Genomic DNA, 55983 nt, shown 5'->3' on the forward strand with positions numbered 1-55983 from the left:
CCGCCCCGGCGGCCGCCACCTCCATGGCCACCTTTTCGTTGACGGAAAACTCAAAAAACAAGGCCCCTTCTCGGGAGACCTGGAAAAGGGTGTTGGCAATCTCTGAAGAAGGGGTTCCAGGATAGGCCGCCGCCAGACCCACCCCGGCCTCAAGGGCCCCTCGGGCAATGGCTTCGTTGCCCAGAAGGAGTTGCTTGCTTCCTGGTTGATCGACAAGCAGTGGATGCATTAGGGCCTCCTTGGCTTTTATTTTCTTGGCGCTCCTTTTTAAAACGTGACCATGAAGGGTGTCAAATCCTTAAAACCTCTCTGGTTTAAGGAGATACTCTTTTAAACAGGGCCTTTTGGGCTAAAGGGACGAGGAGGAGGCCGGGGAGGGCCAAGAAAAAGGTCAGCAAGAAGAAACTTGCGTAGCCGAAGGATTCGGCTAACCAGCCACTTATAGCCCCGGAGATCGATCTAGTCAGGGCGAAGAAGGTCGAGAGGAGGGCATACTGGCTGGCAGCTGTGTTTCGATCACACATGGCCATAAGATAGGCCAAAAAGGGAGCTGTCCCCAGACCACCGGTGAAGCTCTCCAGAGCCGAGGCTGAGTAAACCAGAGCCCTTGTCGCCCCGGCCGCCGCTGCCAGGGCGTAGCCCAGGTTGGAAAGGGCCTGGCTGGCCCCAAGGACAACGAGGCTTCGGCCAAGGCCAATCCGGCTAGTGATAACCCCTCCAACTAGGGCCCCGGTTATGGAGAGGGCAGTTCCCAGAGAGCCGGAAATAAGTCCGATTTCTGCCCGCGAGAACCCGGAATCTACCCAGAACGGATGAACCATGGGGCCCATAGTAGTGTCTCCGAGTTTAAAAAGAAGGATAAAAAGACCTGCGGGGATGATCCCGGGACGGCTTAGCAGATCTTTAAGGGCCGAGGACACTGTCTGCCTGACGCCACTGCGTTTCTGAGGGGGGCGGATATTATCTCCACTTATCCTGGAGGAGAGAAGGGGCATAAGGGCCAGAAACAGGGCGCCGAAGAGAAAAAAGACCTCTTTCCAGGAAAAGATTTCACTGGCGGCCACCAGCCCTCCTCCGGTAAGGATAAGGGCAAGTCTGTAGGCAGCTACCCGGATTCCGTTGGCCACCCCTAGTTCTTCCTCTTTGAGGATAGTGATGGTTAGACCATCAATGGCGATGTCTTGATTGGCTCCGGCAAAGGCTAGCAACACTAGGGCCCCAATTAATACTCCGGCAAGGGGCCAAAGACCTAGGATTAGGGCGGCCCCCATGATCATCAGCCAGCTGGCCATGATCCAGTGGCGATACTCTCCCAGGCTGTCTACCAGATAGGCCCAAAGAGGTTTGGCGCTCCAGAAAAGGGATAAAAGGGAAAGGAGCCCTATTTCCTTAAGCCCTACCCCCTCAAGCCGTAAAAAGACAGGCATGAGGACGAAAAGCAACCCGAAGGGGGCTCCCTCAGCAAAATAAAGTCCGGCCACCAGCAGGGCCTTTGAAGGTGAAAGTCCTCCCCGCGGGGCTTTTCTGGGTCCTTTTTTGTGATATTTTGTCTCCATGAGACACACCTTTTTAGCCGCTCAGTGGGTAGCTGAGGCCCTGGAAAGATACCGTAACCGGCCCCCGAAGGCGACTATTAAGGGCAAAAGGATCGTTTTTTCTGAAAGACACTACTTGGCCGCCCTTCTTCACATCTACGTCGGAGGAGGACTTTCCATCTCCCATGTGGCTAACTTGGCCGGTCTTTCTATTGAAGAGCTTCGTTTCCAGAGGACCCAGATAGACTTTCTTACCTTGGCTGACTATCTCAAGACAAAGTTCTCCGAGTGGTATCGAGAGATGCTTCAACTTGAAGACTTCAGCCTGGAGGCCTATGCTGCTATCGCCTGGGAGTTCAACCTCCTTGAAGAGATGGTTCGCTCTCAGATTAAGATCCCGCTTCTCCACCGCCTGAAGATCTTAGCCTACGACATAGACGATTATCTCAAGGGGGGCAAGGCTCCTGATGAGTACGACCGGCGTGTCTTCCGCCGGCTCTTTACCTTCTTCCGCCTCATTGAGGCCATCCGACCCACCCTGACCAGTCGTCTCTTGGAAAGAGACATGGTTCCCTTGGCTCGGAAGTCCCTTGGGCAGGAACTCGGAGAGGTCCTTTCTTGGCGTCTGCCAGAAGATAAGACCCCAACCCTTTTTTCAGATCTTCTTATGGATATCAGAGAAGCGACCCATAAAGCCCTATCTTAGGGGGCCTTGACTAGTCGCTCAGACAGACCTCCACCGTAAAGTCTCCGGCTTCGGTGGAGAAGGGGATGGCTAGCTTTGGGCCACTGCAGAGGTGCTTAATAGTATGGCCCTTTCCGGTGACGATGGTGGGGATGGAGGCCGAAAGGTTGAGCCCTTCCTTCTGAAGAATCTGGCGGGCATTGCCGCAGATCATGTTGGTAAGCTCTCCAACGGCATCTTTGACCTCTTCAGTTATGCCATCGTAGCTCTCTCCTAACATATTGGAGAGGATGTGGAGGATACAGGGTTCGGTGAAGGTGATAGAAAGAGATCCTTCTTTGTCTCCAGTAATTCCGATGATACCGGTGATATCTCCGGTGGCGGTACCGTCTTTTTTAATGTAAGGCTTTCCGGGCTTGGCCTCGGTCATGGCCATGGTCTTTAAGACGTTTACAGCTGCCGAGAGAAAAGGGTTTATATAACGGACGTCCATCCGGGGCATACCGTGATCCTCCTTGTTCTTCCTAATCGAGTATTTAATCGGCAAGGAATCTAGAGAGCTTAATCGTTAGAACTGGCGGCGGAAACGATAGGCCCCAAAGGCAAAGATCCCTAACCCCAGGGCCACCATACCTAAAAACTCTGACCAGAGAACCTTAAGCCCTGTGGCCTTAAAGAAGATACCGTAGGTGATGAGGATATAGTAATGGAGGGGAGAGAAGACCATCAACTGTCTTAGCCAAGCCGGCATGGCCTCTGGGGGGGTCCAGGTTCCAGAGAGGAAGATGATGGGGGCAATGGCGATAATGGTCAAGAGGCCAACCTGGGCCAGGTTGCGGGCCAAAGTGGCAATAAACAAGCCGTAGCCGCAGGAGGTAAAGACGTAGAGTCCGGTAGCCAGGAAGAAGAGCCCTAAGGAACCCCTCAAGGGGACCTGGAAAACCGGCAAAAGGACGAATCCGATTGAGGCCGCAGTCCCCACCAGAATGACCACGGTCATGGCTAAAACCTTGGAAAACATGATCTCTAGGGGGCTGAGAGGGGAGACGAGAAGTTGTTCTATGGTTCCTCGTTCCTTTTCTCGAACCATGGCCGCCGCTGGAAGGAGCATGGTCAAAAGGGTGATTACGGTGAGGAGTTCGGAGACCGACATAAACCAGGACTCCCTCTGGTTAGGGTTGAACCAGACGCGTTGATCACTTCTTATAAAAGGGAGTCTCTCTATGTCTTCCTCCTTTAGACCAAGCCGATCAAAGGCCTGATCCTGGCTAAATTGGGCTACTATCTGGCCGCCATAGCTGGCCGCCAGAAAGCCAATGGCCGAGTTACTGGTATCAACCAACATCTGGACTGAGGTCCTCCGGCCGGCCAATATATCCTCCTCAAAGCCATCAGGGATATCTAAAACAACCATTACCTCCCCCCGTTCTAGTAGCCGAAGAGCTTCAGCCTCTTCTCTGATCTCGCCAGAGAAGATGAAATAGGGAGCTGTAAAACGGTTAGTTAGCTCTCGAGAATGATTGCTTCGGTCGCGATCTAGGGTCTGAAGGAGGGCGTTTCTCAGGGAGATGCTTACCCCTGAGCCCGCAATATAGACATCGAGCAGGAAGAGATAGACGGTGGCAATGATCAGGGCTGTATCCCTCGTGAGCTGAAGAAGTTCCTTGACTGTTAAGACATATACCCTTCGGGCAGTCTTTTTCATCTTTTGACCCGCTTGTGGAAGAGCTTGTATCCGAAGGCAAGCATGATGATGGCGTAGATAACAATGGCCCCAAAATCCTTGATAAATACCGACCAGGGGCTGGCCTTGAGGAAAGTCCCGTGAAGGATGGCCGTGAAGTACATAGAGGGAAAGAGTCGGGCCTCGATCTGCCCGGCCCTATCAAGACAGGAGACCGGGACCAGCATTCCGGAATAAAGAAAAGAGGGGATCATGGTGGCCACCATGGCGATCATGATGGCGGCAATCTGGCTCCGAGCAAAGGTAGAGATTAAAAGCCCAAGGCCAGTACTTCCGGCCACATAGGCCACCGCTGAAAGATAAAAGAAGGAGAAACTGCCCCGAAAAGGGGCCTTGAATATGTGGATCGCCAAAAGCCAAAGGACCAAAGCATTGAAGCAAGAGATGGCAAAATAAGGGAAGAGCTTTCCGATGACAAATTCCAAGCGACTGATAGTTGAGGAATAAATATTATAGATGGAGCCGGTTTCCTTCTCGCGGACGATGGCTACAGCCGTAAGGAGAGGAGGGGTCATCAGAAGGACCATGCCGATCAAAGCCGGAGCAATGGAATAGATGCTTTTGACCTCCTGGTTAAAGAGATAGCGGACCTGTAGCCTTACGGGATTGATCAGATCTTCGGCTACCTCTGGGGTAAGTCCCAGCCTCTGGCCGAGGTAGTCCTTTAGTTTTTGGCGGTTGATAGTTCCGTTGATGGCTGCCAGATAACCTTTGGTCATTTGGGCTCGGTAGGGGAAGATCCCATCGATAATTGCCTGGACGTGGGCTGCTTGGCCCCTGAGGAGGGCCTTTTCAAATCCTGGGGGAACGATGATCACCACCCGAATTTCGCCTTTGACAAGTCTCCTTAAGGCTTCGTCTTCCTGCTGGTAGACTCCTCTGAGGGAGAAATAACGTGACTGGATAAAACGATAGAGGTAATCTCGGCTGCTGGGGCTGCCGTCCTGATCCACAATGGCCAGAGGAATGTTTTCTACATCCAGGGATAGTCCGTAACCAAAGAGGATCATCAGGACCGAAGGCACCAGAAAGGCCATGGCCAGAAAAAGAGGATCACGTCTGATCTCAATGATTTCCTTATTAACTAAGGCCTTGATCCGACGCCATTTCATTTCTGTCTTCTTCGGCCATGATGTGATAGACAAAGACATCTTCCATGGTGATCTCTGCGGCCCTAACCCGTAAGCCCTTCTCAAGGCCAAGGAGCTCTCTGATTTTTCCCGGCCCTTCGGCTCCGACAAAGGCCCTTACCGTGGCCCCGTAGAGACTAGCCTGAATCCCCCCGGCTTTTAGTCTTTTTAGCACAGCGAGTGGGTCTGGGGCCAGGATGCTTATCGGTTGACCTATCCGTTGTTCCACCTGTGCCTTTAGCTTTTGGGGGGATCCTTCGGCGATAATCCGACCATCGTGCATAAGACAGAGGTGATCACAGTATTCGGCTTCGGTCATATAGTGGGTGGTCACCAGAGCAGTGATCTCCAGTTCTTTGGCCAGAAGCCTGATAATTTGCCAAAAGCGTTCTCTTCCCGGGGGATCGACTCCGGAGGTGGGTTCATCGAGAAAGACAACCTGCGGACGGTGGACAATGGCACAGGCCAGGGCCAATCTCTGCCTTACCCCTAGAGGGAGCTCAGCTGTTCGGCGGTCTTCGTAGCCTTTGAGCTCACAGAGATCGGCTAGATCTTGAAGGATTCTTCTCTCCTGTTTCACCCCGTAGATACCGGCATAGAGCCAGAGGTTTTCCAGGGCGGTGAGGTCCTGATAAAGGGAAAAATTCTGGGACATGTAGCCGATCCTTTGACGAATCCGGCGTCCGGAACCACTCATCTCTACCCCGGCCACAAGCCCCCATCCCTGGGTGGGGCTGACGAGTCCACAGAGCATCCGGACAACAGTGGTCTTCCCGGCTCCATTGGGACCTAAAAGGCCAAATATCTCTCCGGCTTCAACCCTGAAGCTGACCTTGTCGACAGCCCGAAAGGAGCCGAAATCTTTAGTAAGCCCCCGGGCCTCGATGACCGGCCCTCTAATGACTTTGGTTCTTTTTTTCTCGAAAGAGGGAGGCAGCCTTAAAGACCTTCTGGATCTATCCGGCGAGAGCTTCCGAAAACACTCCTCCAGATCCTCCTCTGCCAGATCTTCGGGGCTTCCTTTGGCAATTATTTGTCCAGAAGAGACCAAGGCCAGATCGTGAAAACGCTTGGCCTCATCGAGATAGGCCGTAGAGATAATGGCTGTAATAGCCTTTTCAGCTACCAATTCGGCGATGATCCCCCAGAGTTCCTGCCGGGAGAGGGGATCGACTCCAGTGGTGGGTTCATCAAGGATGATCAGCTCTGGTTCATGAATGAGGGTGCAGGCCAAGGCGAGCTTTTGCTTCATGCCTCCGGAGAGGGCCTTCATCTTTCGGCCTCCAAAGGGGACCAACCTGGTTGTTTCAAGGAGTCTTTGGCGCCGCAGTCTATATTCATCAGGAGAGACGAGCCTCAGCTCAGCAAAGAAGCGCAGATTTTCTTCAACGGTTAGTTCCGGGTAGAGATTGAGCCCCAAGCCCTGGGGCATGAACCCCAGACGTTCCTTAATGGTCTCGGCGGCTGCTTCAGAGACCAAGGGTGTCCCCATAACGATAACCTCTCCTCGGTCATAGCTTAGGATTCCAGCAATGATCTTAAGGAGGGTGGTCTTGCCGGCCCCATCAGGACCAATGAGGCCAAATATCCTTCCTCTTGGAATCTCAAGATCTATGCCCTGAAGGGCGGTCACCTTCCCGTATTTTTTAACAAGATTTTTTATGGAGACCGCACTTTTCACGGCAGAGATTGGGGCCAGGAGGCCTTAGGCGAGACCCTGATCAGGGCATCGGCCGGCAGACCTGGAGTGAGCAGATGATCGGGGTTTTCTCGGAGGTAGAGCTTTAGAGCGTAGACCGTTTTAACCCTTTCGGCCCTGGTCTGGACCTCCTTAGGGGTGAATTCGGCCCGCCGGGAAATATAGCCTACCCAGGCCGGAAAGGCCTTATCTGGGAAGGCATCAACATAGATCCTGGCCTCTTGGCCCAAGGCAAGAAGGCCAATTTGCCTCTCAGGCACATAGGCCTTGAGATATATTCCGTCCAGATCAGCCATGAGACAGATGGGACTTCCAGCCGAGACCATCTCTCCGACGTTGGCGATCTTACGCAGTATAGCCCCAGAAATGGGGGCCTTGATTCGGGTATAGTCCAGGAGGGCTCTGACCTCGGCTAGAGCCGCCTGGGCCCCGGAGATGGCCTCCCGGGCCGCCTGAAGCCCCTTTCGGGCTGCCTTCAGATCGGCCTTGGTGCTTCTGAACTGAAGTTCAACCCGCTCAAACTCTCCTTGGGAGACGATACCCTTTTGACGAAGGCTAACATAGCGCTGGTAGTCTTTCTGGGCCTTATTAAAGGCGGCTTCTAGCTTCTCCAGGTTCGCCTGGGCTATTTGATAGCGGGCTCGGGCCTCGGCCAAGACCGCTTGAGCCTGTCTTTCTCGAGCTAGCAATTCGGCGTCTTCCAGTCGGGCCAGAAGGCTTCCCTGTTTAATCTCCTGGCCTTCGGAGAAGAAGATTTCCTTGATCCTCCCTGGTACTCGACTGGCTACGGTAACAATTTCAGCCTCCAGACGTCCACTGGCAAAGACAAAGCCCTCCGGTACCCGGGCCTTTTCCCGCTGATAGTAAATACTTCCAAAGGCGGCCAGGAAGACGGCCAGGAGTATGCCAACAATAGCCAAAATGCTACGGGCTCTCATCGCCTAGCCATCAATCTTTTGCAGGCTCTCCCTGACAAAGGAGCAGACCTCCTCATAGCTGGCCTCGGGATCGAATCCTGGGCAAGTGCTGGTAATGGTCTGGTAGTTTTCAAAAGACTCTAAGATGGCCGGATGAAAGGGCCACCTTCGGCAGTGATAGGGTTTTACCGGATGGATCTGGCAGAGGGATTGTCGGGAATCATAGAAAACACAGTGACCGTCTACAGTCTTCATCTCCACCCGCTTCCCACGAAGGCGGCAATATCTCTCTAAAAAAGCCCTTTTTTCTAGTTCCAAAAAGCGGGCAATCCTTTCCTGCTCGGTAGGACTCAAGGAGACAGTACTTTCTCCCTGGCAACAGAAACCACATCTTTGGCATTCGAAGACCTTTTTCACGAATCCTCCTTCAGATAGGCAATGGGATCCATGACCCCGACTTCAGCAAAGCCTTTAAGCCTTAAAACGCAGGATTCGCAGCGGCCACAGGCCAGGTCCTCCCTTTCGTAACAGGACCAGGTCAGATGAAGGGGGGCCTTTAGCTTCAACCCCAGACGGATTATCTCGGCTTTGCCCAAATGGATAAGCGGAGTGACAATAGTAATTTTAGTCTCTGGTTTGGTCCCCTCCTCAATGGCCCTATTGAAGGCCTCAAAAAACGAGGCCCGGCAGTCCGGATAGCCTGAAAAGTCCACCTCTGTGGCCCCGATGAAGATCCAACCGGCCCCGATGACCTCGGCCCAAGAGGTGGCGATGGCCAAAAGATGGGCATTGCGGAAGGGGACGTAGGTGGTAGGGATTCCCTGGCTTGGGGCCACCTTGGGTAAGGGAATCTTTTCGTCGGTAAGAGCTGAGCCGCCGATATCTTTAAGGTAGCCAATATCGGCAACCAGACGGCGTCCCACCTGATAAAAGTTGGCAATCTCTTCAAAGGCCCGAAACTCCCGGGCTGCTGTTCTCTGGCCGTAGGTTACGTGGAGAAAGGCCAGTTCATGGCCTTGGCTGGCCGCCAGAGCGGCAGTAACACAGGAGTCCATTCCTCCGGAGACAAGAACCACGGCTAGTCTTTCAGACACCTCGTTTCTCCCCCCAAAGTATTTTGTGAAGCTGGATCTGAAACCTCACCGGCAGTTTATCCTCAAGGATCCATTCGGCAAGCTCTACCGGATCCAGGGCCTTGAAGACTGGGGAGAAGATCACCTCTAGTGTCCCGAAGAGCCCGAGTTCTTCCGCCACCTGACAGGCAAAGTAATAGTCTTCTCGGTTGGCGATTACGAACTTGACCTGATCCTGAGGGCCAAGAAGGCCGATGTTTTCATAGCGGTTATGTTGGCTCATTCCGCTTGAGGGACATTTAAGATCAAGTATTTTAATTACCTCAGAGGGCACCTCTTTGAGACTCTGACTTCCGTTGGTTTCAAGGAGAACTGTAGCCCCATTCTTGAGGAAAGCCTCCATTAAATCCAGAGAACCTTTTTGAATAAGGGGTTCACCTCCGGTGATCTCCACTAATCCTATCCCCACCTGTTGCCATTCATCGAGGATTGCCTCAAGGTCCATCTGTCGGCCTTCTTTCCAAGCCCAGGCCGTATCACACCAGCGGCAACGTAAGTTGCACCCCGAAAGTCTTACAAAAAAACAGGGATATCCGGCCCTGTTGCCTTCCCCCTGAAGGCTATAGAAGATTTCGGCCACCTTAAGGGTTTGGCCCATGGTAGGTGACACAGCTCCTCGGGGTCTCACAGACGGTGACGGATCCCACCTTTATGCCCGGCCGGTTAAGGCGCCGGCCCATCTCCTCAAAGATATAAACGGCGATGTTTTCTGAGGAAGGATTCTTCTTCAAAAAGGGTTTAATCTCGTTTAAGTTGTGGTGATCAAGGGTCGCGAGGACCTCTCTTAGGGCCTTTTTGGCTTCCCGGAAGTCGATCCCCATCCCCAGATCATCAAGTCCCTGACAGAAAATGGCCACTTCTACCAACCAGTTGTGGCCGTGGGGGCGTTCACAGTTTCCGGGATAATCTCTCAGATGGTGGGCGGCGGAAAATTCGTCTTTGACCTTTATCTCAAACATCCGGTCTCCTTCCTTAACCATTGTTGATTCTGGCTCCGAATACTATAAAGATTACATATTCCTCCTTTGGGGCCAACATCATTAGAATCCTCTGTTGGAGGAAGTCAGCACTTGAAGAGTTTTCGGGGAGGGCTGTCAGATGGAAAGGCGGCGGTTTACCAGAGTCCCCTTTGAGACAGAGGTGGAGGTCATATACGGAGACCGTTGGCTTAAAGCCCAAAGGCTGAAAGACATTAGCCTTAAAGGGCTTTATATTGTTAGCCGTGAGTCTCCTCCTGTGGGTAGCCCTTGTCTGGTTAAGGTGAGGCTTACCGGGGCTGAACCCCCCATTGAACTCAAGTTTACCGGAGAAGTCGTTCGCCACGGTCCAGACGGCTTTGCCATAGTCGTTTTAGAGACGGATCTTGAAAGTTTTTCCCATCTGAGAAAGCTTCTTTCTTATAACTTTGAAGATCCCGAGAAGATCGAGGCCGAGATAAGCAGGTTGTTGAACGGTCCTGCCAGTTTCAAATAGGTATCTTCCCGGTTTTCAGAAGTTGAATCTTTTTTGAAGATGTCCATAATAAAAAGTTTATCATTTTTTAATCTTAAAAAGATTTAAGGAGGGTCAGCTGTGCCCAAAAGATCTGCCAAAAAACTCTATGAAGAGACCAAAAAGAGGCTTTTCCAGAAGAGGCCCCTTGGTTGGGATCAACTGAGGGGGCGGGAGGAAGAAGTTTTTAGTTATGCTGAGGGCTACCGGAAATTTATCTCTGAGGTGAAGACTGAACGGGAATGTGCGGCCTTTGTCATCAAACGGGCCGAAGAGGCTGGTTTTGTCTTCGCTGACAAGGCCGGCCCCCAAGACAGCCGGCTTTTTTTTACCAATCGCGGCAAGGCTGTAGCCTTGGTGGCTCGAGGTGAAAGGGGACTTTCTTCCCTTAAGCTCATTGCCTCTCATATTGATTCTCCCCGCTTGGATCTCAAGCCCAACCCCCTTTATGAAGAGCTAGACCTGGCCTACTTGAAGACCCACTACTATGGGGGAATCAAGAAGTTTCAATGGGTGGCTCGACCCTTGGCTATCCACGGGGTAGTGGCCAAGGCCGATGGTCGGAAGATAGAAATCTGCCTGGGGGAGGACGAAGGACCGGTCTTTTGTGTCAACGATCTTCTGCCTCACTTGGCTCGCAAGGCTCAAGGGGAGAAAAAACTCTCCGAGGCCATCCCCGCGGAGAAGTTGAATGTCCTTTTTGCTGGTCTGCCTTTTCCAGCCGAAGAGGGGCTTGGCGAAAGGATTAAACTGGCGGTCCTGAAGATTCTATCTGATCGTTTTGGTCTGGTCGAGGAAGACTTTGTCTCTGCCGACCTTGAGGTTGTTCCTGCCGGTCCGGCCAGGGATGTGGGGCTGGATGGGGCCTTTGTCGGAGGCTATGGCCAGGATGACCGCATCTGCGCCTATACCTCTCTGACAGCCCTTCTTGAGGCCCAAAGGCTTCCGGAGACAGCAGTCCTCCTTTTTCTGGACCGCGAGGAGATCGGGAGCGATGGCAATACTGGGGCCAAAAGTCGTTTTCTGGAACTGGTTCTCTCCAGGATGCTTCGTCTCTGGACCGACGCTCTAGAGGCCGATCGGATTCTTGAGCTTTTTTTCCGTACCCGGGCCATCTCGGCTGATGTTACCGCTGGCCTTGATCCAGACTGGCCGGAGGTCCACGAGAAACGCAACGACGCCAAGGTGGGCCGGGGAGTGGCCATAAGCAAGTACACCGGCCACGGAGGCAAATATGGGGCTAGCGAGGCCCATGCTGAATACATGGGCTGGCTGAGAGGAGTGCTCAATAAGGCCGGGGTCGTCTGGCAGGCTGTTGACTTTGGCAAGACGGATGAAGGCGGAGGAGGCACAGTGGCCAAATACTTAGCCTTCCAGGGGCTTGATATTGTGGATATGGGGCCGCCGCTTCTCTCTATGCATTCTCCTTTTGAGATCTGCCACAAGGCCGATCTCTTTGAGACATACCGAGCCTATCGGTCCTTTCTGGAGGCAGAATAGCCCCATGGAGGAGACAATCCGCGAGGGAGATTGGGTCCTGCTGGTCTCTGGAGGGAGAAGCTATCTTCTTAGGGTCGAGAGGCGGTCCTTCCAGACCCATCGCGACAGTCTTGACCTCGGCCAACTCCTTGGCCGGCGTTTCGGGGAGGTCTTCCAGGGGAAAAAAGGGGAGCCCTTCTTTGCCCTTCGGCCGACTATCTACGATCAGCTCATGAAGATCCGTCGGGCCACCCAGATCATCTATCCCAAAGACATCGGCTATATCTTACTCAAGCTCGGGGTTGGCCCCGGAAAGACTGTGGTCGAATGCGGCACCGGCAGCGGCAGTCTTTTGCTGGCCCTGGCTTGGGCGGTAGGGGATAAGGGAAGAGTGATAACCTACGAACGCCAGGAGCGTCATCTCCAGCTGGCCCGGGAGAATGCCCAACGGGCCGGGCTTGAGGGGCGGATCGTTTTCAAAGGCCCGGAGGTTGAGCCCTTTGAAGAAGAAGAGACTGCCGATGCCCTTTTCCTTGATCTAAAAACTCCCTGGGAGCTGATCGCCTCGGCTTGGCGGGCCCTTAGAGGCGGATCCCCTATTGGCATCCTTGTGCCTACGGCCAATCAGGTATCGGAGACCTTAAGGGTCTTGGAGAAGTATCCTTTTTGTTCCCCGGAGGTACTCGAGATCATGATACGTTTCTATAAGGTCAATCCGGAGAGGTTTCGTCCGGAGGACCGGATGGTTGGCCACACGGGCTATCTCATTTTTGCCCGTAAGGTTTACTCATCCCCTTCGGCGCCAAGCCAGGAAGAAGATCAGGACCGCTCCGGTGACGAATCCTCCGATGTGGGCCCACCAAGCGACTCCACCGCGTAGTTCTCCAGGAAGAAGCAGGGCGAAGGTGCCGCTTAGGAACTGAATTAAAAACCAGAGAACAAGAAAGACAAAGGCCGGAATCTCGACGATAGTGAAAAAGAAAAAAATAGGCACCAGGGTTAGGACTCGGGCCCGCGGAAAAAGCATTAGATAGCCCCCCATGACCCCAGATATGGCCCCGGAGGCTCCGACCATCGGCAGGCTTGAGAAGGGGTGGGCCGTAAGCTGAGCAAAAGCCGCCCCCAGGCCACAGAGGAGATAAAAGGCCAGATAACGACCATGCCCCAGACGGTCTTCGACATTGTCGCCAAAGATATAAAGCATCCACATGTTGCCAATAAGATGAAACCAGCCGGCATGGAGGAACATGGAACTGAAGAGAGGAAGAAGCCAGGCGTCAAAGGCTAACGGATCCACCTGACGAATATAGTTGAACCTCGCCGGTATCAGGCCATAAGTCTGAATAAGGGCCTCAAGGGCATTATCCCCTAGGCTTAACTCGTAGACAAAAAAAGCAACATTTAGGCTTATCAAGAGATAGTTTGCTGCCGGAAAGCGTCGTGAGGGGATATTATCCCGTAAGGGAATCATGAACTTCTAAAAACCGTCTTCTTTACTGGGGCCGGGTTCACTTTTGAGGGGGAGGACAAAGAAAAAATTGTTTCCCAGGGGCTTGGGTTCATAACCCACCACCCCCCCATGGACCTCGACTACCTTTTTTACAAAGTGGAGGCCATGGCCTGTGCCCGGTTCGTTTTCGATGTTATCTCCTCGATAGCCCTCTTCGAAAATCTTGGCCACGTCTTCTTCAGAAAGATGAGGGCCAGTGGTGAAAACATTGAACTTTATTCCTGGTTTGCCCGGACCGAAGAAATCCGGGATGATCTCCCGACCAAAGGCCATAAACTTGACCTTTCGGCCGCCATCCTCCACCTCGCGAGTGTATTTTTCGGCGTTGGAGAAGAAGTTGGCATAGACCTGAGAGAGGAGCCCGACATCTACTGCCAGGGGGATGTCCTCGTTCTCTGGTATGCCTCCCAAGCGGTTATCTATTTGAATGCCCCGCCGTTTAAGCCTCTTTTCGTAGCGTTCGAGCTGAGGGGCAATAACCTCCCGGTAAAACCGACAGGGCCTCTTTCTTAAGACTAGCTCGCCCCGTTCAAAGTGATCACGCCGGAGAAGGGTCTCTAAGAAAAGGCTGGTATTTTCGTAGTGCTTTTCGATCTCCTTGATCTCGTTTTCTATCTGGCGTCGGATGTTTGAGATCCCGGCGGCCAAGCGTTTTATCCTCTCAAGTTCAGGATTGCTTTGGTAGAGTTCTTCCCTTAAGGCAGATTCAAGCTCGGTTAGCCTTTTGAGTTCCCGGCGGAGCCGATTGAAGAAGATCCGGTAGCGAAGGTTGGGAACAATAACATTGTGTTCGATATCGGCCACCAAGTTGTTGATGAATCTTAAATGGCGGATGTTTTCGGCTGCAAGGATTTTGTTGTGGAGATTGTAGCCGATCCGATTGGCGTACTTTTCAAAGAAGAGCCGATCTTTTTCGTTCATCTTCTCCGAGGGGAAGGCCTCAAGCATCCCGATGATCTCCTCGGCCTGATGAAAGGGAAGTTTGGTTATCAGGCGGCGGTTGCCGCGGATGGGGCAATAAAAAGAACCGTTTTTCTCGTAAGGGGCCTCAGAAAGGCAGATGGTCTTGGGAGCTATAGTACCGCTCGGCATAAGTCCCTTTTGGCTATCGGCCACCAGATAGAGACGACCATCACGGGAGAGAATATACAGACGGGACTCGTAGCCCAGAAATTCCCGGGGGATGGTCACACAGATCCTGTAAAAGTTATCCAGGGTTTCATATTCTTGGGCCAGATCAAAGAAGGCCCTCAGGGCCCGGCCCTGGATGTGGCTGAAGGCATATTTTTCATAATCGCTGATTTTTTGCCTCACCCTCTGGACAATTGGTTCTAAGTCCTTGGCGACTTCCTCTCCCATGGCCTACCTAGCTTTATCAGACAGTCTCCGACAGGGACTCCCCACCCCGGTTTTTTCTAAAAAACTCCACACCCACCCTTTAGTCTGCTAATCTCTTGATTTTCTACCGAATAATCCCTCTTTGTCAAATAAAAGGTTCCCAAATTTGTTTTTAGAAAATAAGCATGGCATCACCATAGGAAAAGAATCGATATTTTCGGGCAATGGCTTCAGCATAGGCCGCCATGATCTTTTCCCTACCGGCAAAGGCGGAGACCAAAACCAGCAGGGAGGAACGAGGGAGATGAAAATTGGTGATCAGGTGGTCGACGATCCTAAATTCAAATCCTGGATAGATGTACAGATCACACCAGCCCTTGGTCGCCTTGAGATATCCTTCCCGGCCGGCATACTCCAAGGTCCTCATGGTTGTTGTTCCGCAGGCAAAGATGGCCCGGCCTTCTTCTTTGGCCTGATTGATGATTTGGGCCACCTCCGGGCTAACTTCTATGTATTCGGAGTGAATCCGGTGGTCTCTTATGTCTTTTGTCTTAATGGGAGCAAAGGTTCCATAGCCCACATGAAGGGTGATCGAGACGCAAAGGATGCCTCTGGCCTCAAGGCTCTGAAGTAATTCTTCTGAGAAATGGAACCCAGCTGTAGGAGCGGCCACGGCCCCGGGGCGTCTGGCGAAGGCCGTCTGGTAGCGAAAACGGTCCTCAAGGGTGTCCGGACGTCGGATATAAGGGGGCAGGGGAATATGACCTATCTTTTCGATGATCTCTAGAAGATCTCCTGGGGCCCTTAATTTTACCAGGACTTGGCCTCCATCTTCTACTTTGATGATCTCGGCTGAGAGCCCCTGGTCAAAAAGGAGCTTCAGGCCGGCCTTGGGCCTGCGGCCACGAAAAAGGGCCGGGGTCGGTACTCCTGGGTGAGGAAGTTCAAGGAGGAGAATCTCTACCCGGCCACCGGTCTCCTTGTGGCCGATGAGACGGGCCGGGAAGACCTTAGTGTCGTTGACCACTAAAAGGTCTCCGGGAGAAAAATAATCAATGATCTCCCGGAAACGGCGGTGTTCCAGGCTTCCTGATCCTCGGTGGAGGACCAGGAGGCGCGATTCCTGACGCTCCTCAGGGGGATACTGAGCGATGAGCTCCTTGGGAAGTTCATAATCGTAGTCTTCTATCCTAAACATAAAATGACTAGCCTAGTTTTGGCCTTCTAGTTTAAAAAATCTTTCAGCTGCCGAGGGAAGACGGCCGCTTAGCCTCTCTAGCCTGAAGCGGACTACCTTCTCCTCAAACAGGGCCAGAGCGTAATCACTTTCGGCTTGCGAGAGGTAGGTCTGGGCATCGAGGAGTTCAACCATACTGCCGGCCCCAACCTGGTATCGGCCCAAGGTAAGATCATAGTTCTCCCGGGCATGGGCCAGGGCCTCAGAGGCGGCTTTGATCTGGGCCATTTTCTCCTGCCATTGGTAATATGTCTTTTCCACCTCCTGACGGATTTCAAGCCTAAGATCAGCAATCTGGGCCTCGAGGCCTTTTAAGCGGGCCAGGGCTTCTTTAAGACGCCCTCCCTTCTCCCCGCCAGTAAAAAGGGGCCAGGTCAGATTTAGACTGGCCCGCCAGCGTTCCTTGAGAGGGAAGTGTTCGGCAATCTCCCCGTAGCTGGCCTCACCATAAATTCTGGGGCGATACTCGCTCCGGATGGCCTCTAGTCTATGGCGGGCGTCTTCGAGGGAGGCCTCGAGGGCTTTTAAGGTCTGATTATTGGCCAAGGCCAGGTCGAGTAAACCTTTAAAGTCGATCCTGGTCTGTGGTTCTTTAAGCTGGCCCTCAAGCTCCTGGGCCAGCCCAAAGACACCAACGGCCCGATTAAGATCAACCCAGGCAGTCTTGAGGCGGCTTTGGGCCTTGATGAGGGCCTGTTTGCTTCGGGCTAGGTCAACCCGGGCCTGGGTGAGATCTATCTTAGGACGGCTTCCCAATTCGTAAGCAGTTTTGGCCTGGGCCAAGTGGACCTGGGCGCGCTGGAGATCCTCTTTACGGTAATTCTGGAGCTTTTGGGCGTAGAGAACTTGATAATAGGCAGTCTTGACGGTCTCTATAACTTCAAGCACAGTGGCCAGAAGCTCCCTTCTTTTGGCCTCGCTACCTGCTCGGCGGGCCTTAAGTAGGGAGCGGCGCTGGCCGAAATCGGCGATCTCCTGGCGTACAGTCACTGACCAGGACCAGGAATCCCGACGAAAGGTGGGGGCATTCTCATGAGAAAGGCCCCCAGAGGCCTCGATCCGAGGAAGATAGCTGGCCTTTTGCTGGGCAATCCTGGCCCTCTCGGCCTGCCATTCCTCCAGAGAGGCCTTGATACGTGGGTTGTGTTTGAGGGCCAGATCAATGGCCTCTTTGAGATCAATGGCCTCAGAGGCAACCGGTATCAGGGCCGTTAAGAAAAAGATGAGCCAGCTAATCAGACGCACAGCCCATCTTTTACCAGACCCCCGCTTTCAGACAAGCTAGACCTTAAGCCCTCGGACCATTTTTTCCAATCGGTGAGACTGGCTTCGTAAAAATTCCGCCCGTTTGGTGAGCTCTTGAGCTTCCTTAAGGTTTTGGGCCGCCTCCTGGCTCAAAGTCTCTATATGAATGCGGACCTCCTCGGTCATCTGACTGCCGTTGTGAACCTGATGGTTTATCTCCTGGTAGGTGGCCGTCTGTTCCTCCACGGCCGTGGCTACAGTATTGGCCGCATCCTGCATTCTGGATGTTCCTTCCACGTTGGCCTCCACGCTTTTAACAGCCCGGTTTACCTCCTTGAGGATGCCTTCGATGATAGGGGCGATTTCTTCGGTGGCCTGGGCTGTCTGGCGGGCGAGCTCCTTGACCTCACCGGCCACCACGGCAAAGCCCTTGCCGGCCTCTCCAGCCCGGGCAGCCTCGATGGTGGCGTTTAGGGCCAGGAGGCTTGTTTGCTCGGCAATGGAGCGAATAAGCTCAATGACTGAGCCGATCTTTTGGGTCTGTTGGCTTAGGTGGGTGATGATCTCCCGAGTCTCATCCATACTTTGGGCCAAATCCCTCGCCACCCCGGCAGCGGTGGTGGTATTTTGAGAAATTTCCCGGGTGGCGGCCGCGAGGCTTTCAATCATCTGAGACGTCTCCTTCATGAATTCGACCAGTCGTTCCGTCTCTCCTATGGCCGTTTCGGCGACGGCCACCGAATGCTTGGCCTCGGAGAGCATCTGGCGGGCCAAGGTGTCCAGGGATCCGGCCGCTCCGTCGACCTCTTTAGCCGAATTTCTCACCTGGCCAACCAAAGAGGTAATGTGATCCAGAAAACGATTGAAATGATCGGCTAAAAGGGCGAGCTCGTCCTTGCCTCTGACCTCAAGCCGCGAGCTCAGATCTCCCCTGGACATCTTTTTAAGGAGTTCCACTAACCGGTCTATAGGATCAAGGATGGAGTGGCTTAGGGCCAAACCTAGAAGGATGATGCCTGTCAGCGAGAGCCCCAGGGCTACCAGAGAAATACTAAAGGTCTTGGAAACAATTTCCTGGCTTTCCTTGACCAAGGTGGCCGTTCTTGAACCGAGATCCTTGGTTTCTGTTCCCAGAAAGGCCTCAAGTTTCTTAAGATCATTGATGACCTTCTTTTGGCTTGATGCCACCTTTTTCTTGATAGCTATGACGGTTACCGCCGCATCATCCAGATCATAAAGAGAGTTAATTATTTCTTTAAAAAGAAGGGCCTCTTTTGGGCTTAGACGAGAAAGCCTTTTTTCTATCTCTTGGATAGAATTTTCAGTTCTTTTTGATATGTCTTCTATCTCTATTGTTTCTGTTGAATGTAGGATCTTGTCTGATGCACTGTTGTATTCTTTAAAGCAACTTATGATGCTTTTTAGGCATTCTATGTAATCATTGTTAGTTGTTGCTTTTTGGGCTTTTTCGATCTTCTTTAGAAGATTTTCCTGTATTCTTAGGAAGTTTTTTCTGTTCTCTTTTAGAGATTCAATTCTTATTGATAGAGTTTCCACCTCCTTTAATAATTTTTTTGTTTCCTTTTCTCTTTTTTCTGTTTTCATTCCTAATTCTTTTAGGGCATTTTTTGTTTCTATTAAATATTTTTTTTCTCCACTTTGGAGAAATAGGCTCAAGCTTGAGTGGATATCACCTATTAGTTTTGTTATTTGGAAATTCTTTTTATTTCCGGCTAGAAGTTCCTCTGAGGCTAATTTTATTTCTAGACCTTTTTTTGATACCTCTTTTAAATTTATTAGATTTATTCCTGCCACAAAAACTAATGTTGTGACTGCAATAGCTATTAGGCTAAAGAGCCTCTTTTTAACTGATAAATTTCTTATGTATGCTATTGTCATCTTCTCCCTCACCTTTTGGTTTAGAAGCGACAATCTATTAACATGTAGAAATTAGTTAGCTTTTCATCGGTTTTTTGTGGCTCTCCAATGTGCCATCCGCTAAGATTATAATCGTAATTTATATAGGTATATCCTGTTCGCAGAAAGAGATTTTTCTCCAGGGGTTGTATATAGTAGAAATCAAAGACATCTCCTCTAGTTGCTAGCTTGTTGTATATCTCCGTGCTACCTTGAGTAAAGCTGAACCAGTACTTGCTTCCATGGTTGTATTCAAAGCCAACTTTGGGGTTTTTGAGCCTCTTCCAGGGAAGGCTGTAGCGAAAGCCGGTGTAGATGGCCCATCCGGTATGGTCTTTCTGGCCAGCGCTGGAAAGAAGGCCCACCTGCCCTAAACCCAAGGAAGAAAGATCGACCGAGTTCCCATTGGGATCGCTCTTGTTAAGCCCCCAGGAAAAGAAGACGTCAAACCCTGTAAAGATTTTGGGGATCTGAAGGTGGAGGCCAAAGATCTGCATATCTCCGAGGTTTTTCTGGGTGTTGGTCGGCAGATCGACGAAATTCCAGCCCTTGACCCAGCTTAGGACCAGAAGACTCTTGGGGAGGCGGGGGAGTTCGGTCTCAAAGAAAAGCCCCAGGACATTGAGATCATCAAGGCCGCTTCGATCGTCAAGGTAGATGTAAAAATCATTATCGTTCTGGTAGCCTTTGCCGTAGGCGATGCGGAACCCGGCGTTCTTCCAGCCCAGATAGCGTTCAAGACCTAAGGTAGCCACAATCCCGTCGGCCTCACCATCGAAAAGAAGGGCGGGATAGGTGGATTGCCGGGCCCGATTTTCCTTGAATTCAAAGGGTGGCCCCTCGGTAGATGGATGTCTGCCGAAGGTCAAGGCCAGCGGGACTGGGAGGTCGGGCACGATCCAATCTACATAGGCCCGGTCCAACTTGACGGTGGTATTGTCAGGGACATGGGACCGATTGGGGTCAGAATAAAGGGTGATCCGGTCGCTGTCTGACCAGTTTTTGTAGACCGCCAGACGCCCGTGGAAAAAGAGTCGGGGACTTATCCTGGCCTCGAGGTTGAGACGGAAACGATTGCTCCAGTAATTATCGTTTACCCAGTCTATTTTTTGATTGGTATTTTTGTCGAGGTAGTCTTTCAGCTTGTAGAAATCTACCCGGGTCCGAAGTTCGGCCCCCAGGTTGATACGATCTTTGATGGCTTTGGTCTCCACCTCATCCAGGGTGTCATATATCTCGGAGATGTCTTTTTCCATCCGTTTGGTTTTGGCTTCAAGCCTTAGGCTCTCTTGTCTTTCGCGCTCCAGTTGCTCGACCCTTCGTTGAAGGGCCTCAAGACGCTTGAGGATGGTCTGGTAGGCTTCAGCCGGGATGGTGACCATCTGCTGGGCCTTGGTCGGTGTGGTGAGGATAAGGCTCAACAAAACCCCCAGAAGCAGTATCTTCTTGCTCATATTTTCCTCCTTTCTACTTAGGAATGAGGGCGGCCTCAGGTTGGTCGCTGTCTGCGGCATGCTCCTCAAGAAAAGAGACGATCTGCTGAAGTTCCTCCGAGCTGATGATGTTTTCCAAATCCACGGGGTGGCGGTGACGCCGGAAATACTTCTTCCAGACAGAAGCGGCCTTGTCGGCCGGATTGACCGGTGGAGCCTGCCCACCTTTTCGGTGGCAGGACCCACACTTGGTTAAAAAGACATCCTGCCCGCCACAGAAGGCCGGCGTCTGAAAGGAAAGACAAAAGAGTAACAGGACACCAAGAAGACAGAGCCACTTCATACACGAGCCTCCTTCGGACCAGCGTTGTTTGAGACTATCGGAAGGAGTTTGACGATGCTTTAGCGAGAAAAAGACCTTTGCTTAAAATTTAAAATTTTTTGTTTTAATGTTTGAGGAATAAAGAGCTTTCAAGGAGGAGGCCTTTTCTCGGATCATCTTTATAAGGGCTAAAGGTCCAGTTCATAGATGGTTGCGGCTAAGGCGGCCAAGGCAGCTGTTTCTGACCGGAGGACAGCCTTTCCCAGACGTACTGGAGTATAGCCTAATCCTTGGGCCAGTTTGATCTCCTCGGCCTCAAAGCCTCCCTCTGGACCAACAGCCAAGCTAAGACCGGATCCTGCCTGGGGCAGGAGATCTTTTAGCCTCCTTTGGCCCTCTTTTTCATGAAGGATAAGGCAAATCTCTTCTGCCCCCTTGGTGAGAGCCTCTTTAAGCGGGAGAGGACCAACGATCTCCGGGAGATAGAGCCTCCCGGACTGCTTGAGGGCCTCAAGGGCAATGCGTCTGAGGCGTCGGAGCTTTTCCCCACCTGTCCTCCGGACCACGCTCCGTCGGCTCTCAAAAAGGACTATCTTTGTCGCTCCCAGTTCGGTGGCCTTCTGGATAAGCCAAGCCAAGCGTTCTCCTTTAAGCATGGCCTGGACGAGGACCAAAGGAAGGGCCGGAGGGGCCCTAAAAATTAAGTCTTTTACTCGGACTGCCACCCCTTGGGGACTTGTTTCTTCTATGGTGCCGAGAAAAAGCCCTCCCTGGCCGTCAAGGAGCCAGATATCTTCACCTGCTCTAAGCCTGAGGACCTTCCTCAGATGATGCCCTTCATCTGGGGCAAGGACGACCCTTTTTCCCGGAGATGATTGCGGGGCATAAAACCTTTTTAGGCGATCTTTTTGAGGATCAGGGCCGTCCATTCTTCAAACTCCGGGTCGGTTTTCTCCTGGAGGAGAAGAAAACTTCCAGGCCCATAGGCCTCAAGGATCTTCCTCTTCTGCTCTTTTAGGATCCCTGAGAGGACCAACACTCCGCCGGCTTTAAGATGGCTGGTAATATCTGGGGCTAAGAAGGTCAGTTCGTAGGCTCCGATATTGGCCAAGATGAGGTCAAAGAGGTCGGCCAGCTGGAAAAGGGGACTGGTAGTGATAGTTACTAAACCATGGACCTCGTTTTTGAGGACATTGTTCCGGGCCACTTCAGCGGCCTCAGGATCGATGTCAATGCCTACAACCTGCTTTGCTCCCAACTTGGCGGCTGCAATGGCCAGAATACCTGTACCTGTGCCGACATCAAGTACATAGGGTGGATCCTTGAAGAAGACCTCCAGGAGTTCTTCTAAGGCCTCAAGGACCAGATAAGTTGAAGGGTGGGCTCCGGTGCCAAAGGCCATACCAGGGTCTATCTCCACGACGATTTCTCCCCGTCTGGGGACATAGACCTCCCAGGAGGGTTTGACAACTATCTTTTGGCCGATACGACGGGGCCGAAAATGTTCCTTAAGCCTTAGGGCCCAGTCTTCTTCAAAGACGGGTCGCGTCTCAATTGGATGATCAAGCACCCCTGGGAAGACTGCTTCCAGCTCGGCCAGAAAGCGAAATACCCGGGCCAGGGCCGAAGAGTTAACATCTTCTTCGGCCAGATAGGCCTTGAGTCTCTTCTTCCAGGGCTGGTCAGCGGCCCCTGGAGGGATGTCCTCAACTATTATCCCCCGGCCGGTAAGCTTGGTCAGGAAGAAGCTAACCGCCTCTTCAGCCTCAGCAGGGACAGTGATGCTGGCCTCGATCCAGAGTCGTCGGTCCATAGCCTCCCCAAAATTAAAGAAAGATTTTGTAAGGTAAAATTTTGTCTTCAAATATTGTTTAATCCTTAACATAAAAATTAAACCGAAAAATAAAAACTGATCTCAAGATTATAGAAAAACTACACGATTAGCTAATTAATTAACCAGAAGGAGGAAGAAAACTTTTTGTTGGGGGTGACTATGGCCCAGGTTTCCCTAAAAAGGCCTTTGATTAACCTACCGGTAGAGACTAGGCTATTTGTTGCCGGAATCGGGCTCTCCTTTTTGCCTTTAGGGGCCTTTTATTGGTCTCACAACATCTATCTGGCTCTGGGGCTGGCCCTGCTCTTTTCTTTGATCTTCGCCTATGGTCTGGTGAGAAAGGGGCTATCTTTGCCCTTAAGGAAGAGCCTGGTTGCCCTTCAGGAGATAAATCGGGGCCGGCTTAAGGAGATGGAGCCTTCCCTGGTGGCCAGAGAGGTCTATCTTCTGTCCTTGATGATCAATAATCTCATTTACAGTATGGGGCAGTTAGTCCTCACCCTCAAGACCCAGGGGGATTCTCTGGAGCTTGCCTCTCGCCATCTAAATGGGGTCAACCAGGAGATAGGCCGGGGCAGCCGGGAGATCAACCAGGCGATGATAGAGCTTTCAGCCGCTGCCCGTCAGGCGGCCGAAAGCCTTTCGGCCGTAGCCCGAGCCAGTGAGGAGATGGCCGGGGCTACCGGCGACATTGCTAAAAGTGTTGCTGAGGCTGCCAAGATAACCAACCTGGCCCGAGAAAAGGCCTCCGTTACCAACGACCTGATAAAGAGGCTCAGTGGAAGTTCTCAGAAGATCGGGGACATCATCCAGGTAATAAACACCATTGCCGAGCAGACCAATCTTTTGGCGCTCAATGCCACTATCGAGGCTGCCCGGGCTGGGGAGGCCGGCAAGGGTTTTGCCGTGGTGGCCGGTGAGGTCAAGGAGCTCGCCCGCCAGACAGCCCAGGCCACCGAAGAAATCGAACAGATGATCAGAACCATCCAGAAAGATATTCAGCAAGCAGTGGCCTCAGTGGAGGAGATCACCGAGATCGTTAGCCAGATAAATGATCTCTCCAATACCATCGCCAGCGCCACCGAAGAGCAGACCGCTACCGTCTAGGAGATAAAAGAAAGCATAAGTCAAGGGGCAAGCGGGGTCCGGGAGATAGAGACCCAGACCCAGGCCATGGCCCAACAGACGGAGAATTTTACCTTTTTAACCTCTAAGCTTAATCTGGCCAGGGAGGTCATAGAGGATCTGGCCCAGGAGATCAGACTGGTATCACAGCAATATCAAGTGAGTCCAGAGACGATTAAAAAGGCCGAAGAGAATGCCCTCGGACACCTTAAGCTGATAGGTATCCTGATGCAACATTTCCAGTGGCGTGAGAAGGTCCTTCAAGCCATCCTGAAGGAGGAAGTCCCTCAGGTGGAGACCAATCCTACCCGCTGTGCCTTGGGGCGCTGGTTGACCAGTGTCAAAATGTCGGACGGGGGTCTTAAGCAGATTTTGGATCGTCTAGTCCCCGCCCATGACAGACTTCATCAATCAGTCGTTGGAATCCAGGAAGATATTCGGAAGGCCCGGGGACGAGAAGCCGCCTTAGAGAGGCTTCATAATGAGATAAAACCCTGTTTTGAGGAGGTACTTGAACACCTAAGGGCACTCATCGACTTTACCCGAAGGGCCTCCTGAGGCTTTCCTGAGGCTTTGTTGACATTCGGTCCTGATCTTCCTAGGTTTAGAGCCCATGAAGATCGGGATCATTGGGCTTCCGGGTTCGGGGAAGACCACCATCTTTAATGCTATAACCGGCCGAGGAGCTGAACTCTCTCAGGCTGGGGCCTGGCATCGGGGGACTAATCTGGCCGTGGTTCAGGTTCCAGATGAGAGGCTTGAGGCCTTAGCCGCCCTTTTCTCCCCTCCAAAGCTCAGCCCGGCTACGGTAGAGTTTGTGGATGTAGCGGTAGAGTTCTCCGAAGACAAGGCCCGGGATGGGCGCCTTGAGGAGCTGATTGCTGCCTTGAGGCCGGCCCAGGCCCTTTTCCACGTTGTTCGGGCCTTTGATCTCTCTGGGCTTGCTCCGAACCCTCAGGCTGACTTAGAAAGATTAGATTCTGAACTTATTCTTACGGACCTCATCTCGGTTGAACGGCGTCTTGAACGCCTGGAGAAGGATCGCAAAAGGGGTAAGAGCCCTCCGGTCGGCGAGTATGAACTGTTGCTTAAGGCCAAAGGGCTTCTTGATTCCGGCCGTCCATTAAGAGTTGACCATTCCTTGGCTGAGGCCCCTGAGCTTAGAGGTTTCGCCTTCCTTACAGCCAAACCCATGGTGGTGGTCATCAATTTAGGAGACGAGGTCCAGGCCCCGGAGCTTAAGGTCGAGGCCGCTATGGTGGTCGCCATTCACGGGGCCTTGGAGATGGAAGTAAGCCAACTTGCTCCAGAGGAAGCCGAGGCCTTTAGGAAAGAATACGGCCTTGAGGGCTCAGCAGTTGATCGTCTCATTCGGGCCGGTTATCAGGTCCTGGAGAGAATCTCCTTTTTCACCGCCGGAGATAAGGAAGTCCGGGCCTGGACCATCCGTCGGGGGACTCCAGCCGTCAAGGCGGCTGGGGTGGTTCACTCGGATATGGAGCGGGGCTTTATTCGGGCTGAGGTCATCCCTTGGAAGGATCTCGTTCGTCTCGGGTCCTATCAGGCAGCTCGGGAAGAGGGCCTTTTGCGTCTTGAAGGCCGCGACTATATCGTCCAGGATGGAGATGTGATCATCTTCCGGTTTAAGGTTTGAATATGGCCGTTTTGGTACACAACCGCTGGCGGCGGAGGCTTTCTACTAGCCGCCTTAAAAAGGCCTTAGAGGGGGCCCTTGAGCTCTTGGGGCAGCCAGAGGCCGAGGTGGCCCTGGTTCTGACTACAGATGAGGAGATCACCCTCTTTAACCGGGAATACCTTGGTCGAAATCGGGCCACCAACGTGCTCTCCTTCCCTCAAGGAGGGGAGATCCTGGGAGACATAATCATCTCTGTCGATACGGCCCGGAGAGAGGCCGAGGCCGGCCGGATGGATCTTTACGACCGACTGATCCATCTAGCCATCCACGGGCTCCTCCATCTTGTGGGCTATGATCACCAGGCTGGAGATTCAGAAGCCCAGAGGATGGTGGCCATGGAGGCCCGGATCCTCAAAGCCCTTGTGGGGCGTGATCTTGGGGCCTTGGAGAATATTTATGAAGACCTTTTCTCAGAAAGGAGGCCAGCCGTGGCAAAGTTGGCGGTAAACGTAGATCATGTGGCCACTGTTCGAGAGGCCCGCAAGGTGGACTATCCTGATCCTGTCCAGGCGGCCACCTTGGCTATCCTGGGCGGGGCCCACGGAATCGTGGTCCACTTGCGGGGGGATCGGCGTCATATCCAGGATCGGGACGTAAGGCTCCTACGCCAGATAGTCTCCTCCCGTCTCATTCTGGAGATGGCAGCCACCGAGGAGATGATCTCCTTTGCCGAAGAGGTTCGGCCGGATCAGGTAACCCTGGTGCCCGAAAGACGCCAGGAGGTAACTACCGAGGGCGGGCTCAATCTCAAGGGGCGGGCCAAAAAGATCGCTACTGTGGTCCAGAGGCTTAAGGAGGCCCACATTGAGGTAAGTATCTTTATCGATCCAGACCCTGCCCAGATTCGTCGGGCAGCTAAGGTCGGGGCTGATATCGTTGAGATCCACACGGGCCATTATGCCGAGGCCAAGGAGCTGGCAGCCGTGGAGCAGGAACTTTTACGGATCAAAGAGGCTGCTGAAGTCGCCCGGGAGGCTGGCCTCAGAGTTCATGCCGGCCATGGACTACACTACGACAACATCTCTCAGGTGGCAGCCATTCCGGAGATCGAAGAATTCAGCATCGGCCATGCTATTGTCTCTCGGGCCATCTTTGTGGGTCTTAAAGAGGCGGTGGCTGAGATGAGGTCCTTGATAGAGAAGGCCGCCATGCTAAGACAGCGATGATCATTGGCATTGGAGTGGACGTCGTCCGGATCTCCCGGATAGAGGAGGCCCTGAGGCGGCACGGAGAACGCTTTGAACGCCGTCTCTTTACCCCGGAGGAACTAGCCTATTGCCAGGGTATGCCTCGGCCGGCCCTTCACTTAGCCGGCCGATTTGCCGCCAAAGAGGCGGCCTCAAAGGCTCTGGGGACAGGAATGAAGGGGGTTTCCTTCAGAGAAATAGAAATTCGGCGCCAGGAATCCGGACGTCCTTGGCTCCTCTTCCACGGGCGAGCGGCCCGGGTAGCCGAGGCCTTGGGCGTCAAAAGGGCCCATGTCTCTCTTTCCCATGAACGAGATCTGGCGGTAGCTATGGTTGTCTTGGAGGGTGAGGATGTATCTCCTTAGAGCCCAAGAGATGCAAGCCCTTGATAGGGCCTGCATAGAGGAGCTGGGTATCCCCGGGCTCGTTCTCATGGAGAACGCCGGTCGGGGGACTGCAGAGCTCATCTGGGAGCTCTTTAGCCCTTTGGAAACGGTGGCCATCTTGGTAGGGCCGGGAAACAACGGTGGAGACGGCCTGGTCATTGCCCGGCACCTTAAGGCTCGGGGGATCAGGTCTACGGTCTATCTGCTGGCCCCAGAGGAGAGATTCCGGGGTGATGCAGCCATTAATCTTAGAGCAGCCAAGGCCCATGGCCTTCCAATGGTCAGCGTCGTCAATGACTCTGGTCTCTTTCTTCTTGAGGCCGGTCTATCAAAGGCTGAGGTCATTGTTGATGCCCTTTTCGGCACTGGCCTTAAACGTCCCCTTACGGGGCGCTTTGCCCGAGCGGTTGAGTTGGCTAACGCTTCTTTGGCCAAGCGGATTGCCGTTGATATCCCTTCGGGCATCTGTGCCGATACCGGACGCATCCTCGGAGTCGCCTTCCGGGCTGATCTTACGGCTACCATGGCCGCCCCCAAGATCGGCCAGGTGGTCTTTCCTGGTGCGGACTACGTGGGAGAGCTCCGGGTGGTTGATATCTCCATGCCCAAGGAGCTCATCTCCCAGCGAGCTCCTCGCCGTTATCTCCTTACCTCTTCCATCCTTGGTCCCCACCTTCCCCATCGTCCACCGGAGGGCCATAAGGGGACCTTTGGCCATGTACTCATTATCGCCGGATCGCCAGGCAAAACCGGGGCGGCCTGTCTTTCGGCTTTGGGGGCTCTGCGTGCTGGGGCCGGCTTGGTCACTGTAGCTATTGGGCATAGGAACAATCCGATCGTTGAAACCAAGCTAACCGAGGCCATGAGCCTTCCCCTGCCTGAGACCCAGGAAGGATCTTTGGCCAAAGAGGCCTGGGAACCCCTTATGTCCTTTGGACAAAGGGTTCGGGTAAAGGCTGCTGTTCTTGGCCCTGGTCTGGGACTTCATCCGGAAACCAAGGATCTGGCCCGTCTGATAATGTTTAAAGCCCCTTGGCCGCTGGTAATCGATGCCGATGCCTTAACCATCCTCTCTGAGCTGACTCCCGAGAGCCTAAAACAGGCTCCGGCTCCCCGGATTCTCACCCCCCATCCTGGGGAAATGGGGCGGCTTTTGGGAATCGGCTCTCGGGAGGTTCAGGCAGACCGGTTGGGTGCGGCCCAGGGGTTAGCCAAGGCCAGCGAAGCGGTGGTGGTGTTAAAGGGGGCCCGGACGGTTATCGCCTCTCCCAAGGCCCTGGCCATCAATCCTACAGGTGGTCCCGGGATGGCTACTGGGGGTTCTGGAGACGTGCTTTCGGGGATAATTGCTGCCCTTTTGGCCCAGGGGCTTGAGCCCTTTTGGGCTGCTTGTCTGGCCGTCTATAGCCATGGGGTGGCCGGAGAGGCCCTGGCCGAAGAAAAGGGTCCCTTTGGCTTTTTGCCTGCTGAGCTTGCCTCTCGGCTGCCAAAAGTCTTTCGTGATCTTTATTTTAAAGAAAAATTCTCCTTGGGATAGTCCGTTGAAGAATGATGTTTTCATCACTAATTCTCCTGAACAGACCAGGGCCCTGGCCCAGAAGATGGCCCGTGGCCTCAAAGGGGGAGAAGTTTTTCTTATTTTCGGAGATCTGGGGGCCGGGAAGACGACCTTTGTCCAGGGATTGGCTGAGGGGCTTGATGTTCCAGGTGATTTTTATGTGGTCAGTCCTTCTTTTTCCTTGATAAATGAATATCCCGGGCGTCTGAAGTTGATTCATGTCGATCTTTATCGTCTAGAGCCCTCTCAGGTAGAGGATCTGGGGCTTGAAGATTACTTTGAAAAGGAAAATGTAGTCGTTGTTGAATGGGCCGAAAGGATTCCTTTCAGACTTATTCCCCCAGGGGCGGTGCAGATCACCATCCACTATCTTAAGGACCAAAGCCGCCGAATAGAAATCATTCCACCACCCAAACAGCACAACCCTTAGCGTAGTGGACGACCTTGTTGGAGACACTACCGAAGAGAAACTCCTCAGCCTTGGAGACCCCCCTCCGGCCGACTACTACAGTGCCAAACTGACCCCGATTTTGCTCGTCAAGAATTATTCGGGCCACAGAGCCAGTGGTCGGAAGCACCTTGACGACAACCTTTTCTCGTGAGACTCCGGCGATCTCTAGTTGATTTTTGGCCAGCTCAAAGACCTCGACTATGGCCTTCTCTTGAGCCTCTTTGGCCTTCTGACGTTCCTGTTCGTCAGGGAAGAGGTCAACAGGTGGCTCTTTGGCCACGTGGAGAAGTTCAATAAAGATGTCTTCTTGGTCACCCAACATTTCCGCTACGTAGCCAACTGCCCGCATGGCATTTTCTGAGGTATCAAGGGCAATAAGGATCCTTTTAGGCGGATACATGTTTACCCTCCCGGGCCATCTTGATCACCGGAGCCAGATCTTCTAGAAATTCTTCAACAGATTCATAGAAAACCTCGGCTCCAGTGGAAAAATGCATCAGAACATAGTTTAGCTCCTCTGGGATATAGGGGAAGAGTTTTTTGAGATTCATTATCCTCCAGCGGTAGATAAGACTATAGTCAGAGGCCTCTATCCTCCGGGCGGTCTCCTCTCCCATTTCCTCGGCTACCCGAGTGGCCGTATAAATCCCTCCACCGCTGATAAAAAGTAGAATACTTCCCAGGCCGAATATATCTAACCCAAAGGGATTCTCCTGGTAGTCAAAGTTGTAGTCGAAGTCTATCCATTTGGGTCTCTTTGTTTCGGTTTCCAGATAAAGGTGATCCCTACGGACATCTCCATGGCGTTCACCATGTTGATGGAGGAAGGAGATGGCCCTGGCCCCGGTCACAAAGTATTCTAGGAAATGGGGGAAGTGATCTCTGAAGTAGCGGTAGTGATCAAGTTCTATCTGGGCTATGAAATAGTCTATGGGTTTTCCTCGGATGATTTCGATCACCCGGACCGGATTGCCGCGGATATCCCTTATGGTAAAGCCCTGCATGAAGTTAGGATGCCCCCGGACAAGATCCAGAATCCGGGCCTCTTTTTCTGGACTCCGATAGCAGACAATAGTAATCTCTCCCAGCTTGAGGGGAAACAATTCATGAAAGGTGAGCTTAATAATCTTATGCTGGCCAGTTTCAAGCTCAATGGCCCTTTTGACCCAGTACTTGGGTTCATCCATTCCAAACCGACGCTCCTTTTCCTCTCTTAAAACCAGATAATGATGGTCTTTGATCTTGATGATATCGTAGGGATTAATGCGCATGAAATCGCTGGTATCGGTGAAAATTCGTGGTCTGTGGTGGCCTGGAAGGTAAGGAGAAGCTAATCTAAAAATTTCTTCTTTCATTTGTTTAAATGATAGCAATTTTAAAGATTGTTGTGGAGAAAAAAGTAAAAAGCAGAAAGGAGAAGTTTATAAGGGCCCAGCCGGTCTGGGCCCTTATAAACTTTGAAAAAAACGTATCTGCTTACTTGGATGGATGCTTAAAATGAGGATGCTCGCGATCGTATTCTTTCTTTTCCTTGTGACAACCCACCAGACAACTCCCACCTGTGCCGGTTGGGACAAATTTTAGCTCTGTTCGTAGGCCCCGGTACTCGGTCTTCTCCCGCATGTGTTTAGGCTGATTGCTGGCATGGATGGCGTGACAGGCCTTGCACGAGTTGCCACTTTTACGCCTTACGTGGGCGTAGTGTAGATTATAGTCTACATCGCGAAAATTGGTCAGCACGGTGGTGAATTTGGTCTCGATGACCTCTTTGTTGTGGCAGCTATAGCAGAGATCGTACTTGCCCGGGCTATAGTCGTTGAGGAAACCAGCCGGAAAGCTCCGGACAAGAAGTCGGCTAAAGGCCGAACCGTGGGGATTGTGGCAGGCATCACAGGTTCCCTCCTGGACAGGACCGTGGAGAAACTGGGCCTTGCGCACCTTGGCCGCTAGATCTTTGTGACAAGAAAAGCAGAGATCTCCCTCAAAATCCTTAAGAAGGGCCTCATAGTTGGAGGTGTGGGGTTGGTGACAGTCCACACAGCGTCCGGCCTCGACAGAAGGGTGTCGATATTTAGCCCCTTCAATGGTGGTGATGACCTCGGGATCGAGCTTTTTATGACAGGAGATACAGAGCTTACCACTGGGCTCTAAGAGCTGATATCGATAATCAGAACTATGGGGATCGTGGCAATTGGCACAACTTTCAGCCACCGGTTTGTGGACATAGGCCATAGAGAATTCCTCTTTCCGGTCCTCATGACAGGTGAGGCAGATTTTTCCGCCCTTAAGAGGGGCCGAGAGCAGATGATCATAGGGGGAGCCATGGTGATTGTGGCAAGCAATACATTCACCGTCGGCTACAGGGCCATGGGGATAGCGCTTGCTGAAGAGCCTTTTTTCATGACACTGAAAACAGACACTACTGATCGAGCCTTCACCCTTAAGGTGGAACTCCATCTGGGAGCCGTGAGGATCGTGGCAGTTCATGCAGTCGTCCTTACCTGGAGGATGAACCACCCTCTGTTCAAAATCTTCTCTGGTCCCCTCATGGCAGGTAAAACAGAGATCCTTGCCCCGGGCCACCAACTGATAAGGATTAAATGATCCGTGGGGATTGTGACACTGGATGCATTCGTTCTGACGTACTGGTCCGTGGAGATGAGGGTTGGCCTTGATTTCGGGATGACAGCTCCCAGTGGTGCAGTTGCTGGGCACGGGAACTGTGAGGCTGTAGTCAAGGCGTCCTTTCCGCATCGGGTGACATTCGGCACATTCCAGCCGGGCGGGAAGGCTGTGAACAAAAAGCCGGCGAAAACCTTGAGGAACGCCTTGGCCACTTTCGCTATAGAAAATTTTTACCTTTTTGTGGATCCCGGAGGCTTTGAGATCAATCTGATTGAGCCCCTTTTTAAGGGTGATGACCACCCCAAAGGCTCCATTTTTAACGGGAACGACGTTTTTCTCTCCGTAAGAGACCTTAACCCCTTTGATGCTTATCTCTTTGATCCGGTGGTCTTTGAATATACCCACCAGATAAATCTGGGGTTGCGTAACCCAGGTCTGATCAAGGGCGGGATAGAGCTCAAGGGCATCGTGGTCCATAGAGGCCGCCTTTCCGGCCTGGGGACTTAATCCCAAAAGTAAAAGACCTATCAAGAAAATGATCATCTTTGAGGCCATTTTTTTCATCATCCTTCCTCGATCTAGATTTTAGGTTCCCTCACCGACTGTTTCCTGAAGTAGTTCATAGGCCTTGCGGAAATATTTGGTAGCCAAGTCTATCTGGCCCTTCTCCTGATAAAGGACCCCCATCCAATAGTGGATTTCAGGGTTTCGGCGATTGCTGAGAAGAAGGATGTTCAAATCCTCCAGGGCTGCCTCTCGGTGCCCTTGGGCCGCCTTGAGAAGGGCTTGACATATCTTGGCCTGGACGACGTTAGGATCAAGTTCCAGACTCTTTTTGATCAGACCCTCCGCTTCCTTGAGGCGCCCCAACTCAAGGTATAGACAGCCCAACTGGGCATAGGCCGGAGCAAAGTAGGGGTTAAAGCGGATTGTCTCCTGAAACTCTTTGATGGCCGCACTCTTCATTCCCCGACGATGCATCTTGAGGCCCAGCCTGTAGTGGAGAGAGGCCTTTTTTTCTCGGTCAGACTTCTTGAGCGTTTTAGGATAGAATTCAGCTAAGACCTGTTCCCTGGTCTTTTCACCGGTGAGTACCAAAATCTCGCCCTGGATGCGCTTGACGAACTCTCGACTGTAGCCCATCCCAGCCGCAATCCGGCCATCCTTGTCCACTATTAGGACGGAAGGAGTCACAAAAAGCCCCAGCCTGCTGTAGGCCTGCTGGAGACTGTCCAAATAGATAGGGACATTCAAATGGGCTGCCTCCATGACCTCCCGGATGACCTTGGGTTTGTCGCCCTGGACATTGATGGCCATGATGACCACCCCCCGGTCTTCAAAGAAATGAAGATTGGCCTGAAGGTCCCGGAAGAACTTTATGGTTAATTTCTTCTTTCGAGGAACATCCGCACCCCAGAAGACCAAAACTAAGGGGTGGCCCCTAAGCTTGGTAAGGAGGATCTTTTCTCCACTTTCAAAATCCACCACCGTGATCGGAGGCAGAGGATCGCCGATCTCTACAGAGCGGAAGGGAAAGGCAAAGGAAGTCTGACCCCACTGAAAAACCACCAGGGCAAAGAGGACTACTAGACCGTAAAAGATGCTTTTTCTAATCAAGACGACCTCCTTATTCTTCTCCATACTTTGATGCTACTCTCGACAAATCGACAAAAATAACGACTTTTTTAGTCAAGTATTGAGGAATTAAGTCTATATCCTGAGTTTTTAAAGACCAAATGGGGATAAAATACTCTGTTTCTTTAAATCTTATAGAGATTCCAGATTTAGTTGTCAATTTTAATTTCAGCCGATTTTAACCTAATCCCTGTGAGGTTTTCAGGAATTAGAACGTTTTCCGGGAGGTGAGTTTCAAAAGATCCTTAGGGGTACCTTGGGAAAAATGTCAAAAAATCGACATGTCTTTTAGTTGACACCAGAAATAGGCCTAGTGTATCCTTTATCTGGATTTAATGGGAGGTTTTATCTATGGCCAACGAATCCATTCTGGTCGTCGATGATTCCGAGGCAGTCCTTTCCAGTATTTCTGAGACCCTTTTGGCCCGGGGATACGAGGTGGAGGTGGCCCGGGATGGAGAAGAGGCCATCAAGAAGATAGACTCCCGCCTATATGATGTCGTTCTGACAGATCTCTCCATGCCTCGGCGGGGGGGGATGGAGGTCCTTAAACATGTCCGGGAAAGTTGCCCGGAGACCATGTGTATCATCATTACTGGTTTTGGCACCATCCGAAATGCTGTCGAGGCCATAAAGCTTGGGGCCTTTGATTATCTGACCAAACCGGTCAAGACCGACGAAATTCTTATTGTTATTGAGCGGGCCCTTGAGTATCGAGATCTGAAGCGAGAAAATCAGGCCCTTAAGACCCAGCTTCGGGCTCAATATCGTTTTGATCGAATTATTGGCAAGAGCGAGAAGATGCAAGAGGTCTTCCGAATGATCGAACGGGTGGCAGCGACTGACTCTACGGTCCTCATCCTGGGGGAGTCTGGTACCGGGAAGGAGCTTATTGCCAACGCCATCCACTATGCTAGTGATCGCCGGGAGGGGCCTTTTATTCCTGTAAACTGTGGAGCCATCCCTGATGAACTCTTAGAATCCGAGCTCTTTGGCCACGAAAAAGGGGCCTTTACCCACGCCATCCGGACTAGGATTGGGCGCTTTGAGCTGGCCCACAAAGGGACCATCTTCCTTGATGAGATCGCCGAGATGAGCCCCAGGCTTCAAGTAAAACTCCTTCGGGTCCTTCAGGACCGGGCCTTTGAAAGGGTCGGTGGGGTCAAGACTATTAAGGTCGACATTCGCATTATTGCGGCCACCAATCAGGATCTAGATAAAATGGTCAAAGAGGGCAAGTTTCGCGAAGATCTTTACTATCGCCTCAACGTCATTCCCATCCACGTCCCTCCTTTAAGGGAGAGAAAAAGCGATATCCCCTTGCTGGTCCAGGCCTTTCTGGAGAAGTTTTCGGCCAAAAGGGGCCGATCAGTTATGAGTATCACTGAAGAGGCTATGGGGTGTCTCATGCGTTATCACTGGCCGGGCAATGTTCGTGAGCTTGAAAATCTGGTTGAACGTTTGGTAATCCTCTGCCCCTCAGATACCATTACTGTTAAGGACCTTCCGGACTATATCCTGGGCCAGGTGGAAACCCCAGCCACCTCTCCAGAGATAGAAATTCCCGATGAGGGCATCAGTCTTTCGGCGGCGGTGAGCGAATTTGAGCGGAAGCTGATTATCCAGGCCCTCAATAAGACCGGTTGGGTTAAGAACCGGGCTGCCCAACTTCTTCGGGTAAACCGAACCACCCTTATAGAAAAGATGAAAAAACAGAAGCTCTACGGTCCCCCTAAGGTCAACTACCGGGCGTCAAACAATTGACGCCTCTGTTCTCTCTCCATCCCAAAAAGGTAGCTTCTGCTCCTTATTAAGCGGCAAAAAACTCTCTGGGTAGGAAAAAACTTCCTGGTATCTTCCTTGCTTTATAGGGCCGGCGATGTGGCGACGGTCCTTTTTACTCCTCATAGGTCTGCTTGTCTTCGGGCTCTATCAGGCCCAGGCCCAGTCACCTTATCTACTCTTGGCTGAGGCCAGGGATCAGTACGCCCAAGGCCACCTGGATACAGCCCTTATAATCTGTAATCGTCTCCTCAGCCTCTCTCTTGAAGATCCTGTTCTGGAAGAGGCCCTCTTCCTCAAAGGATATATCCTTGCGGACAAAGGAGAAGGAGATAAGGCCTGGAAGATCCTTGAAGAGGCTATTGGTAAATTCCCAGACAGTCATCACCTGCCACAGGCCTACTTTTATCTGGCCCGTATTGCCGAAGAGCGGGGGGATTGGAGTGCCGCTTTGGGATATCTGCGGCTGATTCGCAAACATTATCCACAAAGCCCGACAGCCCCAAAGGCCGCCCTTCTTGAGGTAAGGCTTCTTCTTCAGAAGAAGCGTTATCAGGTGGCCGAGGACCTCCTTAAATGGATTATCAGGCGGGCCGAAGATCTGCCCAAGATCAAGGCCCAGGCGGCGGTAAAGCTTCTGGCCCTCTACCATCAGTTGGGAAGAGAGGGCGAGGTCGCTCGGCTCCTGCAACAGATTCCTGGCCTCGATGAGCTCTATTCCTACGCTCCAGACATTCTCTACTGGCAGGGGTATCTGGCCTATAAGAATGGCCAGAACAAAGAAGCCCAAGTGCTCTGGCTCAAATATGTGAATCTAGCCCCTAAAAGTCCACGAATCCGGGATGTCTTTTATCTTCTGGCGGAGATGGCCCGGGAGGATAAAGATATAATCAAGGCTAGACAATTCTACGCCTATATTGCGGCTACTTGGCCGGCCTCGAAAGAGGCTATCTTCTCCAAGTTTCGGCTCTTTGAACTAAAAAAGAACTTTTATGCCTACTTTGGCGGCCCTACCCCTCAGGAAATCGGAACCATCTTACCGGTGCTCTCCATGATCTGTCAGAGATGGTCAGATGATCCCATCGTCTATGATGTGTGGCCTATAAGGATCGAGCTGACCCTTAAACAGAAGGGACCAGAGCCGGCCCTTAAGCTCTCCTGGGAGTTCCTTTCCCACTATCATCAAAGCCCCAGGATGGAGGAGACTATTTTCTGGATTAGGCGCTCTCTTGAGGCTTATGATCGGCTTCTTTATTCCAAGAAGAACTATCTTGGTCTGGTCAACTATCACTGGATTCATCTTAGCCACATTAACAAGCTTGGCTCTCCTGAACATTGGTATTTCCTGGGGGAGGCTTATCGGGGTCTTGATCTTTTTGAGCAGGCCCGGCGGGCCTACGCCCAGGCCTGGGAGCTCAAGCCTGGACCCACCTTGGCCCCGGACATAATGGCTGCTTGGGCCGAGGCCCTGATGATCTCTGGGGAACTTGAGGCTTCAAGGCTTCTGATAGAGGAACTCCTCAAGGCAAATCCCCGTTATCAGGGATCCCCAGCTATCCTTAGCCTTCGCGGTCGCTTGGCCCTTCGCACTAAAGACTATGCTAGGGCTAGGGAGTTTCTCTCTCTGGCCATTGAAAGAAGCGCTGAAGCCGAGGAAAAACTTCGCCTCTGGCCTCTTTGGGTCGAGGCCATCATCGGCACGGCTGACTTTAGGGCAGCAAAGGAACTCCTGGCCTCCCCTCCCAAGGGTCTTCCTTCGGAACAGCTCCTCTTCCTTTTAAAGGAAGCCGGGCAGAGGGGACTGGCTGCTGAAGAGGTTGCCTTTGCTTTGGAGATATATGAGATGGCTTTGGAGAGATATCCAGAAGACCCAGAGCTTCTCTGGTATCAGGCCCTTTCCTTTGAGCGTTTGGGGCAAGAGGCCGCCGCCGAGGAGATCTGGCAGAGACTTTCTCAGACAGAGAGCCAACCCTATCAGAGGTTGGCCCAGGCTATGCTCAAGGCTAGGGATCTTGTGGATCGAGCCCGAGGGGAGATCTTCTGATGGAAAGACCAAAGGTGCTGATCGTCGATGATGATCCCAGCCTTAGGGACCTTTTGGGAGAGTGTCTTGCTCAGGCTGGTCTTGACCCTTCTGGGGCTGCTACGGCCGAAGAAGCCCTAGGGCTTTTAGAAAAGGAACTCCCGGCAGCAGTCTTGGCCGATCTCAAGATGCCCGGTGAGGGTGGACTCTGGCTTCTAGCAAAGATAAAAGACCGCTGGCCCCATCTTCCGGTAGTCATCCTTACTGGCTATGGTTCAGTGGATGTAGCGGTTGAGGCTATGAAGGCCGGGGCCAGCGATTTTCTTCTCAAGCCTTGTTCTCCTCAACTTTTGGTCAAGGTTTTGAAGAAGGCCCTCTCCTGTGTTCGGCCTCAAGCCATTATCCCCGAGGCCCCTGAGCTTCTGACCAACGATCCCAAGATGTTTGCCATCCTGGAGAGGGTGAAGATGGTTGCCGAAAGCAAGGCCACGGTCCTCATCCAGGGAGAGTCGGGAACGGGTAAGGAACTGATTGCCTGCCTCATCCATCGGCTAAGTGACCGACGCAAGGGGCCCTTTGTGGCTATAAACTGTGCGGCCATTCCCGAAAACCTCCTTGAGGCTGAACTTTTTGGTTATGAAAAGGGGGCCTTTACCGGGGCCAACGCTCGAAAGCCAGGCAAATTTGAGTTGGCCCATCAGGGGACCCTTCTCCTTGATGAAGTTTCAGAGATGGCCCTTCCTTTGCAAGCAAAACTCTTGAGAGTTCTCCAGGAGGGGGAGATAGACCGGATTGGTGGTCGGGAGCCAGTAAAAGTGGACGTGAGAATTGTAGCCACAACCAACCGTGATATGGAATCTTATGTTAGGGAGGGACATTTTCGTGAAGATCTCTTCTTTCGCCTGAACGTCATTCCTCTCAAGATTCCCCCTTTGAGGGAGCGTCGGGGGGACATTCGCCTTCTGGCTGAGCATTTTGCCCGCCAGTTCTCCGGGTTCTACGGACGGCCCTTTGAAGGTTTTGCCCCTGGGGTCCTGGAAGTCCTCGAGGGGCTCCCCTGGCCAGGTAATGTCCGGGAGCTCAAGAATGTAATCGAAAGGGCGGTTCTCCTCTCAAAAGAGGGAGTTATTACCCTGGGGGCCCTTTTCCCGGATGAGGAGATCCCTCGGGCTTCAGGCCAACCAGCAGAGGGCCAAGCTCCGCCACTTAAGACTCTCAAAGAGCTTGAACAAGAGATGATCATCCGGGCCCTTGAGGCCTCTGGGGGCAACCGGACCAAGGCTGCTGAGATTCTAGGAATAAGTGTCCGGACATTGAGGAACAAGCTTCAGGGGCTTCGGGAGATGGGGCTTAACCTTTAAGTTTAAGGAGGGGGTCATGAAGGGAATCTTTGGCTGGACCATCAATCTGATCGAAAAATCACTTGATGTTCGACTTAAAAAGCACGACGTTATTGCCGCCAATCTGGCCAATATCGAAACCCCGGCCTATCGCCGCAAGGATCTTCCTTTTGAAAAGGCCCTTGAGGTGGCCCTAGGGAAATATCCTCCTCTGGCCAGAACTAATTCCCGACATCTGCCCTCAGCCTCCGTCTCGTCCGATCCCTTTTTGGCCCTTGAGGAAGACGAATATCTTCCCCCTGATCGGGGGACTCCTAATAACGTCGATCTTGATGAGGAGATGGCCAAATTAATGAGGAACCATCTCCTCTATCAATCTACAATCCAGTCTCTTATCAAGGAATTTGAGCTTTTAAGACAGGCCATTACCGAAGGAGGTAAGAACCCATGAAGCTTCTTGATGCCCTTAAACTAGCGGCCGATGGTCTGGCGGCCCAGAGAGTCCGCCTAAATATTGCCTCAATGAACCTGGCAAACGCCAACACCACCAGGACCCTTGAGGGAGGGCCCTATCGAGCCAAAAGCGTAGTCTTTGTGGCCAGCCCCCTTAAGGATTTTGCCTCCACCTTGGAAGAAGCCTTAGAGACGGTCAAGGTGGCCAGGATCGTCGATGACCCCAGTCCTTTTAAGGAGGTCTATGATCCTGGACATCCAGATGCCGACGAAAGAGGGATCGTTCTTTATCCCAACGTCAATGTCATGGAGCAGATGATCGATCTGCTTACGGCCTCCAGGGCCTATGAGGCCAACCTTACGGCCATCTCTATCACCAAATCCATGGCCATGAAGGCCCTGGATATTGCTCGCTAAAGGAGGACGTCATGGAGGTCAAGGCCGCCTCTTTAGGGGCTAATAGCCCTCAAGATACCTCAAAAAAACTGACTCCAGTGGTCACCGGGGCCGAGTTTGCCGGACTTATCAAGAACTATCTTTCCTCGGTCAATAAGGTCCAGCTTGAGGCCGAGGCCAAGGTCTCTGGTCTGGCCTCGGGTAAAGACCCTGATATCCTCGGGACTATGATCAGCCTGACCAAGGCCGAACTTAAATTCCGGCTTCTCCTTCAGACCAGAAATAAGGTTCTTTCAGCCTATGAGGAGATCATGAGGATGCAACTATAGTGGTTTAAAGGGGTTGAGATGGCAAACTTAGATCCCAAACAGGCCTTTGAACAGCTGAAGAATCTATACCAGTCCTTGGATCGACGGCAGAAGCTCCTGGGAGCTGCCCTTCTCTTGGTGACCATCGGAGGGCTGGTGGCCTTGATTTTTCTTAATACCCAGCCGGAGTATCGGGTCCTCTACAAGGGCCTCACCCAGGAGGACGCGGCCGAGATTGTCTCTTGGCTTCAGAAAGAGAAGGTCCCTTATCGGTTAGTGGATGGAGGGGCGACCATAAAGGTTCCGGCTGATCGGGTCTATGAGGTCAGGTTGGCCCTGGCCCGCTCTGGTCTTCCTCGAGGAGGAGGCCCTGGATTTGAACTCTTCGATCGAACCAGCCTGGGGACGACGGAATTCGTCCAGCATCTTAATTATCAACGGGCCCTTCAGGGAGAGCTTGCCCGGACGATCTCCGAGCTTGAGGCCGTAGAGGAGGCCCGGGTTCATCTGGCCACCCCTAAGGAGAGCCTCTTTATCGAGGAGCAAAAGGAACCCACAGCAGCGGTAGTTCTCAAACTCAAGCGAGGGGCTAGCCTTAGCCGTCAGGAAGTCAAGGGCATAGTTCACCTCGTCTCCCATGCTGTTCCCGGTCTTAAACCTGAGAACATCACTGTGGTTGATTCCAGCGGCAAGGTTCTCTACCAAGCCGAGGACCCTCAAGAACAGCTCACCCAGAAACAAGTTGCCTATCAGAAGACCCTGGAAAACTATTATCGCCAGAAGATCGAAACCATGCTTGCGGAAGTTCTGGGGCCGGGGAGGGCCATTGCCCGGGTCGCGGTAGATCTTGACTTTGACAAAGAAGTCTTCAGTGAAGAGGCCTTTGATCCTGATGCGGCGGCCATCAGGAGTGAACAGTTGACCAATGAGCTCAAGACGGCCAAGGAGGAGGGAGGAGTTCCGGGAGTAAAGGGGGCCCTTGATAAAAAAATCGAGGGCAACCTGGGGGCAGCCTCTCAAGGGATTCAATATCAGAAGTCAACGGCCATCAAAAATTACGAAATTAGTCGGGTGAGCCGACATCGGGAGGCTACCCCCGGAAGGATCAAACGCCTTTCTGTGGCCGTCCTCATTGATGGTACTTATCAGGAGGTGACAGCCGAGGATGGTAAGGGCAAGATCAAGAAATATGTTCCCCGAAGCCCGGAAGAGATGGCCCAGTTTGAAAAGATTGTCAAGGGTGCTATCGGCTATGATCCTGATCGGGGTGACCGGGTAGAGGTAGTTAACGTTCCTTTCAGCATGGAGGAGGAAAGGGCCCTGCCCCCATTGTGGCTTGATGTGGCCCACAGGCTGGCTAAGCCCTTTCTCAATCTGGTCCTTATCGTTCTTTTCTTTGTCATCGTGGTCAGGCCGCTTCTTAAAAGTTTCTTGCGGCGGGTGGAGCCCGAGCCAGTGCCTGCCGAAGGCCCCCAGGCCATAGAGGGCGAGGCTCCAGAAGAGATCGAGACCGAGGAGCCGGCTGCCCTTCCTCGGGATCTGGCCATAAGCATTGTCCACAGCCAGCCTGAAAGGGCGGCCATTTTGGTGCGTAAGTGGTTGGCCGAAGAGATGGCCGAGGAGGGTCAGGAAAAAGCTCAGCAGAAGGCTCAGCAGAAGGCCTGATGTTAAAGGAGGCAAAATATGCCCATCAAACTTGACCCTAACAATCTTACTGGGCCTCAGAAGGCAGCCATCTTTTTGATTACCATGGGAGAGGAATTTACTGCCGAGGTCTATAAATATCTCTCCGAGGAGGAGATAAAACGTATCGGTGTAGAAATGGCCAAGCTGGACTATATCCCGGCCGAGATCGTCCGTAAGGTCTTAGAAGAGGCCAACATAGAGTCCAGGGAACTTTTGGCGGACATTACTGTCCCCACCGATGAATTTCTGGAAGAAAGTCTCCTTAAGGCCTACGGTGAGAAGGGCAAGGAGATATTTGAGGAGATCCGGCAGGAGCTTGGTCCTAAGGTCTTTGAGAAACTGCGCAAGCTCGATCCGAAGACCATCGCCAGCTTCCTTAAAAACGAACATCCTCAAACTATTGCCATCATCCTTGTCCATTTGGATCCAGACAAAGCGGCTGCCGTGCTTGATCTTCTGCCCGAGCAAGTTCGCTCCGATGTCTTTCTCCGAATCGCCCTTCTGGATAAGGTGGATCCAGAAATCATTGAGGAGATAAATCAGGCCCTTGAAGAGGAATTGGCCCAGATGGGAGGCACTTTTAGTCGCAAGCTTGGCGGTGTAGAGAAGGCCGCCGAGATCCTGAACAATGTCGGCCGAGAGTTAGAGGAAAAGATCATCGAATCCATCGAGGAATCCAACCCCCAGTTAGCCGAAGAGATCAAGAAACACATGTTTACCTTCGAGGACTTTCTCAAAGTGGACGATGCGGCCATTATGTCCATTCTCAAGGAGATATCCACCGACGATCTCAAACTGGCCCTGAAGACTGCCCCCGAAGAGCTCAAAGAGAAATTCTTCCGCAACATGAGCGAACGGGCTGCCCAGATGCTCAAGGAAGATCTCGAGATCATGGGGCCGGTGAGGCTTCGGGATGTGGAGCAGGCCCAACAGGCCATTATCAAGGTAGCCAAACGGCTGGAGGCCGAAGGAAAGATTATCCTTGGGGGCCGTGGGGAGGATGTCTTTGTCTAGGGTGATCAAGGGCCGCCACGAGATAGAGGTAACCCCTATAGAGCTTCCGGAGACCGAGGCAGAGACTTTTGCCTCGCTGGTAGCCTTGGTTAAAGAGCCGGCCCAGAAGGATTTACCACAAAGGCCGAAGGAGACCTCTCAGATTCAAGAAGAGCCTTCTCCAGAGCCTTCTTCCTCTAGGCCGGGTCCAGAGCCTCCTAAAGAGGAAAAAAGAGAGCCTGAGCCTGACATTGAGGAGATAATCAATCAAAGGGTGATCGAACGGCTGGCCGAACGTCTGGCTCAGGTAGAGCAAGACGCCTATGAGAAAGGTTTTGCCCAGGGGGAAAAAGACGGTCGGGAACTTGGCTTAAGGCAGTATGAGTCTGTGGCTAAACGGCTGGAGGCCCTTCTTAAGGCCCTTGAGCGGGAACGAGAGGCCCTTTTGGAGAAATACCAAAAGGAACTGGTAGCCTTGGTCAAGGCTGTGGCTGAACGGATCATCTTCCGCGAGGTAGAACAGCACCCAGAGGTCATATTTACCTGCCTTAAAGAGGCCTTGGCCTTGGCCGTGGAGAAGGCCAAGGTGATCATCAGGGTCAATCCCCAAGATCTCGAACTCCTTGACAAAGCTTCGGAGGAAGTCTCGGTAGATCTGGCCCGTTTTGAAAAGGTGGATTTCCGTCCTGATCCGGGGATAAGTCGGGGAGGGTGTCTCCTGGAGACCGACTTTGGCCTCATTGATGCCACCTTAGAACATCGGCGGGACGAACTCTTTAAAGCCATTGATCAGGCCCTGGAGGAGGATGGGGATGGATCTCAATCGTCTTCTTGAGACTGTAAAATCAGCCCCCATAATTTCTTCCTGTGGCCGGGTGACCAGGGTGGTGGGCATGCTTATAGAAGGTGAGGGCCCTGGGATCGCCATAGGTGGCCACTGCCAGATCGAGGTTAAAGGGGCCCAGCCGGTTTTGGCCCAGGTGGTGGGTTTCAGAGGCAATCGAATCCTCCTCATGCCCTTGGGGGAGATGGAAGGGATTAAGCCTGGCGGAAGGATTTACCTCCGGGAGGATGTGGGGGTTCCGGTAGGGGAGGATCTCCTGGGACGGGTCCTTGATGCCCTGGGAAATCCCCTTGATGGCGGTCGCCTCCCTCGGTTCACTAACCGTTACTCCCTCTACAACCGGGCCCTTAATCCCCTTAAACGGGCTCGGATCACTCAGCCTCTTGATGTTGGCATTAGGGCCATAAACGGTCTCCTTACCTTGGGCAAAGGGCAGAGGGTGGCCATTATGGCCGGATCCGGGGTGGGTAAAAGCACCCTTTTGGGGATGATCGCTCGCTATACCTCGGCCGACGTCAACGTTATCGCCCTCATCGGTGAGCGAGGGCGAGAGGTGAGGGAGTTCCTGGAAAAAGAACTTGGCGAAGAAGGGCTGGCCCGTTCGGTGGTGGTGGTGGCCACATCTGACCAAGCACCACTTCTGCGGCTCCGAGGAGCCTATCTGGCCACAGCCATTGCCGAATATTTCCGGGATCAGGGAAAAGACGTCCTCCTGATGATGGATTCCGTAACCAGGTTCTGTATGGCTGGTCGGGAGGTGGGGTTAGCGGTAGGGGAGCCTCCTACCTCTCGGGGCTATACTCCCTCTGTCTTCGCCCAGTTACCAAAGCTACTTGAGCGGGCCGGCAACAAAGAGGGTTCAGGAAGCATTACCGGAATTTACACCGTCTTGGTGGATGGAGATGACTTTAACGAGCCAGTGGCCGATGCTGTGCGTTCCATCGTCGATGGCCACATCGTCCTTTCTCGAGAACTGGCCAACCAAGGCCACTGGCCGGCTATTGATGTTTTGGCAAGTATCAGTCGGGTGATGCACGATATTGTCAAGAAGGATCACTGGGAGGCCAGGGGGCGCCTAGTCCAGGTGCTTTCCACCTATCGGCGGGTGGAGGATTTGATCAACATTGGGGCCTATGCCCGGGGGAGCAATCCCGAGATCGATTACGCCATAAAGATGATTGGGCCCATCAACCAATATCTCCGCCAAGGTATCCTAGAGAAGGCCGATTTTGCTGAGAGCCTCGAAAGGCTTAAAGGCCTGATGTTTGGAGTCAAGAAGAGATGAGGTTTCGTTTTCGTTTTGAGACCCTTCTGCGCCTCCGTCGGCAGGAGGAAGAGATGATCCGCAATGAGCTGGCCCGGGCCATGGTTGATTGGGAAAGACTCACCGAGGAGATCACTGCCGCCAGGATCAAGCTTCAGGAGGAGATGAAAGGTCTTGCCGGTTCTGTTCTTACCGCCGCAGAGATGGCCGATATCGGGTTTGACCTGGAGTCCTCTTTCAATCAGATAGAGATCCTCGAAGGACAACGTCAGGAACTTGCCCACCGAATCGAACAGATTCGCCAAAGACTCATTGAGGCTAGCAAACGGCGCAAGATCCTGGAACGTCTTCGGGAGAAGGATTTCTCGGCCTTCCGTCGGGAACTTGAGGCCCAATGGCAAAAGGAGATAGACGAGCTAGTGATACTTAGGCACGGTCGGGAGGAACATCATGAGAGGCTATAAACAGCTTATTCTCGTCCTGGCCATCCTCAAGGCTCTTGTGGCCTTGGCCTTGGGCTATCTCTATTGGGCCGGATATCTTCATTTCTCCTTCTCCGGGCCGGATCAAGCCCTGGCCGAAGGCCAGCCCTCGGCCCCGATGCCTCCAGGGCTTGAATGCAATCAGCAGGTCTTTGAGGATCTTCGACTTAAACGCCTCCAGATTGAAGAAAAACAGAAAGCACTAGGGCTTCGTGAAAAAGAGCTGAAACTCCTTAAAGATCAGGTGGAAAAAAGGCTGGCTGCTCTTACAGAGCTTGAGCAGGAAATAGACCAGAAATTAAACGAACTTAAGGTCATCAAGGATGAACGCTTCCGGCTTCTGGTTAAGATTTACAGCAACATGAAGCCCAAAAAGGCCGCCCCCCTTCTTTCTAAACTTGATGTCAACACCCTTACCAAGCTCTTTCAGGCCATGCCGACGGATCAGGTCAGCAAGATTTTAGCGGCCATGGATCCTGAGGTGGCGGCTCAGGTCTCGGCCAGACTTTCCGGCCAAGAAGAATAGGCGGCAAAACTTTCCCTCTGGCCCCGGCACGTTTTACCAAACCAGCAATGCTCCCTTTCCCCTAACTCGGTTTTTCCGGGGCCTTCACTCCTTGGCATACCCCCTGCATAGGACCTAATCGATATCTTCTCGATCAAGGAGTCTCTATGGGCCAGATAAACAATCTAGTCCTCAATCTCCTTTTTAAAGGCGGAGAGCAGTCAGCAAATCTTCCCAAAGGGCAAGAAAGCCTTGTCGGCGATTTCCTGGCCCTTTTCCTGGGGATGATTCAGGGGGAAAGGCTTGATCTTAAAAAACTTCCAGATGAGCTCAAGTTTCAGGAGCTTAACCCTCAGGAGATAACCCTCTTATTAAAAGGCCTTGAATCCTTAAAAGGGCTTTCCGAAACCGACAAGGAAACTCTGGTGCTGGGAGAACTGGAGGCCAAACTCAAAGAAGATCTTCCGGAAGATCCTAAAGGGAAGGAAATTTTGGCCCTTTTAGTCAGCTTTGGGATTCTGACTCCCAGGGAGGAGATTCCCAGGCCAGAAGGCCTTGAGGGCCAGCCTAGTGCTTCCCGATTAATGGTGACAGAGGCCCAGGTCTCCCAGAGGGATTTGCTTTCTATGGTTGAAAAGGCAAATCTTCAAGGGCCTTCTACTGACAGACAAGAGATTCTTAACTCAGGCTCCCCTGCCGAAGGCGCCGAAGAGATTCTTAAGGACCTTTTTACGGAAGAGGTTCCTAAGGGTCAAAGTGTTGGGAAAGGATCCCTTAAAGATCCCAAAAGCCATTCTGATCGTTTCCTCCATCCTCAAGAGACCTCTTTTAAGCCCATTGTTGTTGATGAAGTCCGGCTTAAAAGACCGGTCCTTCCCACGGACGACCCCCAGTTGGCCGAAGGGCATAAAAGATCTTCTGGTGAGATCCGAGCGACCCCTGAAGGAGTGTCCAGGGAGTCGGTAAACACCCGTCTGGTCAGGGAGGAGTCAGCCAGAGATCTCTTCCAGACCAAAGAGATCCTTAAGGATTCGAAGATTCAGGAGATATCACCTGGGCCTAAGGAGACGGAGGGCTTCAAGAACGCAGATATCAGATCCCATTTTAAAGGACCGGATATTCAGTCGGGGCAGGTAACCCCGGCTGAGCCCCGACACGAAAGGGTTTCTCATGAAGGACAGCCTATAAGGGTTTCGCCCCAGGAGTTCGTCGAGACGGTTGAGCAGATCATTGTGCGGGGTCCCCGAAGTGGTCCTCAGAGGGTGACCTTACACATCCATCCTCCTGACCTGGGGCGTGTTGAGCTTGAGGTTCGCTACCATCGGGGCCAGGTGGAAACCTTGTTTCGGGTAGAGAACCACCAGGTCAAAGAGATTGTCCAGGCAGGGCTTCCCCGCCTTGAACAGGCCTTAGAATCTCAAGGGATCAAGCTCATCCAGTCCCAGGTAGACGTTGGTGCCTATAGCTTCGGCGGTGGCCAGCAGGAGGCCTTTGAGAGACGTGGTGGTCCTGGCAAGCAGGGCTCTGGGGGCTCTAGGGGACGTTTGAGCCCTGAGGTAGAGAGCCCTCAACCCCGGCCCCTAAAATCACCAGCCCAAGGAATTGTTGATGTCTTGGTTTAGGAGGTAGCAATGGAGATAACAAAGACGGCTGCCTTAAACAGCGTTTCTCAGACGACTAATAATCAACCGGAAAGGGTCCCCAAAAAGGTCCTTGATAGGGATGATTTCATGATGCTCTTCATCACCCAACTCCAGTATCAGGACCCGATGAACCCGATCCAAAACAACGAGATGGCCCAGCAATTGGCCCTTTTCAACCAAGTTGATCAGCTTTTTGGTCTTAACCAGAAATTTGAGGAACTGGTTTCCCTGGAGAAGACCCGTTCTGATCTTGGCTTGGTATCTCTTCTGGGGCAGACGGTGACAGCCTGGGCCTCTTCTGTCTTGGTGGAAGAGGGCAAGCCCCTGGGAGGAGAGATCATCCTTGAGGAACCGGCTACTTCGGTAAAGTTAAGACTTCTTGACTCCGAAGGCAGACTGGTCCGCTCCCTTGACCTGGGAGCCCTTCCGGCAGGAGAGCACGAGCTTTCCTGGGACGGCCTTGATGATCATGGCAATCCGGTGGCCGATGGGGCCTATCAGATCCGGGTGACGGCCCTTGATGCCACAGGGGAACCTGTTGAGGCCAAGACTAAGACCACCGGTCGGATCACTTCGGTCTCCCTGAGCGAAGACGGACAGAGCCTGGGGTTCAACGGTCTGGAGACCAAGGAGATCAAAGACATCATTTCAGTCATTAAAAATAGAGGCCTGGAGGATAGCCTATGAGTCTTTTTTCCTCCATCTATCTCGGAAAATCAGGGGTCTTTGGTAGTAGCCGGAAGATGACCGTCATTGGAGACAATGTGTCCAACCTTGAAAGTACGGGTTTTAGGGGAAGTAGGGCCTCCTTCCAGGATGTCTTTCTCTCGGCAACCCAGCAAACTTCTCCCCTTGATGGCCGAGGCCTGGGGGTAAATACCGCCGACATCCAGATTCTTTTCAATCAAGGGGCCATCAGGGTGACCGATGCCCCTACAGATCTAGCCATCTTGGGGGAAGGATTCTTTATGGTTAGCAATGGGGAGGAGGTCTTTTATACCAGAGATGGCCACTTTCGTCTGGATGAAGATCCAGACACGGGGCTTGTCCGCTTGATCAACGCCTATGATATGGTCCTTCAGGGCTGGAGTGCCGATGAAGATCCAGAGACTAACGACGTCCACGACATAACCATTCCGCGCCGGATTCTGGGGCAGGAGACCAGCAAAATCACCCTTTATGCCAATCTGGACTCTCGAGCTCCCCTAGAGGAAATCAACGACCCCATAATTGATCACTGGGACGGCACCCAGGAGGAGCCCCTTTCGGCGGGACTCTACGACTTTGTCTACAATATGCAGATCGTAGATCCTCTTGGTGATTGGCATGATCTGGCCATCTACTTTGACCGCACTGATAGTAACAACACCTATGAGTATCTCATCACCATTGATCCCAACGAAGACTGGCGCAATACCTCTGGGCCCCAGCCTGGTTCCGGACTACTCATGTATGGAGAGCTTTCCTTCAATAATTCTGGACAACTGGTCTCTATGACTGGCTATCGGATCACTGATCTTTCGGGTACCAGGGAAGAAGTTACCCCCAATGAGGATGGCCTTCTCAGCTTTTTGGTCAACTTTACCGGCACTCCCCAAGAGATCGCCTTTGATATGGGTATTTTCTATGATGCCCAGGGCGAGTCTTGGGAGGCAGCTGCGGTGAGGACGACCCAATACGCTACCGCCTCGGCCGTCATTTACGGGGAACAAAACGGCTACGGGGTAGGATTCCTGGATACAGTCTCTATTGCTGATGATGGGACCATTTCCGCCACCTACACCAATGGCCAGATAGAGACTGTCGGTCGGGTGGCCTTGGCCGACTTTGCCTCTCTGGATATCCTCAGCCGGGTGGGCGGGAACCTCTTTCGGGCTCCCACTGATTATGAACCAACCATCTTTCCCCCGGGGAAGGACTACCCTGGAAGCATTCAGTCTGGGGCCCTGGAAAACTCCAATGTTGATCTGGCTACTGAGATGATCGAACTCATCAGTGCTCAGCGGGCCTTTCAGACCAATATCAGGGTGATTACCACGGCCAGCGATATGTTGGAAGAATTCATCCAGTCCAAGAGATAATGACGATAATTCAAATATAGGAGGGCAATATGGGACTGACTGATTCCCTGTTTTCTGGAATAAGCGGCCTTAGAACTATGGGGCATGCCATGAGTGTCTTGGGAGACAACGTTTCTAATCTCAACACTACGGCCTTTAAGGGGAGCCGGATCAGCTTCCAAGATATCATGGCCCAAAGTATCAACACTGCCTCGGGCTCTGGTCAGCTTGGCCGGGGGACAACCATCAATGACCTCTCTCCGGTCTTTAATCAGGGCTCCTTTGAGACTACTTCCAGTCCCACAGATCTGGCCATTGCTGGAAATGGCTTCTTTATGGTCAAAGAACCGGGGACCGACAACAACGTCTTCTATACCCGGGCCGGCCAGTTTCGGGTAGATCGGGAAGGTTATCTGATTAATCCGGCGGGCTATATCGTCCAGGGGTGGCGGATAGATGAAGACACCAACGACATTACCGGGGCCATCACCGATATCCAGATCGCTCGGAGCTCACCTCCAGTGGAGACTTCTTTGGTCGAGGTCATCACTAATCTTGATGCCCGGGAAGAGCTGGATACAGTTACGGTCGAACTGGAGGGAGACATCACTACCGGTTCGGGGACGGCCAGCCAGAGTACCACCTTCGTGGTCCGGGACATAAGCGGTAATGACTACAGGATCTATGTCTCCCTTTACTACGATGCCGACAACCAGCTTTGGGACTACGAGATTCGGCTAAATGACTCTTCGGGCAGGGTTTTGGCCAGCGGTCAGGACACCACCTCTACCCAGGCGAGCTTCACTCTGCCGGATACCGCGGAGACCATTGTCGTTGATTGGTCCGGAGTTCTTCACACCTCTGATACGGATTCGCTTTCTGCTCCGGGAAGGACAGGGCTGATCACCCTTGCGGGGACCATCAGTGCTAACACCTCGGCCTCAACGGTGATCACGGTTACGGATTCCTCTGGTGATAATCATCAGATCAGCGTAACCATAAGGGGTTCAGGAAGTACTTGGGCCTATACCATCGCCGAGGTTACCTCGGGGACAACCATTGTTCTCGCTAGCGCCGTCACGGTTGCTGAGACCAGTGCCTACTTTTTCCTTAATGGTACGGATCAAAGGCTGAATATCGACTGGTCTAATCTGAATATAACCACCACTCCTGGAGACAATACTATTGATTCTGTAAATACCTATAGACTGACGGAGGTCTCCACCCTTTATGATGCCTGGAACGCTGAAAACGAAAGCCCACTGTCTTCGGCTGATTATACCTATCGAACCACGATGACCATCTATGACTCTTTAGGTACACCTCATGAAATCACTATTTACTATGACACGACCACCAGGGAAAATGTCTATGAATTCCTGGTGACCTGCGATCCGGAGGAGGATCAAAGGGATTTTACCAGCGATACCACTGATCCCTATCCCATCTACGAACAGGATCCCCAAAGCGGCATGGAGAAGATCGTCCAGTCGGCCGAGACCCATCTCAAGCGCAAGAAGGGGATCCTTATGTATGGAAGGCTTGAGTTTGACAACCAGGGCAATGTTAAGAAGTTTTATGAGACCTATCGGGTCAACCCCTCAACGGGAGAGCTTGTTCGGATCGTAGATGAAAATGGCTCTCCGGTCTCTGACCCCGATGATGGTTTCAGTGCTCTGGGAAGCAATGGTTATCCGCTTTTTTTGGCCGACTTTTTAGGGATAGAGCTTGATCTTTCGGACGCTGGAGCCCTTGAAGAGGCTCAGGCTGATATTCAGGATATCGAGCTCAATATGGGCTACTATTATCGGGATTCCTGGCGTTCGGAATCCGTGCGTACCACCCAGTACGCTACCAGTTTTTCGACTATCTTCTACGACCAGGACGGCTTTGGTCCCGGCTTCCTGGAGACCCTTTCGGTTGACAATGACGGGGTAATCACCGGTCATTACTCCAACGGGAGGATTATCCCCTTGGCCAAGGTAGCCCTAGCCAACTTCAATGCCCCCGAGGGGCTAGCCAAAGTGGGCGGGAATCTATATCGGGAAACCACGGCCTCGGGGCCCCCGATTACCGGTGAACCTCGAACCAATGGTCTGGGGTCCATCGCTCCCAACAGCCTGGAGCAGTCAAACGTCGACCTAGGAGAACAGTTCGTCAAGATGATTACTACCCAGCGTGGATTCCAGGCCGATGCCCGGGTGATCACTACCACTGACCAGATGCTCGAAGAATTAATAAACGTCAAGAGATAGGCCTTGTCGGGGGGGATTATCCCTCCCCGACAAGGTGTCAAAGCTTTGACCGGTTCGCCTTCCTTGACACCTCTTTAACTCCATTTTCTCCAAGCTAGAGGTCAATTGTGGCCTGACAGGGCCCTGAGGTTGTCTTTTTTTTGATGGCATAGCCGTTGCTTCTCTCCTGGATGTTGAAATCTAAGGGGGAAGCTATGGCTGAAAAGAAGGAAAAGCAGGCTAAGAAGGGCGGCAAGAAGCTTTTATTTCTCATTATCATCGCTGTCTTTCTCTTGGCTGGTGGCGGAGGGGCTGCGTATTTCTTTCTTTTTGCTAAGAAGGAACCCCCGCCAGAGGAAGAGGTCCAGGCTCCAGTGGAGGATAAGGTCGAAATCGGCCCTTTCCTTCCCCTTGATCCCTTTGTCGTCAACCTGGCCGGACCCGGCCGCCGATACCTAAAGGTCAAAGTAACCCTGGAGATGGCCGACAACCAAGCCTATGACGAGGCTCAGGACCGGATCCCCCAGGTCATGGATGCCATCCTCATGGTCCTTTCCAGCAAGACTCCAGAGGAGGTCACCAGCGTAGAGGGCAAGATAGAACTTCGGGCCGAAATGATCACCAAACTCAACCAGGTCTTGGGGCCAGGCAAGGTCCGTAACGTCTATTTTTCTCAGTTTGTGGTCCAGTAGCGATGACAAAGATACTCTCACAAGACGAAATTGATGCCCTTTTGTCCGGTCTCGATGAAGGGGAGATAGATACCACCCCTAAAGAGGAACCTTCAGAAGACGTTGTTCCCTTTGATTTTGCCAACTATACCATCTCGGCCAAGGTCAAAATGCCTGGGCTCGAGGTGGTCAATGATCAGTTCAGCCGGGGCTTCCGTTCGGGGCTGTCTTCCATGCTCCGCCAGATGGTTGATACCTCTACTGTCCCCATTGAGCTTGAAAAGTTTCGTGACTTCATCAAGAGGATTCCTGTTCCGGCCAGCTTGCACATCTTTAAAATGGAGCCCCTAAGGGGACATGCCATCTTCATGATTGAATCCCGGTTGGTCTTCTTTTTAGTAGAGCGTTTTCTGGGAGGCTCGGGCAAAGGGGTGGCCAAGGTGGAGGGCCGGGAATTTACCCCTATTGAGCAGCGCCTTATCCGTCGGGTGGTCAATCTGGCCCTTCAGGAGTTAGAGAAGGCCTGGCGGAACTTCGTCCCCATTAAAACGAGATACGTCCGTAGTGAGATCAATCCTCAGTTTGCCCGGATCGTCCAGCCTGACGAAAACGTAGTCGTCTGCAAATTTGAGCTCGACCTTGAAGACCTGACCGGAGAGATCGCCTTCTGTCTGCCTATGGCCATGCTCCAACCGATTAAGCAGAAGATCTATACCCCTTTCCAGACCGAAGAGATGATGGATCCTTTCTGGCGCAAGCAGCTTGAGGAGATCATCCGTTCGGTGGAGGTGGAGGTCGTGGTTCCTTTAGGCCAGGTAGAGATCACTGGTCAGGATCTTCTTGATCTTTCCGTGGGCGATATCATCCAGCTTGATCATCCCATCGATGAGCCCCTTTTAGCCTTTATTGAGGGGCGCCCTAAACTTCTTGGACAGCCTGGTGTCTATCGAGGCCAGAAGGCCTTTCAGGTAACAGATTTTGTAGAGAAGGAGTCGTAGAGATGACGGATACTCTAAGTCAGGAAGAACTCGATAAGCTTTTGGCCGAAGAGACAACCGAAGGTGAGTCTAAGGCCCCTGATAAGGAGGCCCCAGGGGGGGGCTCTGAGGGAGAGGCTCAGGAGGCGGCTCCTTCAGAGGAAGATATCATGGCCGAGTGGGATAAGGCTCTTTCTGAGGCCGCCCAGGCCGACAAACCCAAGGAGGCCCCGGCAGCCGAAGAGGCCCAGTTTGAGGAGTTCAAAGGGGGGGCGGCCGAGGATGGTAAACGGCCATCGCTTGACTTCCTCTTGGATATCCCCCTTGAGATCTCGGTGGAGATCGGCCGGACCAAGATGGTCATAAACGATCTACTCCAGTTGGGCCAGGGATCAATTATCGAGCTAAACAAGATGGCCGGAGAGCCCGCCGAGATCTACGTCAATCACAAACTTATGGCCAAAGGTGAAGTGGTGGTGGTCAACGAGAAGTTTGGAGTGCGCCTGATGGAGATCATCAGCCCTCAGGAGAGGGTCAAACAACTTGGTTGATCATGGAGACCACTGTTTCCCTGATAAAGATGCTCGCCGGTCTGGCCTTAGTGCTGGCAACCATCATCTTTCTTTACTATCTGGCCGGCCGGTTGAGAATGATCAAGGGCCTAAAAGAGGGACCGATCAGGCTGGTGGCCCTAAAGACCCTTACGCCCAAAAGCCATTTAGCCCTAGTGGAGGTTGCCGGAAGAAGACTTCTGCTGGGGGTAGGAGAGGGCGGGGTGAGGCTTATCAAGGATCTAGGCTCCGAAGACTTCTCCAGGGCCTTGGCGGCGGCGGAGGAAAGGGATGAAGGCTAAGGTCATCCTCTGGACCGGATTTCTACTCCTCTGGCCCCAAGTAGCCTTAGCGGTGACCGTGCCCTTTATTAAAATTGGTCTTGAGGGAGCCAAGAACCCCCAACAGGTCTCTGTGCTCCTGGAGATTCTCTTTCTGCTGACTGTCCTCTCCCTGGCACCCTCTATTCTTCTGATGATGACCTCCTTTACCCGGTTAGTGGTAGTCTTTTCCTTCCTTCGACATGCCATTGGCACCCAGCAGATGCCGCCTAACCAAGTCCTTATCGGTCTGGCCCTTTTTCTTACTTTCTTTATCATGACGCCGGTCTGGCAAAGGGTAAATGATCAGGCCATTAAGCCTTACATGGCTGGGAAAATCGGGCCTGAGGAGGCCCTTAATTCGGCAGCCTCCCCTGTGAGAGAATTTATGTTCCGCCAGACCAGAGAGAAGGATCTGGCTTTGTTTGTTAAGATCTCTGGCCTCAAGCGCCCTTACAACAAAGACGACATTCCCACCTTGGTCCTTATCCCAGCCTTTATGATCAGCGAGCTTAAGACCGCCTTTCAGATTGGTTTTGTTCTCTACATACCTTTCTTGATCATCGATATGGTGGTGGCCAGCGTCCTTCTTTCTATGGGGATGATGATGCTCCCACCAGTGATGATTTCTTTGCCCTTTAAACTCCTTCTCTTCGTGCTCGTTGATGGTTGGCACTTATTGGTGGGATCTTTGATCGAGAGTTTCAGACTTTAGGAGGTTTGTCATGAATCAGGAGATGGCTGTGGGCATGGCCAGACAGGCAGTGGAAATCACGCTCCTGCTTTCGTTGCCTATGTTGGGTATCGGGCTGGTGGTTGGCCTCTTGGTGAGCATCTTTCAGGCGGCCACCCAAATTCAGGAGATGACTCTGACCTTTGTTCCCAAAATTGTGGCTGTCCTCCTGGCCTTGGTCATCTTTTTTCCTTGGATGATGGAAAAACTGGTCACCTATACAGTGGCCCTTATTGTCGGCATACCTGATATCATCAGGTAGAAGACTATGCCGGAGAGACTTCTACAGCTGATAATCGACAACTTTCCCCTCTATGGCCTGCTTTTGGTCAGGGTGGGAGCCATGGTCTTTCTTATGCCCGTATTTGGTAGCCGTCTGGTTCCAGTAAGGGTTAAGGCGGCATCTACACTGGTTACCGCCCTTTGTCTCCTGCCGGTAGCCAGAGGGCTCCCCACCCCCCAACTTGACTCCACCCTGGAGGTTGTTCTCACGGTCTTCTTTGAATTTCTCCTGGGGGTAACCTTCGCCCTTGTTCTTAGGCTCATCTTTGCTGGCATCCAGTTGGCAGGCCAGATGGTCGGGTTTCAGATGGGCTTTGGAGTGGCCAGTGTCATTGATCCCCAGACCGGAGTTGAATCCCTGGTGCTTTCTCAGCTGGCCTATCTGGTAAGTCTTCTGATCTTTTTGGCCATTGATGGCCATCATATGGTCTTAAGAGCCCTAGGAGAAAGCCTCAAAATCATGCCGCTGGGAAACTTTCGTCCGGATCAGAACATTGTTGAGAGTCTTTTGCGTGAGGCCCAGGTCATGTTTGTCCTGTCCATTAAGGTCATTGCTCCGGTAATGGCGGTCCTTTTTCTGGTTCAGGTGGCCTTGGGGGTGATTAGCAAGATTGTTCCTCAGATGAACGTGATGATTGTCAGTTTTCCTCTGACCATTGCTATGGGGCTTTTCTTCTTTGCCCTGTCCCTAGAGGCCATGGCTCCGGTGCTAGAAAAGGCCTTCGGGGGGGCTTGGAGACTCATTCCAGTAATTTTAAGGAGCCAGTAGCAGATGCCTGAGGATACTCTTCAGGAACGAACAGAAGAGGCAACGCCACGAAGACGGCAGGAGGCCCGGGAAAAGGGTCAAGTGGCCAAGAGCCGGGAGCTGTCTTCGGTGGCTGTGCTCCTGGCCGGCCTGGGACTCCTTATATTCATGGGCGGTTATCTCCGGGGCCAAATGGAAAGGGGCATGATTCATTTTCTGGGACTGCCTTATAGCCGTGAACCCTTTGATCTGGCCACCCTTGGGCTTCTAAGTGATGAGGCCGGAAGAATTCTCTTTGTCTGTCTGGCCCCGGTGTTTTTGATCCTTTCGCTGGTGGCCTTTTTGGCCAATTTTCTTCAAATTGGAGCTATCTTTT

At 52.5% G+C, this 55983-nt stretch carries 58 protein-coding genes and 1 pseudogene (1 of these 59 only partly in view); 35 read left to right on the top strand and 24 right to left on the bottom strand.

The window, feature by feature from the left end; all coding sequences use genetic code 11:
* Positions 1-229: pseudogene (locus ACXJJX_RS06705) on the bottom strand (indolepyruvate ferredoxin oxidoreductase subunit alpha); the annotation flags it as partial.
* Positions 230-314: 85 nt separating this feature from the next.
* The gene (locus tag ACXJJX_RS06710; RefSeq protein WP_456433428.1) at positions 315-1556 is read right to left on the bottom strand and encodes an MFS transporter; all 1242 of its coding nucleotides are present in this window, start codon (positions 1554-1556) and stop codon (positions 315-317) included.
* Between ACXJJX_RS06710 and ACXJJX_RS06715 the strand changes: the two genes are divergently transcribed.
* Complete coding sequence (locus tag ACXJJX_RS06715) at positions 1555-2241, top strand: hypothetical protein (RefSeq protein WP_456433430.1); 687 nt, start codon at positions 1555-1557, stop codon at positions 2239-2241. The genes ACXJJX_RS06710 and ACXJJX_RS06715 overlap by 2 nt on opposite strands.
* Before the next feature lie 10 nt (positions 2242-2251).
* Here ACXJJX_RS06715 and ACXJJX_RS06720 read toward each other — a convergent pair whose 3' ends face one another.
* The 9 genes from ACXJJX_RS06720 to queD form a co-directional block, all read right to left on the bottom strand.
* Positions 2252-2722 (bottom strand): chemotaxis protein CheX, encoded by a 471-nt coding sequence (locus ACXJJX_RS06720; protein ID WP_456433432.1) that lies wholly within the window; start codon positions 2720-2722, stop codon positions 2252-2254.
* A gap of 66 nt (positions 2723-2788) precedes the next feature.
* Positions 2789-3925, bottom strand: a complete 1137-nt coding sequence (locus ACXJJX_RS06725) for an ABC transporter permease (RefSeq protein WP_456433434.1) — start codon at positions 3923-3925, stop codon at positions 2789-2791.
* Positions 3922-5076 carry an ABC transporter permease gene (locus ACXJJX_RS06730; protein ID WP_456433436.1) on the bottom strand — a complete coding sequence of 385 codons (1155 nt, stop codon included), beginning with the start codon at positions 5074-5076 and terminating at the stop codon, positions 3922-3924. Before ACXJJX_RS06730 ends, ACXJJX_RS06725 begins: the two co-directional genes overlap by 4 nt.
* Positions 5045-6727 (bottom strand): ATP-binding cassette domain-containing protein, encoded by a 1683-nt coding sequence (locus ACXJJX_RS06735; protein WP_456433438.1) that lies wholly within the window; start codon positions 6725-6727, stop codon positions 5045-5047. Before ACXJJX_RS06735 ends, ACXJJX_RS06730 begins: the two co-directional genes overlap by 32 nt.
* 44 nt (positions 6728-6771) lie before the next feature.
* A complete protein-coding gene (locus ACXJJX_RS06740; RefSeq protein ID WP_456433440.1) occupies positions 6772-7731 on the bottom strand; it encodes an HlyD family secretion protein in 960 nt (319 codons plus the stop codon).
* A gap of 3 nt (positions 7732-7734) precedes the next feature.
* Complete coding sequence (locus ACXJJX_RS06745; RefSeq protein WP_456433442.1) at positions 7735-8127, bottom strand: YkgJ family cysteine cluster protein; 393 nt, start codon at positions 8125-8127, stop codon at positions 7735-7737.
* Entirely contained in the window at positions 8124-8804 is a 681-nt protein-coding gene (gene queC / locus ACXJJX_RS06750) for a 7-cyano-7-deazaguanine synthase QueC (protein ID WP_456433444.1), read from the bottom strand. Before queC ends, ACXJJX_RS06745 begins: the two co-directional genes overlap by 4 nt.
* On the bottom strand, positions 8797-9453 hold the full coding sequence (locus ACXJJX_RS06755) for a radical SAM protein (RefSeq protein WP_456433446.1): 657 nt from the start codon (positions 9451-9453) through the stop codon (positions 8797-8799). The genes queC and ACXJJX_RS06755 overlap by 8 nt, the downstream gene beginning before the upstream one ends.
* Positions 9425-9802, bottom strand: a complete 378-nt coding sequence (queD, locus tag ACXJJX_RS06760; RefSeq protein ID WP_456433448.1) for a 6-carboxytetrahydropterin synthase QueD — start codon at positions 9800-9802, stop codon at positions 9425-9427. The genes ACXJJX_RS06755 and queD overlap by 29 nt, the downstream gene beginning before the upstream one ends.
* Before the next feature lie 139 nt (positions 9803-9941).
* Between queD and ACXJJX_RS06765 the strand changes: the two genes are divergently transcribed.
* The 3 genes from ACXJJX_RS06765 to ACXJJX_RS06775 all read left to right on the top strand — a co-directional run bounded on the left by ACXJJX_RS06765 (position 9942) and on the right by ACXJJX_RS06775 (position 12693).
* On the top strand, positions 9942-10316 hold the full coding sequence (locus ACXJJX_RS06765; RefSeq protein WP_456433450.1) for a PilZ domain-containing protein: 375 nt from the start codon (positions 9942-9944) through the stop codon (positions 10314-10316).
* Positions 10317-10415: 99 nt separating this feature from the next.
* Entirely contained in the window at positions 10416-11834 is a 1419-nt protein-coding gene (locus tag ACXJJX_RS06770; RefSeq protein WP_456433452.1) for an aminopeptidase, read from the top strand.
* A gap of 4 nt (positions 11835-11838) precedes the next feature.
* Complete coding sequence (locus ACXJJX_RS06775; RefSeq protein WP_456433454.1) at positions 11839-12693, top strand: tRNA (adenine-N1)-methyltransferase; 855 nt, start codon at positions 11839-11841, stop codon at positions 12691-12693.
* Here ACXJJX_RS06775 and ACXJJX_RS06780 read toward each other — a convergent pair.
* The 9 genes from ACXJJX_RS06780 to prmA form a co-directional block, all read right to left on the bottom strand.
* Positions 12601-13284 carry a rhomboid family intramembrane serine protease gene (locus ACXJJX_RS06780; RefSeq protein WP_456433456.1) on the bottom strand — a complete coding sequence of 228 codons (684 nt, stop codon included), beginning with the start codon at positions 13282-13284 and terminating at the stop codon, positions 12601-12603. The two genes, ACXJJX_RS06775 and ACXJJX_RS06780, sit on opposite strands and share 93 nt — an antisense overlap.
* A 6-nt stretch (positions 13285-13290) precedes the next feature.
* A complete protein-coding gene (locus ACXJJX_RS06785) occupies positions 13291-14682 on the bottom strand; it encodes a sensor histidine kinase (protein ID WP_456433458.1) in 1392 nt (463 codons plus the stop codon).
* Between the two features lie 151 nt (positions 14683-14833).
* Positions 14834-15859 (bottom strand): tRNA preQ1(34) S-adenosylmethionine ribosyltransferase-isomerase QueA, encoded by a 1026-nt coding sequence (gene queA / locus ACXJJX_RS06790; RefSeq protein ID WP_456433460.1) that lies wholly within the window; start codon positions 15857-15859, stop codon positions 14834-14836.
* Between the two features lie 12 nt (positions 15860-15871).
* Positions 15872-17143: a TolC family protein gene (locus ACXJJX_RS06795; protein ID WP_456433462.1), complete on the bottom strand. Its 1272-nt coding sequence runs from the start codon at positions 17141-17143 to the stop codon at positions 15872-15874.
* A 36-nt stretch (positions 17144-17179) separates the two neighbouring features.
* Positions 17180-18331: a methyl-accepting chemotaxis protein gene (locus tag ACXJJX_RS06800; RefSeq protein ID WP_456433464.1), complete on the bottom strand. Its 1152-nt coding sequence runs from the start codon at positions 18329-18331 to the stop codon at positions 17180-17182.
* Positions 18332-19062: 731 nt separating this feature from the next.
* Complete coding sequence (locus ACXJJX_RS06805) at positions 19063-20514, bottom strand: DUF3373 family protein (protein ID WP_456433466.1); 1452 nt, start codon at positions 20512-20514, stop codon at positions 19063-19065.
* Between the two features lie 13 nt (positions 20515-20527).
* Positions 20528-20836 carry a c-type cytochrome gene (locus ACXJJX_RS06810; RefSeq protein ID WP_456433468.1) on the bottom strand — a complete coding sequence of 103 codons (309 nt, stop codon included), beginning with the start codon at positions 20834-20836 and terminating at the stop codon, positions 20528-20530.
* A 167-nt stretch (positions 20837-21003) separates the two neighbouring features.
* Positions 21004-21744: an RsmE family RNA methyltransferase gene (locus tag ACXJJX_RS06815; protein ID WP_456433470.1), complete on the bottom strand. Its 741-nt coding sequence runs from the start codon at positions 21742-21744 to the stop codon at positions 21004-21006.
* Positions 21711-22628: a 50S ribosomal protein L11 methyltransferase gene (gene prmA / locus ACXJJX_RS06820; protein ID WP_456433472.1), complete on the bottom strand. Its 918-nt coding sequence runs from the start codon at positions 22626-22628 to the stop codon at positions 21711-21713. Before prmA ends, ACXJJX_RS06815 begins: the two co-directional genes overlap by 34 nt.
* Positions 22629-22808: 180 nt before the next feature.
* On the opposite strand from prmA, the gene ACXJJX_RS06825 reads away from it, so the two are divergent.
* The 7 genes from ACXJJX_RS06825 (at position 22809) to tsaE (ending at position 29031) form a co-directional block, all read left to right on the top strand.
* Positions 22809-23756, top strand: a complete 948-nt coding sequence (locus ACXJJX_RS06825) for a methyl-accepting chemotaxis protein (protein WP_456433474.1) — start codon at positions 22809-22811, stop codon at positions 23754-23756.
* 66 nt (positions 23757-23822) lie between these two features.
* Positions 23823-24332, top strand: coding sequence for a CZB domain-containing protein (locus tag ACXJJX_RS06830; protein ID WP_456433476.1), 510 nt, complete (start codon positions 23823-23825; stop codon positions 24330-24332).
* A gap of 55 nt (positions 24333-24387) precedes the next feature.
* Positions 24388-25428 carry a DUF933 domain-containing protein gene (locus ACXJJX_RS06835; protein ID WP_456433478.1) on the top strand — a complete coding sequence of 347 codons (1041 nt, stop codon included), beginning with the start codon at positions 24388-24390 and terminating at the stop codon, positions 25426-25428.
* A gap of 2 nt (positions 25429-25430) precedes the next feature.
* The gene (locus ACXJJX_RS06840) at positions 25431-26636 is read left to right on the top strand and encodes a pyridoxine 5'-phosphate synthase (protein ID WP_456433480.1); all 1206 of its coding nucleotides are present in this window, start codon (positions 25431-25433) and stop codon (positions 26634-26636) included.
* Positions 26633-27022, top strand: coding sequence for a holo-ACP synthase (locus ACXJJX_RS06845; protein WP_456433482.1), 390 nt, complete (start codon positions 26633-26635; stop codon positions 27020-27022). Before ACXJJX_RS06840 ends, ACXJJX_RS06845 begins: the two co-directional genes overlap by 4 nt.
* A complete protein-coding gene (locus ACXJJX_RS06850) occupies positions 27009-28580 on the top strand; it encodes an NAD(P)H-hydrate dehydratase (RefSeq protein WP_456433484.1) in 1572 nt (523 codons plus the stop codon). Before ACXJJX_RS06845 ends, ACXJJX_RS06850 begins: the two co-directional genes overlap by 14 nt.
* Positions 28581-28584: 4 nt before the next feature.
* A complete protein-coding gene (gene tsaE / locus ACXJJX_RS06855; protein WP_456433486.1) occupies positions 28585-29031 on the top strand; it encodes a tRNA (adenosine(37)-N6)-threonylcarbamoyltransferase complex ATPase subunit type 1 TsaE in 447 nt (148 codons plus the stop codon).
* Here the strand turns inward: tsaE and ACXJJX_RS06860 are convergent.
* From ACXJJX_RS06860 to ACXJJX_RS06875, 4 genes are all read right to left on the bottom strand, one after another.
* Positions 29000-29452: a universal stress protein gene (locus ACXJJX_RS06860; protein WP_456433488.1), complete on the bottom strand. Its 453-nt coding sequence runs from the start codon at positions 29450-29452 to the stop codon at positions 29000-29002. The genes tsaE and ACXJJX_RS06860 overlap by 32 nt on opposite strands.
* Positions 29439-30407: a serine/threonine-protein kinase gene (locus tag ACXJJX_RS06865; protein ID WP_456433490.1), complete on the bottom strand. Its 969-nt coding sequence runs from the start codon at positions 30405-30407 to the stop codon at positions 29439-29441. The genes ACXJJX_RS06860 and ACXJJX_RS06865 overlap by 14 nt, the downstream gene beginning before the upstream one ends.
* A 121-nt stretch (positions 30408-30528) precedes the next feature.
* Positions 30529-32241, bottom strand: a complete 1713-nt coding sequence (locus tag ACXJJX_RS06870; protein WP_456433492.1) for a cytochrome c3 family protein — start codon at positions 32239-32241, stop codon at positions 30529-30531.
* A 21-nt stretch (positions 32242-32262) separates the two neighbouring features.
* Entirely contained in the window at positions 32263-33294 is a 1032-nt protein-coding gene (locus ACXJJX_RS06875) for a tetratricopeptide repeat protein (RefSeq protein WP_456433494.1), read from the bottom strand.
* Positions 33295-33663: 369 nt separating this feature from the next.
* On the opposite strand from ACXJJX_RS06875, the gene ACXJJX_RS06880 reads away from it, so the two are divergent.
* The 24 genes from ACXJJX_RS06880 to flhB form a co-directional block, all read left to right on the top strand.
* On the top strand, positions 33664-35076 hold the full coding sequence (locus ACXJJX_RS06880) for a sigma-54-dependent transcriptional regulator (RefSeq protein WP_456433496.1): 1413 nt from the start codon (positions 33664-33666) through the stop codon (positions 35074-35076).
* Positions 35077-35191: 115 nt separating this feature from the next.
* Complete coding sequence (locus ACXJJX_RS06885) at positions 35192-37138, top strand: tetratricopeptide repeat protein (protein ID WP_456433498.1); 1947 nt, start codon at positions 35192-35194, stop codon at positions 37136-37138.
* Positions 37138-38478: a sigma-54-dependent transcriptional regulator gene (locus ACXJJX_RS06890; protein WP_456433500.1), complete on the top strand. Its 1341-nt coding sequence runs from the start codon at positions 37138-37140 to the stop codon at positions 38476-38478. The genes ACXJJX_RS06885 and ACXJJX_RS06890 overlap by 1 nt, the downstream gene beginning before the upstream one ends.
* A 16-nt stretch (positions 38479-38494) precedes the next feature.
* A complete protein-coding gene (flgB, locus tag ACXJJX_RS06895) occupies positions 38495-38908 on the top strand; it encodes a flagellar basal body rod protein FlgB (protein WP_456433501.1) in 414 nt (137 codons plus the stop codon).
* The gene (gene flgC / locus ACXJJX_RS06900) at positions 38905-39327 is read left to right on the top strand and encodes a flagellar basal body rod protein FlgC (RefSeq protein ID WP_456433503.1); all 423 of its coding nucleotides are present in this window, start codon (positions 38905-38907) and stop codon (positions 39325-39327) included. Before flgB ends, flgC begins: the two co-directional genes overlap by 4 nt.
* Before the next feature lie 11 nt (positions 39328-39338).
* Positions 39339-39635 carry a flagellar hook-basal body complex protein FliE gene (fliE, locus tag ACXJJX_RS06905; protein ID WP_456433505.1) on the top strand — a complete coding sequence of 99 codons (297 nt, stop codon included), beginning with the start codon at positions 39339-39341 and terminating at the stop codon, positions 39633-39635.
* An 18-nt stretch (positions 39636-39653) separates the two neighbouring features.
* On the top strand, positions 39654-41279 hold the full coding sequence (fliF, locus tag ACXJJX_RS06910; protein WP_456433507.1) for a flagellar basal-body MS-ring/collar protein FliF: 1626 nt from the start codon (positions 39654-39656) through the stop codon (positions 41277-41279).
* A gap of 18 nt (positions 41280-41297) precedes the next feature.
* On the top strand, positions 41298-42314 hold the full coding sequence (fliG, locus tag ACXJJX_RS06915; RefSeq protein ID WP_456433509.1) for a flagellar motor switch protein FliG: 1017 nt from the start codon (positions 41298-41300) through the stop codon (positions 42312-42314).
* A gap of 1 nt (position 42315) precedes the next feature.
* Positions 42316-43128 carry a FliH/SctL family protein gene (locus tag ACXJJX_RS06920; protein ID WP_456433583.1) on the top strand — a complete coding sequence of 271 codons (813 nt, stop codon included), beginning with the start codon at positions 42316-42318 and terminating at the stop codon, positions 43126-43128.
* Entirely contained in the window at positions 43106-44422 is a 1317-nt protein-coding gene (fliI, locus tag ACXJJX_RS06925; protein WP_456433511.1) for a flagellar protein export ATPase FliI, read from the top strand. Before ACXJJX_RS06920 ends, fliI begins: the two co-directional genes overlap by 23 nt.
* The gene (gene fliJ, locus ACXJJX_RS06930) at positions 44419-44865 is read left to right on the top strand and encodes a flagellar export protein FliJ (RefSeq protein WP_456433513.1); all 447 of its coding nucleotides are present in this window, start codon (positions 44419-44421) and stop codon (positions 44863-44865) included. Before fliI ends, fliJ begins: the two co-directional genes overlap by 4 nt.
* Positions 44852-45409 carry a MotE family protein gene (locus tag ACXJJX_RS06935; RefSeq protein ID WP_456433515.1) on the top strand — a complete coding sequence of 186 codons (558 nt, stop codon included), beginning with the start codon at positions 44852-44854 and terminating at the stop codon, positions 45407-45409. Before fliJ ends, ACXJJX_RS06935 begins: the two co-directional genes overlap by 14 nt.
* Positions 45410-45555: 146 nt before the next feature.
* A complete protein-coding gene (locus ACXJJX_RS06940) occupies positions 45556-47010 on the top strand; it encodes a flagellar hook-length control protein FliK (protein ID WP_456433517.1) in 1455 nt (484 codons plus the stop codon).
* A gap of 9 nt (positions 47011-47019) precedes the next feature.
* Positions 47020-47718 (top strand): flagellar hook assembly protein FlgD, encoded by a 699-nt coding sequence (locus tag ACXJJX_RS06945; protein WP_456433519.1) that lies wholly within the window; start codon positions 47020-47022, stop codon positions 47716-47718.
* Positions 47715-49112 (top strand): flagellar hook protein FlgE, encoded by a 1398-nt coding sequence (locus tag ACXJJX_RS06950; protein WP_456433521.1) that lies wholly within the window; start codon positions 47715-47717, stop codon positions 49110-49112. The genes ACXJJX_RS06945 and ACXJJX_RS06950 overlap by 4 nt, the downstream gene beginning before the upstream one ends.
* Positions 49113-49141: 29 nt before the next feature.
* A complete protein-coding gene (locus tag ACXJJX_RS06955; RefSeq protein WP_456433523.1) occupies positions 49142-51346 on the top strand; it encodes a flagellar hook protein FlgE in 2205 nt (734 codons plus the stop codon).
* Between the two features lie 194 nt (positions 51347-51540).
* On the top strand, positions 51541-52017 hold the full coding sequence (locus ACXJJX_RS06960) for a flagellar basal body-associated FliL family protein (RefSeq protein WP_456433525.1): 477 nt from the start codon (positions 51541-51543) through the stop codon (positions 52015-52017).
* Between the two features lie 2 nt (positions 52018-52019).
* The gene (gene fliM / locus ACXJJX_RS06965; protein ID WP_456433527.1) at positions 52020-52994 is read left to right on the top strand and encodes a flagellar motor switch protein FliM; all 975 of its coding nucleotides are present in this window, start codon (positions 52020-52022) and stop codon (positions 52992-52994) included.
* A 2-nt stretch (positions 52995-52996) separates the two neighbouring features.
* Positions 52997-53524, top strand: a complete 528-nt coding sequence (fliN, locus tag ACXJJX_RS06970) for a flagellar motor switch protein FliN (RefSeq protein ID WP_456433529.1) — start codon at positions 52997-52999, stop codon at positions 53522-53524.
* 2 nt (positions 53525-53526) lie between these two features.
* On the top strand, positions 53527-53826 hold the full coding sequence (locus ACXJJX_RS06975) for a FliO/MopB family protein (RefSeq protein WP_456433585.1): 300 nt from the start codon (positions 53527-53529) through the stop codon (positions 53824-53826).
* A complete protein-coding gene (fliP, locus tag ACXJJX_RS06980; RefSeq protein ID WP_456433531.1) occupies positions 53816-54559 on the top strand; it encodes a flagellar type III secretion system pore protein FliP in 744 nt (247 codons plus the stop codon). The genes ACXJJX_RS06975 and fliP overlap by 11 nt, the downstream gene beginning before the upstream one ends.
* Positions 54560-54569: 10 nt before the next feature.
* Positions 54570-54839, top strand: coding sequence for a flagellar biosynthesis protein FliQ (fliQ, locus tag ACXJJX_RS06985; protein WP_456433533.1), 270 nt, complete (start codon positions 54570-54572; stop codon positions 54837-54839).
* A 6-nt stretch (positions 54840-54845) separates the two neighbouring features.
* Positions 54846-55628, top strand: a complete 783-nt coding sequence (gene fliR / locus ACXJJX_RS06990; protein ID WP_456433535.1) for a flagellar biosynthetic protein FliR — start codon at positions 54846-54848, stop codon at positions 55626-55628.
* Positions 55629-55631: 3 nt separating this feature from the next.
* On the top strand, positions 55632-55983 hold the 5' portion of the coding sequence (flhB, locus tag ACXJJX_RS06995) for a flagellar biosynthesis protein FlhB (RefSeq protein WP_456433537.1). 725 nt of this gene lie beyond the right edge of the window; the window shows 352 of its 1077 coding nt (coding positions 1-352); it begins with the start codon at positions 55632-55634; its stop codon lies beyond the right edge, outside the window.

The sequence above is a fragment of the Thermosulfuriphilus sp. genome (assembly GCF_054026695.1).

Excerpts from the sequence above, each read along its gene's own strand:
- ACXJJX_RS06785 (WP_456433458.1), bottom strand. The coding sequence starts at position 14,682 with ATGGGAGAGGAAGTCGCCAAGGACTTAGAACCAATTGTCCAGAGGGTG.
- ACXJJX_RS06865 (WP_456433490.1), bottom strand. The coding sequence starts at position 30,407 with ATGAAAGAAGAAATTTTTAGATTAGCTTCTCCTTACCTTCCAGGCCAC.
- ACXJJX_RS06730 (WP_456433436.1), bottom strand. The coding sequence starts at position 5,076 with ATGAAATGGCGTCGGATCAAGGCCTTAGTTAATAAGGAAATCATTGAG.
- ACXJJX_RS06765 (WP_456433450.1), top strand. The coding sequence starts at position 9,942 with ATGGAAAGGCGGCGGTTTACCAGAGTCCCCTTTGAGACAGAGGTGGAG.
- ACXJJX_RS06825 (WP_456433474.1), top strand. The coding sequence starts at position 22,809 with ATGGCCCAGGTTTCCCTAAAAAGGCCTTTGATTAACCTACCGGTAGAG.
- ACXJJX_RS06835 (WP_456433478.1), top strand. The coding sequence starts at position 24,388 with ATGAAGATCGGGATCATTGGGCTTCCGGGTTCGGGGAAGACCACCATC.
- ACXJJX_RS06725 (WP_456433434.1), bottom strand. The coding sequence starts at position 3,925 with ATGAAAAAGACTGCCCGAAGGGTATATGTCTTAACAGTCAAGGAACTT.
- ACXJJX_RS06815 (WP_456433470.1), bottom strand. The coding sequence starts at position 21,744 with ATGGACGGCCCTGATCCTCAAAAAGATCGCCTAAAAAGGTTTTATGCC.
- ACXJJX_RS06860 (WP_456433488.1), bottom strand. The coding sequence starts at position 29,452 with ATGTATCCGCCTAAAAGGATCCTTATTGCCCTTGATACCTCAGAAAAT.
- ACXJJX_RS06975 (WP_456433585.1), top strand. The coding sequence starts at position 53,527 with ATGGAGACCACTGTTTCCCTGATAAAGATGCTCGCCGGTCTGGCCTTA.
- ACXJJX_RS06715 (WP_456433430.1), top strand. The coding sequence starts at position 1,555 with ATGAGACACACCTTTTTAGCCGCTCAGTGGGTAGCTGAGGCCCTGGAA.
- flgB (WP_456433501.1), top strand. The coding sequence starts at position 38,495 with ATGAAGGGAATCTTTGGCTGGACCATCAATCTGATCGAAAAATCACTT.
- ACXJJX_RS06720 (WP_456433432.1), bottom strand. The coding sequence starts at position 2,722 with ATGCCCCGGATGGACGTCCGTTATATAAACCCTTTTCTCTCGGCAGCT.
- queA (WP_456433460.1), bottom strand. The coding sequence starts at position 15,859 with ATGTTTAGGATAGAAGACTACGATTATGAACTTCCCAAGGAGCTCATC.
- fliN (WP_456433529.1), top strand. The coding sequence starts at position 52,997 with ATGACGGATACTCTAAGTCAGGAAGAACTCGATAAGCTTTTGGCCGAA.
- fliI (WP_456433511.1), top strand. The coding sequence starts at position 43,106 with ATGGATCTCAATCGTCTTCTTGAGACTGTAAAATCAGCCCCCATAATT.
- ACXJJX_RS06940 (WP_456433517.1), top strand. The coding sequence starts at position 45,556 with ATGGGCCAGATAAACAATCTAGTCCTCAATCTCCTTTTTAAAGGCGGA.
- ACXJJX_RS06810 (WP_456433468.1), bottom strand. The coding sequence starts at position 20,836 with ATGAAGTGGCTCTGTCTTCTTGGTGTCCTGTTACTCTTTTGTCTTTCC.
- ACXJJX_RS06960 (WP_456433525.1), top strand. The coding sequence starts at position 51,541 with ATGGCTGAAAAGAAGGAAAAGCAGGCTAAGAAGGGCGGCAAGAAGCTT.
- fliQ (WP_456433533.1), top strand. The coding sequence starts at position 54,570 with ATGAATCAGGAGATGGCTGTGGGCATGGCCAGACAGGCAGTGGAAATC.
- ACXJJX_RS06950 (WP_456433521.1), top strand. The coding sequence starts at position 47,715 with ATGAGTCTTTTTTCCTCCATCTATCTCGGAAAATCAGGGGTCTTTGGT.
- ACXJJX_RS06775 (WP_456433454.1), top strand. The coding sequence starts at position 11,839 with ATGGAGGAGACAATCCGCGAGGGAGATTGGGTCCTGCTGGTCTCTGGA.
- ACXJJX_RS06830 (WP_456433476.1), top strand. The coding sequence starts at position 23,823 with ATGGCCCAACAGACGGAGAATTTTACCTTTTTAACCTCTAAGCTTAAT.
- fliG (WP_456433509.1), top strand. The coding sequence starts at position 41,298 with ATGCCCATCAAACTTGACCCTAACAATCTTACTGGGCCTCAGAAGGCA.
- ACXJJX_RS06935 (WP_456433515.1), top strand. The coding sequence starts at position 44,852 with ATGAGAGGCTATAAACAGCTTATTCTCGTCCTGGCCATCCTCAAGGCT.
- fliP (WP_456433531.1), top strand. The coding sequence starts at position 53,816 with ATGAAGGCTAAGGTCATCCTCTGGACCGGATTTCTACTCCTCTGGCCC.
- ACXJJX_RS06740 (WP_456433440.1), bottom strand. The coding sequence starts at position 7,731 with ATGAGAGCCCGTAGCATTTTGGCTATTGTTGGCATACTCCTGGCCGTC.
- ACXJJX_RS06880 (WP_456433496.1), top strand. The coding sequence starts at position 33,664 with ATGGCCAACGAATCCATTCTGGTCGTCGATGATTCCGAGGCAGTCCTT.
- ACXJJX_RS06890 (WP_456433500.1), top strand. The coding sequence starts at position 37,138 with ATGGAAAGACCAAAGGTGCTGATCGTCGATGATGATCCCAGCCTTAGG.
- ACXJJX_RS06780 (WP_456433456.1), bottom strand. The coding sequence starts at position 13,284 with ATGATTCCCTTACGGGATAATATCCCCTCACGACGCTTTCCGGCAGCA.
- ACXJJX_RS06845 (WP_456433482.1), top strand. The coding sequence starts at position 26,633 with ATGATCATTGGCATTGGAGTGGACGTCGTCCGGATCTCCCGGATAGAG.
- fliJ (WP_456433513.1), top strand. The coding sequence starts at position 44,419 with ATGAGGTTTCGTTTTCGTTTTGAGACCCTTCTGCGCCTCCGTCGGCAG.
- queD (WP_456433448.1), bottom strand. The coding sequence starts at position 9,802 with ATGTTTGAGATAAAGGTCAAAGACGAATTTTCCGCCGCCCACCATCTG.
- fliE (WP_456433505.1), top strand. The coding sequence starts at position 39,339 with ATGGAGGTCAAGGCCGCCTCTTTAGGGGCTAATAGCCCTCAAGATACC.
- ACXJJX_RS06955 (WP_456433523.1), top strand. The coding sequence starts at position 49,142 with ATGGGACTGACTGATTCCCTGTTTTCTGGAATAAGCGGCCTTAGAACT.
- ACXJJX_RS06710 (WP_456433428.1), bottom strand. The coding sequence starts at position 1,556 with ATGGAGACAAAATATCACAAAAAAGGACCCAGAAAAGCCCCGCGGGGA.
- fliM (WP_456433527.1), top strand. The coding sequence starts at position 52,020 with ATGACAAAGATACTCTCACAAGACGAAATTGATGCCCTTTTGTCCGGT.
- ACXJJX_RS06870 (WP_456433492.1), bottom strand. The coding sequence starts at position 32,241 with ATGAAAAAAATGGCCTCAAAGATGATCATTTTCTTGATAGGTCTTTTA.
- ACXJJX_RS06840 (WP_456433480.1), top strand. The coding sequence starts at position 25,431 with ATGGCCGTTTTGGTACACAACCGCTGGCGGCGGAGGCTTTCTACTAGC.
- ACXJJX_RS06805 (WP_456433466.1), bottom strand. The coding sequence starts at position 20,514 with ATGAGCAAGAAGATACTGCTTCTGGGGGTTTTGTTGAGCCTTATCCTC.
- prmA (WP_456433472.1), bottom strand. The coding sequence starts at position 22,628 with ATGGACCGACGACTCTGGATCGAGGCCAGCATCACTGTCCCTGCTGAG.
- fliF (WP_456433507.1), top strand. The coding sequence starts at position 39,654 with ATGGCAAACTTAGATCCCAAACAGGCCTTTGAACAGCTGAAGAATCTA.
- fliR (WP_456433535.1), top strand. The coding sequence starts at position 54,846 with ATGCCGGAGAGACTTCTACAGCTGATAATCGACAACTTTCCCCTCTAT.
- ACXJJX_RS06945 (WP_456433519.1), top strand. The coding sequence starts at position 47,020 with ATGGAGATAACAAAGACGGCTGCCTTAAACAGCGTTTCTCAGACGACT.
- ACXJJX_RS06850 (WP_456433484.1), top strand. The coding sequence starts at position 27,009 with ATGTATCTCCTTAGAGCCCAAGAGATGCAAGCCCTTGATAGGGCCTGC.
- flgC (WP_456433503.1), top strand. The coding sequence starts at position 38,905 with ATGAAGCTTCTTGATGCCCTTAAACTAGCGGCCGATGGTCTGGCGGCC.
- ACXJJX_RS06885 (WP_456433498.1), top strand. The coding sequence starts at position 35,192 with ATGTGGCGACGGTCCTTTTTACTCCTCATAGGTCTGCTTGTCTTCGGG.